The organism is Roseovarius salincola, assembly GCF_026891095.1.
GTDB lineage: Bacteria > Pseudomonadota > Alphaproteobacteria > Rhodobacterales > Rhodobacteraceae > Roseovarius > Roseovarius salincola.
In genome coordinates this window covers 110,475-158,224 of sequence record NZ_JAPTNL010000007.1, presented here as the reverse complement: position 1 = coordinate 158,224, position 47,750 = coordinate 110,475, and the positions used below count along the sequence as shown (strand labels likewise).

The following is a 47,750-nucleotide window of genomic DNA, read 5'->3' as shown; positions in this document are numbered from 1 at the left end:
CAAAGGTGCTGACATGATCCATCCTCCCAAACAGGATGAATCACAAAATCACACGTGTGGGAATCCCCGCGATTCAGGTTTTTGGCGGGGCGCTTTAAGAGAAAGCGGGGAACGCGGGCCGGATCGATCGAGAAGATCTACACGAACCGGATCAGCGCCGAGGCGGAAAAATTCGCCCACGGTTTCGCCGGGCTGACGCCGTCGCAGATCGCGCGGGCGGTTCTTGAAGCGTCGGGCGAAGTTCATGCCTTTGCACTGGATGGCTTGCGCGCATCGAACCGGCAGATGTCGGGCAGCGCCATGGTACAAATTATGAAGCGCCCGGAAGTAAAGCGTTTCTGGGGCGATATGGGTGGTTTTGTCAGTGAATACGACGAGGACGGAATTCCTCCCGGTTTCGATCCGGATATCCGCACAGAGAAAGCCTATGATCTGAGCCGGGCGTTGCAGTGAACGCTTTGGACCAACCGGCGTGCCGAGTCCGTGCATGGCGATGCATGTGCCGAGACCGGAGACGGGGTGACGGCATTGGCGGTGGGCTCCGAGACCTCCACAGCGGGTCAGGTATCGCTTGGTTAGGATCTGTCGGACGAGCTGGAGATGGGATCGGCCAGCGGTGACTGCTCGCTGGGCCTCGGCGCGACCTATAGCGGCGGGCCGGACCGTATCATCGAGCGCGACGTGTCGCGTCCCGGTCAGCCTTGAAGTGTCGCGGCGCCCGCATTTCGCGTGTCAGTCAATTTCAGCACAAGCCGATAGGAGAAAGATGTTCGCACGCAAGGCAAACAGTCTCGGTTTTGTGGTCCTCGCCCTCGCTTTCAACGCGACGGTGGTACTCTTCCGGCACAGGCGCAGCGGCTTGAGGCCATCGGGCAGATGACGGGAGGCATGGCGCATGATTTCAATAAACTGCTCACCGTCGTCATGGGCCAGGCCGAGTTGCTTGGAGAGGTTATTCATGACCTTGCCACCCGTGGAAAGCTTGACGCGATGGTCATGGCTGCAAAAAGGGGCGCGGACCTGATTGACCGTCTTCTCGAATTCGCGCGCGGCCAGTCGCTGGACCCCGTCGCCGCAGATTTGAACGCGGTTATTCTCGAAGCCAGAACGCTTGTGGAGAAGGTGATTGCCGGAAATGGAGTGATTCAGTTCACTCTGGATGCAAAGCCTGCAACCGCGCGCGTGGATATCGAGAGCCTTCACGCGACATTGCTCAATCTTGTTCCGAACAGCGCGCAGGCGGCCAATGAAAACGGGCGTGTTTCGGTTGAAACCGACAGTATCATTTTCGACGAGAACGACTGCCTCAATAATCCGGGGCTCGTGCCCGGTGAATATGTTTCCGCTGCTGTCGCCGATAACGGGGAGGGAACGTCAAGGAGATGTTGCACAAGGTTTTTCAGCCGTTCTTTACGACGAAAGACGAGGGAACCGGCCTCGGCCTCAGCGCGGTCTTCGGTTTCATCAAGCGATCCGGCGGGCATGTCACAGTTGAGTCCGAGCCGGGGCAGGGAACAGTGGTGAGACTATTCCTGCAGGTTATCGGTCAAGAGCCGGGGGACGATGCCAAAAGGGGTTCGGGACGCTCAATTGGCATCGCACAGCATGTCATCGACAAGCCTTACCGCATCCGCGGCTTGAGGCGCGTGTTGAACCGTGTGCTGGAGTCCTGATTGCGGGATATGTCGCTTCGCTGTGTCCAGGGCGAACCGACTTGCCCGCAATCACAGGATTTCCCCGGAACTGAGCCGCGCCGAATCCAAAGTCCCTGTCACGCTGGCGGGTGGGTTCGGGATGATTCAGCGGCGCAGAACGCGGTCGGTAAGGTTTAGGCGGTTGGCAATGACGGGGGCGAGGCTTTGGGCGAGGCCGGGGTCGCCGTCCTGCATCTGTTCGAGTTCGTCAAGCCGGTTGGTCGCCACCAGTTGCAGTGCGTCATGGCGGATTGCGCCAGCGGCATCGCGTGGCAGGGCGGCGACGGGTTGCATAAGCTCGGGGGCGGGGTCGGGGGCAAGGGCGGTGAGGTCGCCTTGCGACAGAGGCGTTTCCACGAAGGCGTAGAGACCCACGCCCTTGGCCGGTAGCGCATAGGTGCACAGCGCCAGGTCGCTGATCTGCGGATGCGCCAGCAGCGCAGCGCGCAGGCCGGGGCCATCGCGCTCGACGCGATCTTCGGTGCCTTCGCCATCTGACCAATTCATCAGGCGGCGCGTGATGAAGTTGTAGAGCTGCTTGCCGGTGGCCATCCAGATGCGCGCGGGCAGGGCCTTTTGCGCCAGCATTTTCTGTTCGGCAGGGGTAAGCAGATGCGGCGCATAGGCGCGTTTCTGCTTGAGCAGGTGGCGCAGGTCCTCGCGCGCCATGACGCGAAAGAGCTTGCCGCGGCGGCGATGCATCGAGGCGAGCTGAAAGTCGATCACGGCTGCGCACCCGTCAGGGGTCATCAGCCAGTTCTGTGGCTTGGCGATGTCGTTATGGGTGACGCCGGCGCGGCGCATCTGGCGCAGCAGGCGACGGGCGTCGCGATACCAGAGGGCCTCGCTCGGGCGCGCGAGCTGTAGCGGCGTGCCGCGTGTCCAACTCCGAAGAAGGCCGGTCTTGTCGACGCGCACCAGCACCGGGCAGCCCTCGATCCCCTGCACGGCGCGCAGGGCGCGAATCTCGCGGCGTGCCAATGCCCAGGCGAGAGGGCGCGCATAGAGCGAGACGCCGTCGAGCTTGCGCAGCACGACGGGGAAATCCTCGATCCCGTCGAGGCGGCCCGACACGGTTTCCGAGAAGATGTCGCGCTTGTGCACGGTCTCGGGCATGAAGCGGGCGCGGGTGATATCGGCGTCAATCTGCATCGCGCCTGTCTTAGTGGCTTTCGGTTGACAGGGGAAGAGTGTGCGCCCGGCTGTGAATGCCTAGTTGATGAAGCCGCCGGTCGTGGGGGCCGCGCTAAGCTGGGCTCGTTGCGCGATCAGGTGCAGGTAGCGCCGCTGCGCCAGGTCATAACGCATCCGTGGCCAGACTCCGCTGGGGGGCGCGGCATGCGCAAGGGTCGGCGGCGCGATCACGCCGCAGGGCTGGATCGAGGCAGGACGCAGGCCGGTGTGCCAGTGGCTGTGGATGAAGGTTTCCAGTGGCCGGTCGAAAAGATCGGACAGTGCCAGAAGATGCGCTGCGGCCTCATGTCCGACAAGCTGGGCAGCGCTGCGTCCGGTGGCCTGTTGCGGCACGGTCAGCGTGGCCGGCCCTTGCGTGTCAATCAATGCCGAGGGGCCGGGGCAGGGTTCATCGCGCAGCTCGATATAACCAAGTGCCCCGACATGGGCGAGCCCGAGGTCAAGCGCGTCGTCGAAGGGTTCGGGGTCGATCCCCGTGGCGGCGTCCAGAGTCAGCGCAACATCGAGGCCACGTCGTTCGATCTCGGCCCAGATCTGGCGGTGTGTCAGGAAACGACCGATCTCACCGGTATCGAGCGACAGGGGGTAGGCAGGTTCAAAAAGCTCGGCGCCCACCGTGTTCTCCAGGTCGGAGACCGACAGCGCCGCGCCCTGGACCAACGGCCAGAGTTCGCCGTTCACCCCGCATGCATCGAGAACGGTGCGCGCCTGTGCCCGTGCGTCCCCATCGCGGTCCGCATGAAGGACAAAGGCGCGCAGTTCCATTGCGTCAGGCGCCTTCGGTCCAGCCCGATACGGCCTTGACCTCGAGGAAGTCCTCGATGCCCCACTTGCCGCCTTCTCGACCATTCCCGGACTGTTTCATGCCGCCAAAGGGCGAACCCATGCCGCGGCTCTGGCCGTTCATCTCGACCATGCCGGAACGCAGCGCCAGCGCGCAGCGGTTGGCGCGCGCGCCGTCCTGGGTCTGGACATAGTTGGTCAGGCCATAGGGCGTGTCATTGGCGATGGCGATCCCTTCTTCCTCGGTTCCGAAGGGTATGATCGACAGCACCGGGCCGAAGATTTCCTCGCGCGCGATGGTCATGTCGTTGTTCACATCGGCAAACACCGTGGGCTTGACGAAGAAGCCACGGTTGAGGCCGTCGGGCCGCCCGGTGCCGCCGGCGACAAGGCGGGCACCTTCGTCGATGCCCTTCTGGATCAGGTCCTGGATCTTGTTGAACTGGACCTCGTTGACCACGGGGCCGATATGGCGGCCTTCCTGGCTGGCCGGGCCGACCTGCACCGATTGCGCCACTTCGGCGGCGGTTTCGACGGCACGGTCGTAAATATCGCGCTGCACAAGCATCCGGGTGGGAGCGTTGCACGACTGGCCCGAGTTGTTCATGCAATGCAGAACACCGCGCTTGACGGCCGCATCATCGGCATCGGCGAACACCAGGTTCGCGCCCTTGCCGCCAAGTTCGAGGCTCACGCGCTTGAGCGTGTCGGCTGCCGATTTGGAGATCAGCTTGCCCGCACGCGAGGAGCCGGTGAAGGACACCATGTCGACATCCTCATGTGCCGAAAGCTGCGAGCCCACCCCGGCGCCATCGCCGTTCACAAGGTTGAAGACACCCTTGGGGAAGCCCGCCTGGTCGATCATCTCGGCGAAAAGCAGCGCCGACAGCGGCGATTCCTCGGAGGGTTTGAGCACCATGGTGCAACCCGCAATGAGCCCCGCCCCGACCTTGAGGCTGATTTGGTTCATCGGCCAGTTCCAGGGCGTGATCATCGCCACGACGCCGATGGCTTCATGCACGATGCGATCCTGTGGCGCGTGTTCGCCCAGAGGTTCGATGAATTCGAAATCCTTTGCGACCTTCAGAAATGCCTTGAGGTGGCCAAGCCCGGCTGCGGCCTGCGCCTGACGGGCGAGGTCGATCGGTGCGCCCATCTCGAGGCTGATCGCCTGGGCCATTTCTTCGATGCGGGACTCGTATATCTCGTAGAGTTTTTCCACCAGTGCGATGCGTTCGGATTTGGACGTACGCATCCATGCGGGAAAAGCCGCGCGCGCAGCTGCCACGGCGGCGTCGGTATCTTCCTGACCGCCAAGGGAAATCACCGCGCAGGGCTCTTCGCTGGATGGGTCGATGACCTTGTGGTCGGTGCCGGCCTGTGGGTTCACCCAGGCGCCGTCGATATAGAATTCACGTTTTTCGATCATGGTTGACCTCCGTCGATTTGATGGCACCTTGTCAGGGAGGGTGAACACCTGCAAGTCAGGAAAACAGGTTTCGCGCCGGGATTTGATCAAATCCCGGCTCGCTGCTGATTTCAAGTGGAAAGGACACTGAAAATGGGACTGCGCATCAATGACACAATACCGGACCTGAAGGTCGAAACAGATCAGGGTGCATTCTCGCTTCACGACTGGATCGGCAACAACTGGGCGATCCTGTTTTCGCATCCAAAGGACTTCACGCCGGTCTGCACCACGGAGTTCGGCGCGGTGGCGCAACTGGCCGATGAATGGGACAGGCGCGGCTGCAAGGTGATCGGCGTTTCCGTCGACAATGTCGACGATCACCGCAAGTGGAAAGGCGATATCGAGAAGGTTGGCGGCGCCAAGGCTGGTTTCCCCATCATCGCCGATGATGCTTTGGAGGTATCGAAGGCGTTCGACATGCTGCCTGCCGAGGCCTATCTGCCCGATGGACGTACGCCCGCTGACAGTGCGACAGTACGGTCTGTCTTCATCATTGGACCGGATAAGAAGCTCAAGCTCAGCATGACCTATCCGATGAATGTCGGGCGCAATTTTGCAGAGGTGCTGCGCGCGCTTGACGGTTTGCAGACGGCGGCGCGCGAGAACGTCGCGACCCCGGCGAACTGGAATGTCGGCGACGACGTGGTAATCCCGACCGCCGTCAGCGATGAGGACGCGAAGGCCAAATACGGTGCCTTCGAGACGGTACTGCCCTATCTGCGGATGACCAAGCTGCCGGGCTGAACGACCGAACCTGTGCCAGAGGCCCTGCCATGAAGCGGGGCCTTTGCCGTCTGCGGTAAGCCCTCAGTCGTCCGCGTCGAGCGCTGCGCCACGTGTGGCGCGCAGATCGCGGGCTTCTTGTGCGGCCTGACGGCCCATCGGTCCTTCAAGCCCGGCCATCAGTTCCAGCATCCTGTCCGAGGCGTCGCGCGACAACCAGAGCGGCGATTTCTTCAGAAATTGAAAGCCCCGGCGACGGGTGGTGTAATAGGGCATCGCATATCCGATCGCCTGCCCCGCCACCGTCGCCAGCACGATCTGTATTCGGTCCGAGCGTCCCTCGGGCGTGTGCGGGTCGCTCTTAAGAACCTCGTCGCGCGTCGCAAGCAGGCGCGGGGATTCGGGGATAACGAGATTGCGGGTGACCGCATCGAGATCGTCGTCGCCAAGAGCCACGATCTCCGCGTCTAGCCCGGTTACCGGGCAGGTGGCGGCATGTTTGTAGCCTCTGCGGTGAACCCATTGGGTCAGACCGATCTCACCCCGGCGCACTGTGCGTTTCTTGTCATTCGAAAGACGAAATCGTTTCCAGTAGCGCAGGAAACCGGGGTCACACAGGATCCGTGGGCCGATGGCCAGCGCGTATGAGGCGTAATGGAAGTTGGGATGCTCGATCGTGTATTCCCAGACCAGTTCGCGGAAATCGCGCGCGTCGCAACGCTTGATGCCGTAGTTCGATGTGGCGCCGCAGAAATCGGCATCCTTGGCACGCACGTCATCGAACCAGCTGCGCGGCGTGTCGATCATCCATACGGAGTCGTTGAGAATATAAAGCCGCTCGAGCGTCGGCAGAGTGTCGTCCAGTTGCAGCACTGCATCGCGATAGCCGCCGAAATCATAGCCCACATTGGGCCGCTCGATCACCATCGCGCTCAGGGGCAGAATGCGGTCCATATCCGCCTGAGACAGCGGCAGGTTGGAGACCACCAGGGGGTTGATGCCCTTGCTTTCAAGATGCTCCAGCATATGCAGATGCGATGGCAGGATGCCTTGCGCGGGAAAGATCAGGTAGATCGCCACCTCACCGTCGAGCGGTTTGGCCCCATAATGGATCTTGCGGCTGCGCGGCGCGGCCCTGTCATAGCGCGGGCGCAGGCTGAGGTATTCCCAGACGATGCCGGGCAGGTTCCGGACAGTGCGCCCCAGACGCAGGATCTCGCGTTTAAGTTTCCACAGCGGAATCGTCTTCATCGTGCGGGCTCGCGTTTCAGGGCAGAGAGTATGCCGCGCAGGAAGGCCGTCTGCTTGGCGCGTTTGCGGGCGGAGAGGAGCGTGAGCGGCGAAAGAAGTTGCAACAGAGCGGAGGCCAATGCCTTGCGCCCCGCGCCGGGCAGCCCATGCTTGCGCGTGGCGTAGACGCGCGAGCGGCCCATGTGAAACGCCTTGAATGCCGCCGAGGCAGGGGAGCGCACAGTGGAATTGCCCGCATCATGGGTGACATGGGCGGCGCGCACGAACCTGAGTGGCCCGGCCCCGGCCTTGAGGCGTAAGGCGAGGTCGTCATCCTCGTGGTACAAAAATATCTCGGAATCAAACCCGCCCATGGCCTCGAAGGCGGTCCGGCGCACGAAAAACGCCGCGCCGGTCAGCACGGGCAGTTCGCGGTCGGTCTCGGGCCAGCCCGGTGCCAGTTTGTCGGTGCGCGGCAACAAGACGCTGGCGCGTTTGAAATAGGGCCTGCCTCGCCCGTCGGTGATCGCCGGGTTGAAGGCCGACGCCTCGGGGTGGTTATCGGCAGCGGTTACAAGCGCATGAAGGGCGTCCGGGGCAAGCCGGGCATCGGGATTGAGGAAGAACAGGAATTCGGTAATCGTCCCGGACGCGCCGATATTGCACGCCGCGCCGAAGCCGAGATTGTCCTTGTTGCGGATCAACCGCGCGCCATGCTGATCTGCCAGCCCGGCCAGCGCTGCACCATCCTGAGAGGCGTTATCCACGATCACGGTCCTGGCGCCTTGCGGGAGCGAAGCCAGCATCGCGGGCAGCACCGCGAGGCTGTTATGTGCGACCGTCACCACCGTGACGCGTTCTGGGGCGGCGGGAATTGACATCTGGACCCGAAATCAGCCTTTTGGCGGGGAAACACGAAACATGGACGCGTCAATAGCAACTGCGCCGCTTCAGGGAAAGCCCAGAGCGGTGCAGGCGGCCGGGAAGGGCAGCAAATGGCCAAACGAAAACCTTTCGATATCGCCGGCGTCACTGTGCCGCCCGGCGCGCGGCGCACCGTGGATGTGCCGGTCAGCGCATTGTCGGATCACACGCCGGTGCATCTGTCGGTGCATGTGGTGCATGGGCGCAAGCCGGGGCCGGTGATGTTCGTCTCGGCGGCGGTGCATGGCGACGAGGTGATCGGAGTCGAGATCGTGCGCCGCCTGCTGAACGCCAGGGCGCTGACGCCAATGGCGGGCACGCTTTTGGCGGTGCCGATCGTCAATACGTTCGGGTTCCTGAACCATTCACGCTATCTTCCTGACCGGCGCGACCTCAATCGCTGCTTTCCGGGCCATGCCACGGGGTCAATGGCGTCGCGGTTGGCGCACATCTTTCTGACCGAAGTGGTGAAGCGGTCGGATATCGGGATCGACCTGCATTCGGCGGCGATCCGGCGCACCAACCTGCCGCAGTTGCGGCTGACCGCCGGGAATGACCGGCTAAAGGAGCTTGCGGATGTTTTCGCGGCTCCGGTGGTGATGAACTCCAATCTTCGCGACGGGTCCCTGCGGATGGCGGCCGAGGATGTCGGCGTCGATGTGCTGCTTTACGAGGCGGGTGAGGGCTTGCGGTTTGACGAGTTCGCGGCGCGCGCCGGGGTAGGGGGGATTCTGCGGGTGATGAATCACTTGGGCATGATCGGCACCAAGGGCGTTCCCCGAAAGCGGGCCGAACCGCTTTATTGCGGGGACTCGACCTGGTATCGCGCGCCCGCCGGAGGGTTGTTGCGCGGATACATGACCTCGGGCGACATGGTCGAGCCGGGTGCGGTTCTTGGGGCGATTTCGGATCCGTTTGGCGAGGTCGAGGCTGAAGTTGTGGCCGACGAGGCGGGCATCATCATCGGGCGCAGCAACATGCCCGTGGTCTACGAGGGGGATGCGCTTTTCCATGTGGCACGGATCAGCAGCCCGGACGCCGCCGCGCGCGGTATCAGCGCGCATCTGGATCCGGTACCGATGTTTGACGAGGACGAGATCATCTGAACCGCGCGTGATCTGCGCTCAGCGCGATGTGCCGAAGCGGTGGGCGTTGCCGGGCGCCAGGAAGATCGACATCATGATCAGGCTGAAGATGAATTCGTAGGATTCCCATTTGCGGGGCACGTCGATGACAGTCGCGATCAGGATGCTGGCGCCCAACGCCATGACCGCATGGCGCATTTGCGGAAGCGGCAGCATGATTGCATCGGTCAGCCGCGCGATTAAGGTCACGCGCGGGTAAACCAGCGGAAGCACTACCAGGTAGAGCAGGATCACCGTTGTCAGGATGCTGCCGAATAAGGTTTTGGCCAGTTGGCTTTCGCCCACCGCAATGTTGTGGATGTTCGTTTCCAGCTGACGGTTGTGCTCCATGAAGAATTCAGTTGTCTGCCAGCCGAAGATACGCTGACCCCAGGAGATTTCCTCGCCCGCACCGAACAGGAAGGCCAGTGCGTAGAGGGCCAGAAACGCTGCCGACCCGTAGCGCCCGAAACGCGCCATCGAAACCGTGTGCCAGACCAGGATCAGGCAGGCCAGGATAAGCCCGATCGCTGTGCCGTATTCGATCGGGCCGTCCTCGATCCCGAAACCCAGCTCGAACTGGGTCCGCATTCCCAAAATGGAATAGGCCAGCGTGAACAGAAGCGTGGCGTTCATTAGGCCGAAAAGAAATTGGTCGGGGACGCTGAAGTTGCGCATGCTTGGGGCCTGTCATAAACTTGTCATACGGAGTGCTCAGATATCGCAGCGCTTTCGCGGCGACAAGCCGAACACGACTATTTGAGCGGATTTCGCTGCGTCAAACGCGCTGGTCCTTGGCACCCCGGCAAATCCGGGTGCCCGGAAATGACAAACCCCCGAAGCGGCTGCCCGGGGGTCGTCTGACTTTTCGTGTTCTTCACGTTGCGCCGCTGCGGCGCAGGCGTCAGAGAAGCCCTTCGCGTTGGGCTTTCTTGCGCGCCAGCTTACGAGCCCGGCGAATCGCCTCGGCCTTTTCGCGCGCTTTCTTCTCGGACGGTTTCTCGAAATGCTGCCGAAGCTTCATTTCGCGGAAAACGCCTTCGCGCTGCAGCTTTTTCTTCAGGGCACGAAGCGCCTGATCGACATTGTTGTCGCGAACACTAACCTGCATGTGGTGTCACCACCTTTCCAAGTTGAAGTTGCATCAGATTGCAGGAAGAGGCCGTATAGCAAAGCGTCTTTGTTTTGTCTAGGGTGGCGCTAAATGAAAGGAGGCACGTGATGACTGACCTCGAAATCAGGGCGAAGCTGCTGGAGGCGGCGAAAATGCATGTGCCCTTCGACGGCTGGAGCGACGCCAGCTTTCAGGCCGCGATCCGGGATTCCGGTATCGAACCGGGGCTGGCGCGGGCCGCCTGTCCCGGGGGCGCGACCGATCTGGCGCTGGCCTATCACGAGGAGGGCGACCAGTTGATGCTGGAGCGCCTGACGACCGAAGACATGGGCCAGATGCGGTTTCGCGACCGGATCGCCGCTGCGGTGCGGTTTCGCCTCGAAGCGCCAGAGGATAAGGAGCTGGTGCGCCGTGGCGTGACACTGTTCTCGCTGCCGAGCCTCGGCGCCGAGGGTGCGCGCGCAATCTGGAATACCTGCGACAAGATATGGACGGCTCTCGGCGATACATCGGATGATGTGAACTGGTATACCAAGCGCGCCACTCTTTCAGGGGTCTACAGCGCGACTCTGCTGTTCTGGCTTGGGGATGACAGCCCGGGCCATGCCGATACCTGGGCATTCCTGGACCGTCGGATCGACGATGTGATGCGCTTTGAGAAGGTCAAGGCGCAGATTCGCGACAACAAGCTGTTTAGCGGACTGTTGGCGGGCCCGCTGAAGATCATTGGCGGGGTGCGCGCACCGCGCGCTGACGCCAAGCGCCAGCAGACCGGGATGCCGGGGCGCTGGACCACGCAGGGCTGAGGAGAGCGACAACAATGCGCAAGACGATGACGGCGGTGGAGATCACCGCGCCCGGCGGTCCGGAGGTGTTGGTCGCGACGAACCGCGACGTGCCGGAGCCGCGGGCGGGCGAGGTTTTGATCAAACTGGCTTATGCGGGGGTGAACCGCCCCGATGCGTTGCAACGCGCGGGGTTATACGCACCGCCACCGACCGCCAGCGACCTGCCGGGCCTGGAAGCCGCAGGCGAGATCGTCGCCCTTGGCGAGGGTGTCAGCGAATGGGCGATAGGCGACATGGTCTGCGCGCTGTTGCCCGGTGGCGGATATGCGCAATATGTGGCCACGCCGGCGGCGCATTGCCTGCCGATCCCCGAGGGCATGGGCCTGCGTGAGGCCGCCTGCCTTCCTGAGACCTTCTTTACCGTCTGGTCCAACGTGTTCCAGCGTGGCGCGCTGCGCGGCGGCGAAAAGTTCCTTGTTCATGGCGGTTCGAGCGGTATCGGCACCACGGCGATCCAGTTGGCGCATGAATTCGGAGCGCGGGTTTTCACCACCGCCGGATCGGATGAAAAATGCGCCAAATGCCGGGAGCTGGGCGCCGAGCGGGCCATCAATTACCGCGAGGAGGATTTCGTCGAGGTGATGCGCGCCGAGGGCGGTGCCGACCTGATCCTTGACATGGTGGGGGGCGATTATTTGCCGCGCAACATCAAGTCGCTGGCCGATGACGGGCGGCTGGTGCAGATCGCCTTTCTGAAGGGGCCTAAGATCGAGCTGAACTTTGCCCAGGTGATGATGCGGCGGCTGACCATCACGGGCTCGACCCTGCGTCCGCAAAGCGACAAGGCCAAGGCCGATATCGCCGAGGCGCTGCGGATCCATGTCTGGCCGCTTTTGGATGCGGGCAAGGTCGCGCCGGTGATGGATTCCGAATACCCGCTTGCGGATGCGGCCAAGGCCCATGCCCGTATGGAGCAAAGCGCACATATCGGGAAGATCGTGCTGAAAGTGAACTGAGCCGGTGGGATCGGGGGACATCTTCATTCTTGCATTGGCGCTGATCAGCGTGGCGCTGAGCGGTTATGCCTTGTGGCGCGACGAGACGCTGAACTGGGTCTTTGCCGTGCCGCGTCCACCGGCCCCCGAGCCCGGTGATGCGCCGCTTTTCGAGACCTTGTTCGATTATCGCCCGGAAAAGGGCGTGGCGCATTCCCCAGCCATCGTGGCGAATGACGAGACCCTCTCGGTCCTGTGGTTCGAGGGCTCGTCCGAGGCGCAGCCCGATATCGAGATCCGCCGCGCCGTGCTGGGGGAGGGGCCAGAGGGCTGGCGCGCCGGTGCGCCCGAGACCTTCCTGACCAGCGAGGCCCTGGGCAGGGCATTTGATCCGGGGCAGTTGGTGGTGACGCTTGGCAACACCATTCAGAACGACGCCGCCGAGCGTTCGCTTTATGCGACGGTCGTGTCGGTGGGGGGATGGGCGATGGCCTCGATCGCCGAAGTGCGCATGGAGGGCACGCTGCCGGTGCGGGCGCGCAAGCTGGACCTGTCGCCCTTTCTCAACCGTTCGTTCCTCGTGCGCTCGCCGATGGTCGCCTATGCCGATGGCAGCCATGCGCTGCCCGCCTATTTCGAGATGGGCACCACCTATGGTGCGCTGGTGCGGCTGAATGCGGACGGTAGGGTGCGTGATCAGCGTCGTATCGACGGCACGGGCGTGAAGCCGATCCAGCCGATGATCGTGGCGCTTGACGGCGCGCGCGCGCTGGCCTTTCTGCGGGATTTCGACGATAGCGGGCAGCTTTACCTGAGCCGCACCGAGGATGGCGGACGGCATTGGACGCTGGCCGAAGCCACGGATGTTCCGCACCCCAATGCACCGGTGGCGGCGCTGTCGCTGTCGGGGGGACGGATCCTGATGGCGCGCAATGGTGGCGGCAAGAAGTCCGGTCGGCTGGAACTGGCGGTGTCGGGCGATGACGGGAAAAGCTGGCACATGATCCACCGTTTTGAGCGCGAACCCGGTGAGGCGCGTTATCCGATGCTGCGAGGGCTGGCGGATGGGCGGATCCTGCTGGCTTATTCGACTAACAGCAAGCGTGGCGTGCGGGTGGTTGTGTTCAATGAAGCATGGGTGGCGGCGCGATGATCGGGTTTCTGGCAGGGCTTGGACTGGCGGTCCTCCTGGGCTGGATGGCGTTTGCGTTGCTGGGCTGGGCGCTTGCCGCGGCGCTGGCAGTCTGGGTCGGTGGCGCCATCGGCGGGCTGGCGGTGCTGTTGGCGCGTAACACGCTGCCGCTACGGGGGATGGTGGCGCTGTTGGCCCCGTTCGGGGTGATGCTGCCGGCAATCGCGTTGCGGGATATGGCGGCGGGCGCGGGTCTGCCAGTGGTGCCGTTCGCCACCTTCGAGCTTCTGGTGTTCCTTGTGCTTTATCTCGCCTTCCTGACCTCTGCCATCGGGCTGGTGCGGCTGGATGCCTACCGCATCGGCTATGCGCCCCTGCCGGTGGCGGTGATGGTGCTGGCGGTCTGTCTTTACGGGTTCCTGACGGGCAACTGGTTTTTGCCGCTGGTGGCTGTGCTGGGGCAGGGAATGTGGGTGTCGGGATGGGGCAGCAGCAACTGGTTCGACCATGTGACCCACGTGCTTTTGGTGCCGGTGGCGCTGGTGGTGCTGATCCTGCGGCTGATCTGATGGCGGGCGCTAGCGGATCGGAGCGAGAAGCGCATCCTTGAGCGTGCAATCGCGCACCGTGTCACGCCCGCATGGCACCGGTTCGAGCCCTTTGGAGAGACACAGGCGGACTTCCTGGATGCGGCCCGCGCGGCAGGTGACGGTCAGCATGTCGGGCGCGAGGCCGGGATTGGCCTTGAGAAAGGCTTCTTCAATTACCGAGGCGGGCAGTTTCACGGGGTCCGTCAACTTGCGAAAGACCTCCGGACGGGTGACGGCGCCATAGGCTTCGCGTGAAAGGGCGTAATAGGCCGGGGCCGACAGGCCCGAGCAGGCACCGTGCTTTTTCCACTGATACCAGGCAAGGCCTGGTGTGCCCATGATATCGGCCATCGCGGCGGTCATGGCGCGCGTGGGTGGGCGTTCGCCGGTCCGGCAGTGCGACGGCCAGCCGCGATGATATTGCGGCCAGAGCCCGTGCAGAACCCACCCGTGATCCTGCGCTGCATCGCATTGAGGCGAGTCGCGATCATCGCCTTCGAGCGCGCACCAGGTCGGTGACCAGCTGAGCGCGAGGACGTAGTAATCGAATTCCCCCGGTCGTCCGCCTTCGGCCCGTGCCATGCCGGCAAGCAAAACAAGGATCATCAGCAGGCGCATTCTTTGGTCTTTCATTTTGTTTTGCTGGCCACTATATAGCGCCCAAGTTCCCCGACAACGGAAACCCGCACCCCGAAAGGTGCCGCCGATTCAGGCGACGGGGAAGATATGCGTTAAGGAGGCCCGTGAGATATGGCTAAACCGCTTATGGCAAAGGCCACCGCCGTCTGGCTGGTGGATAACACGACCCTCAGTTTCAAGCAGATTGCCGATTTCTGCGGCCTGCATGAACTGGAGATCCAGGGAATCGCCGATGGCGACGTCGCTGCCGGGGTGAAGGGTTTCGATCCGATCGCCAACAACCAGTTGACCCAGGCCGAGATCGATGAGGCGGAAAAGGACCCGCTGCACCGGCTGTCGCTGAAGTTCAACCCCGCCGCCGTTGGTGAGGAAAAGCGCCGTGGCCCGCGCTATACGCCGCTGAGCAAGCGTCAGGACCGGCCAAATGCGATCCTGTGGCTCGTGAAATTCCATCCCGAACTGGCCGATGCGCAGATCGCCAAGCTGGTCGGCACCACCAAGCCGACGATCCAGACGATCCGTGAGCGCACGCATTGGAACATCTCGAACATGCAGCCGATCGACCCGGTCGCTCTGGGCCTGTGCAAGCAATCCGAACTGGATGCCGCCGTTCAGAAAGCCGCCGCCAAGCGCGCCAAGGAAGGCGAGGCGATGAGCGATGACGAGCGCCGCAAGCTGCTGAGCACAGAACAAAGCCTGGAAGCCGAGAACGAGCCGCGCATTCCGACCGCGATCGAGGGTCTCGAGACCTTCAGCCTGAGCGGCAACGACACCAGCCGCGAGAAGGAAGAGGAGCTTGACGCCGAGAGCTTCTTCAACCTGCCCGCCGGGTCGGATGACGATGATGATGAGGATGACGACGCCACGGGCGGACGTCGCTGAGTCAGCAAGGCCGCAGGCGCCGCGCCCGGATCATGGCCCGGTCGCCCCAGGGGTGGCCGGGTTTTTCGCGGGATCACAGGTGTTTGCGAGCCGCCAGTGCGGCGCTGATCGTGCCGTCGTCAAGATAATCGAGCTCGCCGCCGATCGGCACGCCCTGCGCCAGCGAGCTGAGGGTCACCCGCCCTTCGAGCTGATCGGCGATGTAATGCGCCGTCGTCTGGCCGTCGACCGTGGCGTTGAGGGCAAGGATCACCTCGCTGATCTCCTCGGCGTCTATCCGGTTCACCAGTTGCGGGATGCGCAGGTCTTCAGGACCGACCTGATCAAGCGCGCTCAGGGTGCCGCCCAGCACATGATAGCGCCCTTTGAAGGCATGTCCGCGTTCCATCGCCCAGAGATCGGCCACATCCTCGACCACGCAGATCTGGCCGTTTGCGCGTTTCTCAGAAAGGCAGATATCGCAGATATCGGTGGTGCCCAGATTGCCGCAATTGAGGCATTCCCGGGCTGTGGCGGCAACCGTTTGCATCAGGTCTGCCAGCGGCATGAGCTGCATCTCGCGCTTGGCGATGAGGTGCAGGACCGCACGGCGCGCCGAGCGCGGACCGAGGCCGGGAAGCCGGGCCATCATCTCGATCAGGGCGTCGATGTCGCGGTTGGAGCTCATGGGTCAGGTGCCTGAGGCTGGCGGCAGGCGTGGGGGCCAGCCCCCACACCCCCGGAGTATTGAGGGCAAGATGAAGGCCGGGTCAGAAGGGCAGTTTCATGTCCTTGGGCAGGCCGAGCCCTTCGGTGACCTTGTTCATTTCGTCCTGAGCGCGGGCGCTGGCCTTGGCCTGTGCGTCCTTGATGGCGGCGAGGATCAGGTCTTCCACGACTTCCTTGTCATCGGCATTGAAGATCGAGGGGTCGATGTCGAGCCCCTTGAGCTCGCCCTTGGCGGTGCAGCTGGCCTTGACCAGCCCGGCGCCGGATTCACCTTCGACCATGATGCTGTGCATTTCCTCCTGCAGTTCGGCCATCTTCTGCTGCATGTCCTGGGCGGCCTTCATCATCTTGGCCATGTCGCCCATCTGGCCCAATCCTTTGAACATTCTTGTCTCCTTGTGGGGCGGGCCGTCTTGTGGCCCGGCTTGTCGGTTCGATGTGTCTCGTTCGGTCATATCGGGTCGCGTGCGGCGACAGGCAAGGCGTGATGTGCCACTTGTGGGATTCAGTCTTCCTCGAAGGGGTCCCATTCCTCTTCGACCTCGGGCAGGGCGTCCGCGCCGGCCTCGGCGGCGATGTCCTCTTCGGTGCGGATGTTGGTGATCTGCGCCCTGGGAAACGCGGTCAGCACGGCCTGGACCAGCGGGTGCCCGGCGGCTTCGTCACGCAGCGCGGTGTCGGCGGCATCGCGTGTCTCGGCGATGGTGTCGCCGCCACCCTCGTTGACCACACTCACGCCCCAGCGTGTCCCGGTCCAGCGTTGCAGCGCGGCGCCGAGGCGCTGCCCGAGGTCGGCGGGCGCGTCGGCGGTGGGCTGGAATTCAATCCGGCCGGGGCGGTAGGCGGCAAGGCGCAGATGGGCTTCGACCTCGACCAGCAGTTTCACGTCGCGGTTGGCGCGTATCAGTTCGACCACATGCGCGAAGCTGGGGTAATGGGCGAGCGCCTGGTCGGGGGCGAGCGCAAGCGCCTGATTGCCGCTTGAGGCGCTCGGGCCGGAAGGGCCGCCATGGGTGGGCGCGGGGGCGCTTTCGCCTTGGGCCGGGCTGCCTTGGGCGACGCCGGTGCTGGTGCCTGATGCCGGCGCGGCGCCAGCGCCTGAAGGCGGAGGCGCGGGGGGCTGGGGCGTGTCGCGCAGCTTGCGCACCAGTTCTTCGGGGCTGGGCAGGTCCGCCACATGGGTGAGGCGGATTACCGCCATTTCGGCGGCCATCATGGCGTTGGGGGCCTCGGCCACCTCGTCGAGCGCCTTGAGGAGCATCTGCCACATGCGCGTGAGCACCCGCATCGGCAGGGCTTCGGCCATGGCGCGGCCACGGGCGCGTTCATCGGGACCGATGGTGGGATCTTCCGCTGCTTCGGGGGTGATCTTGACGACCGAGATCCAGTGGGTGATCTCGGCGAGGTCGCGCATCACCGCCATCGGGTCGGCGCCTTCGGCATACTGGGAGGAGAGTTCGGTCAGGGCGCCGGCGGGATCGCCTTTCATGACGAGGTCGAAGAGATCGAGCACCCGGCCGCGATCGGCGAGGCCCAGCATGGCGCGCACCTGGTCTGCGCCGGTTTCGCCCGCGCCATGCGATATCGCCTGATCCAGGAGCGACGTGGCATCGCGCGCCGAGCCTTCGGCGGCGCGGGTGATGAGCGCGAGGGCGTCGTCGGTGATGGAGGCGGATTCGGCGTCGGCGATGCGGCGCAGGAGGGCGATCATCGCCTCGGGTTCGATGCGGCGCAGATCGAAGCGCTGGCAGCGGCTGAGAACGGTCACCGGGACCTTGCGGATCTCGGTGGTGGCGAAGATGAATTTCACATGCTCGGGCGGTTCCTCGAGGGTCTTGAGCAGCGCGTTGAACGCGCTGGTCGAGAGCATGTGCACCTCGTCGATGATGTAGATCTTGTAGCGGGCGCTGGCGGCACGATAGTGAACGGAATCAATGATTTCACGGATGTCGCCGACGCCGGTGCGGCTGGCGGCGTCCATCTCGAGAACGTCCACATGGCGGCCTTCCATGATAGCGCGGCAGTGTTCGCACTGGCCGCATGGATCGGTGGTGGGGCCGCCCTGGCCGTCGGTGCCGATGCAGTTCATGCCCTTGGCGATGATCCGGGCGGTGGTGGTCTTGCCGGTGCCGCGGATGCCGGTCATGATGAAGGCCTGTGCGATCCGGTCGGCAAGAAACGCGTTCTTGAGCGTGCGCACCATCGCGTCCTGGCCCACCAGGTCGGCAAAGGTCTCGGGCCGGTATTTCCGGGCCAGAACCTGATAGGGTCGGGCAGGCGCGTCGGGGGCGGCGGCGTCAAGGGGAGCGTCGGTCATGTATGGCCTTTGGGATTCGCAAGGTCGCTTGTCAGCCTAAAGCCGGGGGCGGGGGGCGTCCACCGGTAAGGCGGCACGTGGGCATGATGCGCGCAACTTGCTTTTGCGACGCGCTGCGGCAAGGCTGTATCAGGGAGGCACTGGCCGGGAAAGCACCCTGCGCAAGGTGCGAAGGGAGAAGGGGAAGGATGCGGGCGGCGGCAATTATTCATGCAGCGGATCGCCTGTAATATATTGAAAAGATGACAGGTTTCATAATTTACGCGCTCAAGGTCTCGGACGGAATACTGGCGATTGCGCCGATGCCGGGACGTGGTGGGCATTACAGCGAGGACCTTGCGCATCTGCGCGACTGGAGGCCGGCGCTGGTGATCTCGATGGTCACGCAGCCGGAACTGGCCGGGCATGGGGCGGGCAGTCTGGGCGGCGACGTTCAGGACATGGGCACGCGCTGGGCGCATGTGCCGGTGGCTGACATGGACATCCCCGGCCCCGAGGCCGCCGAGGCCTGGCATGCGGCCAGCAATGCGGCCCTGGCAGCGTTGCAGGGGCAGGGGCGGGTGCTGGTGCATTGCGTGGGCGGTTGCGGGCGCTCGGGGATGGCGGCGCTGCGGCTGATGATCGAGGCCGGAGAGGCGCCGGAGGCGGCGATGGCGCGGTTGCGGGCGATCCGGCCATGCGCGGTCGAAACGGTGGAGCAGAAGGAATGGGCGTTTCGGGCCGCAAAGGGGCCGAATCGGCCCTAAGATATTGGTAAACAAGCAAAACGGCGATCTGCATCGCGCCGGTATCACATCGGTTTCGCGTCGGTATCGCGCACTGCACAGCCCCGGATGAACAGGGCGCGCGTTGCGTTTTGTACGAAATGCCCGCCCGAACCGTACGGAACAATCGCGCCGCGATGCGGGCGCGAAGGGCATGACGGAGTGAGGGGGGGATAAGGTGAGAGGTTGGACAACGACCCAAGCGTGGCTCGTTACGGCTGCTTCCTTCCGGACCTGACCGGGTTGGCGAGGTGCCTGCCCGCGCCAACCTCTCAGGGCCTACCTAGGCGTCCTGACGCGGATTCGCAAGGGGGCAGGCATCTCAGGCGCGGGTGGCGGGGCTGTGCGGCCCAAGGGGAACGCGCAGCCTGAGAAAGCCGCGCGGTGTATCGCCAAGATCGGTGGCATCGAGGGCCGCGATGTCGTCCGGGTGGTCGCGCAGTCCGGGGCCGGTCTTGACGATGGCGCTGGTGCCCGGCGACATCGGACAGAAGGCCCAGCCGGGCGTCGCGGGCGCGGGGGCGCGAGCGGAAGCGGGGCCGTCGCGGATGTGGCGTGCCAGCAGGTCGCGCACCGGGGTGATGGAACGATGGACGATGTCGTCCTCGGGCAGCGCCCGGTAAGGCCCGCCACCCGCGGCGCGGTATTCGCTGGTGGCGATCAGGAACCTGTCGTCACAAGCGACAGGGCGACCCTGGTGGCGCAGGTCTCGTACGCGGTGCGAATCCGTGTCGCTGCGCGCACCGTCCGGGCCATAGCGCGGCGGTTGCGAGAGGTCGATGCGATAGGTGACGCCCGCGATCACGTCGAAGGCGTGCCCCGGCGAGAGCGGATCGGTGAGCGGTTGATCGGCGACCCCCGGCAGGAACCGGTGAAAGCAGCTTGCGCTGCGCTCGAGCCAATCCAGGAGGTCCGACCCGGTGATGCGCGCGCCCACCAGCGTATTTGGAAAGGCATAGAGATCGGCCACGTTGCGCAGCCGCACGGGACCGGCGGGAATGTCGGTGAAGTGATGCGGCCCCGCGCGCCCGCCGGTCCGGAATGGGGCGGTCGCCGAAAGGATCGGCAGGGCGCTGTCGGGCGTGCCTGTGACGGCATGGGCCAGCGCGCTGGTCTGGGCGGCGTTGACAAGGCGCAGGGCGGGATCGTCGCGCACCAGGGCAAGGTAGCTGTGCAGCGGTGCCGCGGTGGCCCCGAGCGGGCGATTGATCAGCCGCATGGTGGCGCGATGCGCGCCCGCCACGGTCTTGACCACGGCGGGGTCGGCAGGGGTGGGCGGCGCGCCGCTGCCGGGTTGCAACGGGCGCAGCGTGGCGCGGTGGTCGATGGTGCGCCAGCCCTCGGGATCATGCATCAGCACGAGGTCAAGCAGGCCCAGATGCGAGCCCGCGAAACCCGCCATGATCGCGGGAATGCCGTTCAGGCTGCCGTGTTCGGCGCTGACACCGGGCAGGCCATGGTGATCGGGGCCGGGGAACAGGCGGTGGCTGTGACCGGCCAGCACCGCGTCGATGCCCGGCACCAGTGAAAGCGGCAGCGCCGCGTTTTCCAGGCCGGGATGGTCGGGGCTGTCGTCGATCCCGCTATGGGCCAGGGCGATCACCAGATCGGCCCCGGCGGCGCGCAGGCCGGGCACCAGGCGGCGGGCGGTTTCCGTGATGCCTGCGCTGTGCAGGCGCCCTCGCAGGTGGTGGCGGTCCCAGATGGAGATCTGCGGCGGCACCAGCCCGATCACGCCGATCCGCAGGTCATGCGCCTGACCGGCGGTGTCGGTGAGACGGCGTTCAAGGATCAGGGGGCGCGCGAAGGGCAGCGACGTGTCGCCAAGCGCGTGGACATTGGCGCAGGTGATGGGGAAGCGCGCCGATTCCAGCGCGCGGCCAAGCGCGGGCAGGCCGAAGTTGAATTCGTGATTGCCCAGCCCCACGGCGTCGTAATCCAGTGCGTTCATCGCCGCGATCACCGGATGCGGGCCGGTCCAGCCGTCGGGCTGGCCGGCCATGTCGCTGAGCGGCGTGCCCTGAAGGAAATCGCCATTGTCGAAAAGCAGGCAGTTGGGGGATTCGCGGCGGGCCTGGCGGATAAGCGTGGCCAGACGCGCCAGACCCAACGGTCTGTCATCCTGGCCGGAATGATAATCGAACGGCATGACGTGACCGTGAAGGTCGGTCGTCTCCAGCAGCCGCAGATGCAAAAGAGCGCCGGAGCGGGCGTCAGCCAGGCCCCGGTATTCGCGCGGTTCGGTCACGTGATGTTCGTCGCTTTGGGATCGGGTACATGGTGAAACTCGCAAGGGACCGCGGCAGGGTGCCGCAGGGACAAACAACTGGTTAACGTCGGCACTATGCACTGCTTTGGAAGTAATGAAAACAACTTTAACGCGAGTATGTCCGATTTCGGCCCGGAGTGTCGCCCGGATTGCGGCGCTGATAGCAGAGCCTTGCCGCGGCGCGTCGGACGTGGCACCTGCTGGCGTGAAGGAGAGGCGCGATGAAACATGCCGAGACGGTGACTTTCGGGGGCTCGGGGCTGGACCGGGCGGCCGAGCTGCGCGGGGATGCCGCGACACTCGACGACTGGATCGCGGCCGGTCAGGCCGAGACGCTGCTGAGCTGGCGCGGCAAGCCGTTGCTTGCCGGTCTGGCGAAGGACGATCCGGGCGGCGCGCGGCTTGTGCGGTTGGGGATGGACCACCCGGTTCTGAGGCATTGCGTCGCGCCGCCGGTTCTGCTGGGGCGCGATGACGGGCGGCTGGTGTTCATCCACGATATCTCCGGCTGGGTGCCCGAGGGGCTGGACGATGGCGCGCTGGGGCAGTTCCTGGACCCCACCGAGCAGCGCCATCCCGACCTGCCCGAGGGGCTTGTCTTTGCCGAGTTGCGCCGGGTGATGACGTGGTTAGGCCCGCGCGACGCGGAGCTGGCGGCGACCGGCAAGGCGATCCTGGGCTGGCATGCGACGCATCGGTTCTGCGCGCGATGCGGCGAGGAGAGCCGCATGGAGAAATCCGGCTGGACGCGGATCTGCGGTGCCTGTGGCGGGCAGCATTTCCCGCGCACCGACCCGGTGGTGATCATGCTGATCACGCGCGGCAACCGGGTGTTGATGGGGCGCTCGCCCGGCTGGCCCGAGGGGATGTATTCATTGCTGGCGGGGTTCGTCGAGCCGGGCGAGACGATCGAGGCGGCGGTGCGCCGAGAGGTCTTGGAGGAGACCGGCATCACGGTGGGCGGGGTCGGCTATCTGGCCAGCCAGCCCTGGGCGTTTCCGGCCTCGTTGATGATCGGGTGCCGGGGGGTGGCGATGAGCGATGAGATCACCATCGACCCGGTCGAGATCGATGACGCCCTGTGGTTGAGTCGCGAGGATATCATGCAGGCCTTTGCGGGCGAGCATCCGTTCCTTTCCCCGGCGCGTAAGGGGGCGATTGCGCATTTCCTCTTGCGCAACTGGCTTGCGGATACGCTGGATTGAGGGAAGAATGCGCGCCTGACGTAACCAGTGCAGGCAAAGGGTCCCCGCAATGAAGATGAGCGCCCAAGAGGATATCGAGGCACCGATCGCGTTCGTTTATGAGCAGATCACCGATTTTCCCGGATTTGAGCGAAAGGCGTTGCGGCGCGGGGCCGAGGTGGTCAGCGTCGAAAGCCCGACCGCGCTGGCGCCGGGGCTGGCGTGGGACGTGAGCTTCAAGTTGCGCGGCAAGCAGCGCAAGATCCAGATCGAGGTGAAGCAGCTCGATCCGCCCAACGGGCTGGTCATCGCCTCGCGCGCGCCGACGATCGGCGGCGACATGGTTGTGGACCTGGTCGCCCTGTCGCGCAGCCGCACGCGCATGAGCATTGCCATCGCCATGGAGCCCAAGACCCTGTCGGGGCGGCTGATGGTGCAGTCGATGAAGCTGGCGCGCAAGACCCTGACACGGCGGCTGCGCAAGCGGGTAAGCGAATACGCCCTCGACATGGAAGAGCGCCACAAGCGGATCGCCTGACGCCAGCGGCGTCAGTGGCGCCTCGGATCGGCGGGATAAACGCCCAGCATGTTGATCTGCGAGGTGAAGTAATCCAGCTCGTCAAGCGCGCGGCGCACGCCCGGATCGTCGGGGTGGCCTTCGATATCTGCATAGAACCGCGTTGCCGTGAAGGAGCCGTCGACCATGTAGCTTTCCAGCTTGGTCATGTTCACGCCATTGGTGGCAAAGCCGCCCATCGCCTTGTAGAGCGCCGCCGGGATGTTGCGCACCTCGAAGACGAAAGAGGTCATCATCCCGTCATCGCCCCGGCGCGTCATGTCGGGTTCGCGCGCCATCACCAGGAACCGGGTGGTGTTGTTGCCCTCGTCCTCGATATGGCGCGCCAGCACGTCGAGCCCGTAGATTTCGCCGGCCAGTTCGCTGGCCAGCGCGGCGAGGTCGGGTTCCTCGAGCTCGGCGACATGGCGGGCCGACCCGGCGGTGTCGGCGCCGGTCACGCGGCGGATGTCGTGCCGGGTCAGGAAGTCGCGGCACTGGCCCAGCAGCATGGTGTGGCTCATGGCGCGTTTCACCGAGTCAAGGCGCGTGCCGGGCAGGGCCAGAAGGTTGATATGCACACGCACGAAGGCTTCGGCGATGATGTGCAGGCCGGATTCGGGCAAGAGGTGGTGGATATCGGCGACGCGCCCGAAGGTCGAGTTCTCGACCGGGAGCATGGCCAGTTCGGCATGGCCTTCGCGCACCGCGTCGATGGCGTCCTCGAAGGTGCGGCAGGGCATTGCTTCCAGGTGGGGATAGGTTTCGTGGCAGGCCTGATGCGAATAGGCGCCGGGCTCGCCCTGGAAGGCAATGCGCTTGGTCATGGGTGGCTTTTCCTGTCAGAATGCCCGAAGGTCGGGCGTTTGGTCGCGCAAACTACACCTTGCGCCGGACAAGGGGAAGCGGATAGATACCGCGCGACGGATACTAACGGGAAACGGGCTCATGTTCGATACGATGACATTCACCAAGATCGTTGGCGCCCTGTGCGGTTCGCTTCTGATCTTCATGCTGGGCGGCTGGGCGTCCGAGCTGATCTATCACACCGGCGGCGGCCATGGCGACGACCATCAGGCCGGTTACGTGATCGAGACCGGCGATGACGAGGGTGGCGAGGCCGAGGCCGAGGAAGGCCCGAGCTTTGCCGAGCGTTACGCCGCTGCCGATCCCGACAAGGGCGAGCGTGTGTTCAACAAGTGCAAGGCGTGCCACAAGCTTGAGGAAGGTGTGAACAGCACTGGCCCCTACCTGCATGCCATCGTCGGACGCGCCGTGGATGCGGCAGAGGGTTTCGGATATTCGGGCGCGCTTGAAGAGGTCGCCGAAGTCTGGACGCCCGAGAATCTTTATCACTTCCTCGAGAATCCCCAGCGCTTTGCGCCCGGCACGTCGATGAGCTTTGCCGGCCTGGGCAAATCCGAGGACCGGGTGAATGTGATCGCCTATCTGGACATGACCGATGGCGAGATGACCGAGGTCGCCGCCGCCGAGGGTGGCGCGACCGAAGAGGCCGCGGCAGAAGCACCCGCCGAGGAAGCACCCGCAGAGGACGCCGCGACCGAGGAGGCGCCCGCCGAGGAAGCCGCAGCCGAGGACGCCCCCGCCGAGGAAGCCGAAGCCGGTGGTGAAGGGTCGGAATTCGCCGCGATGGTCGCTGCCGCCGATCCCGAGGACGGCGCGAGCGCATGGCGCCGCTGCCAGGCCTGCCACAAGCTGGAAGAGGGCAAGAACGGCGTGGGTCCCCATCTCTACGGGATCGTCGGCCGCGAGATGGCCAATGTCGAGGGCTTTCGCTATTCCAAGGCGATGGAAGGTATGAGCGGCACCTGGACGGTGGACGAGCTCGATGCATGGCTGGAGAACCCCAAGGAATACCTGCCGGGCAACAAGATGTCCTATGCGGGCCTGAAAAAAGAAGAGGATCGCGCGGCGCTCATCGCCTATATGCAGGCCGAATCCGAGTAAATCCGCGCCAAGCGCAAGTCAAAGGCCGTCTGCCGGGGTTCCGGTGGGCGGCCTTACGTATTTGTGAGTGTGAAAAGCCGCTCGGCATCGCATCGGCGCTTGAACATGGGCGGGCGCGTCCATTAGCCTGCGCCATGCGGCCGGTGCGCCGCCCTTATTGCGGCTGACAAGGAGATCGGCATGACCGGACAGCGCAGCCGGGCCAAGGCCCGCGTGATGCCCCTGAGCGCCCCGCGCAAGGCGATTCTGGCCCTGATGGGGCTGACGATCGCGGCGCTCAGCGCCCACATGGCACGGGCCGAGGATCATGTGATCCGCTCGCACGGGTATTCCTATTACGGCGATCTGACCTATCCGGCGGATTACGAGCATTTCGACTACGTCAATCCCGATGCGCCCAAGGGCGGGGAAATCTCGCTTTATGCGCCGGGGACGTTCGATTCGATGAATCCCTATTCGCGCAAGGGCCGGGCCGGCAGATATTCATGGATGGTCTATGAAAGCCTGCTGGGCGAGATGCCCGCCAGCGGCGGCCCCGCCCCGGCGGATGTTTACGGCGAAATGTACGGTTTGCTGGCGGAAAGCCTTGAATATGACGAGGGCAAGACCTGGGTCATCTTCAACATGCGCCCCGAGGCGCGGTTTGCCGATGGCACGCCGGTCACCGCGCATGACGTGGTGTTCTCGCACAACCTGTTCCTGGAGCAGGGGTTGCCGTCTTATGCGCAGGCGGTCAGCCGGCGGATCACCGGGGCCGAGGCGCTGGACGATCACCGCGTCAAGTTCACCTTTGCCGAGGATATCTCGCGCCGGTCGCTGATCGACCAGGTGGGCAGCACGCCGGTTTTCCCGAAAGCCTGGTATGAAGAGAACGGGGCGCGCCTTGACGAGCCGCGCCTGGAGGCGGCGCCGGGGTCCGGCCCCTACCAGGTGGCCAGCTACGACGTGAACCGGCGCATCGTTTATGAGCGCGATCCCGATTATTGGGGCAAGGATTTGCCGATCAACCGGGGGCGGCATAATTTCGACCGTATCCGGATCGAGTATTTCGCCGATGACAGCGCCGCTTTCGAGGCCTTCAAGGCGGGTGAATACACGTTCCGCGCCGAGACCAATTCCAAGAGCTGGGCGACGGGATATGATTTCCGGGCGGTGGACCGCGGCTGGGTCCGGCTGGAGGAGCTGCCCGACGGCACGCCCCCCACGCCCAACGGTATCGTGTTCAACCTGGCGCGCGCGCCCCTGAAGGACATGCGCGTGCGCGAGGCGGTGGCGCTGGCCTATAATTTCGAATGGACCAACGAATCGCTGCAATACGGGCTGTTCAGCCAGCGCCATTCCTTTGTGCAGGATACGCCGCTGGAGGCCGAGGGCGTGCCCGAGGGCGCGGAACTGGAACTGCTGAAATCGCTGGGCGACGTGGTGCCCGAGGCGATGCTGAGCGAACCGGCGCGGCGCGCGCATGAATCGAACGGCAGCCGGCTGAATGACCGGCGCAATCTGCGCCGGGCGATGAAGCTGTTGGACGAGGCGGGCTGGAGCGTGGGCGAAGACGGCAAGCGGCGCAATGCGCAGGGCGAGCTGCTGAGCCTCGATTTCCCGATCCCGTCATCGGGTTCGGCGACGCTGAGCGCGGTGGTGGAGAGTTTCGTGAGCAATCTCAAGCTGATGGGGATAGATGCGCGCCAGGAAAAGGTGGACCCGTCGCAGTTCACGATGCGCAGCCGGGATCGTGATTACGATCTGGTCTTTGACAGTTACACCAGTTTCCTCGGCGCGGGCACGGGCCTGATGCAGCGGTTCGGCAGCGAGGATGCGGCGTTCAGCCTGTTCAACCCCGCCGGGCTGGCCAGCCCGATGGTGGATGCGATCATCAATGCCGCGCTCGATGCCGACACCCGCGAGGAGGAAGACACCGCGCTGACCGCGCTGGACCGGGCGCTGCGGCACGAATTCTTCATGGTGCCGGTCTGGTACAATGACAGCAACTGGGTGGCCTATTGGGACATGTACGAGCATCCCGACGCTCTGCCGCCCTATGCGCTGGGGGTCTTGGATTTCTGGTGGTACAACGAAGACAAGGCCAAGGCGCTCGAGGAGGCGGGCGCGCTGTGACGAGGGCCGGGGCGGTGATCATGACAAGCACGGGAAGGGGCGTCTGAATGGGCGCCTATATCCTGCGCAGGCTCTTGCTGATCCTGCCCACCTTGCTGGGGATCATGGTGATCAATTTCGCGCTGGTGCAGTTCGTGCCGGGCGGACCCGTCGAGCAGGTGATCGCCAACATGCAGGGCCAGGGCGACGTGTTCGAAAGCTTTTCGGGCGCGGGCAGCGATGCGGGCAGCGACATGAACGCCCAGGGCGGCGGCAATTCCGACTATATCGGTGCGCGCGGCCTGCCGCCCGAACTGATCGCGGATCTGGAGCGCCAGTTCGGCCTGGACAAGCCGCCGCTGGAGCGGTTCCTCAACATGATGTGGAACTACATGCGCTTCGATTTCGGAGAGAGCTATTTCCGCAAGATCGAGGTGACCGACCTGGTGCTGGAGAAGATGCCGGTCAGTATCAGCCTGGGCCTGTGGTCGACGCTGATCGCCTATCTGATTTCGATCCCGCTGGGCATCCGCAAGGCGGTCCATGACGGCGGGCCGTTCGACACATGGACCAGCGGGGTCATCATCGTGGCCTATGCGATCCCGGCATTCCTGTTCGCGATCATGCTTCTGGTGCTGTTCGCGGGGGGGAGTTACTGGCAGATCTTCCCGCTGCGCGGGCTCACGTCGGACAATTGGGAGCAGCTGAGCCTTGCGGGCAAGATCGCGGATTATTTCTGGCATATCGCGCTGCCGGTCGCGGCCTCGACCATTTCGGCCTTTGCGACGCTGACGCTGCTGACCAAGAACAGCTTTCTGGACGAGATCAAGAAGCAATACGTGATGACCGCCCGCGCCAAGGGGCTGAGCGAGAAGCGGGTGCTTTACGGGCATGTGTTCCGCAATGCCATGCTGATCGTGATCGCGGGGTTTCCGACGGTGTTCATCGGGGTGTTCTTCGGCGGTTCGGTCCTGATCGAGACGATCTTTTCGCTCGACGGGCTGGGGCGGCTTGGTTTCGAGGCGGCGGTGGGGCGCGATTACCCGGTGATGTTCGGCACGCTGTTCCTGTTCGGGCTGATCGGACTGGTGGTGAATATCATGAGCGATCTCATGTATGTGCTGGTCGATCCGCGCATCGATTTCGAGAAGCGGGAGGGCTGAGCGATGCGGATGGGCGCGCACATGGCCGACCGGGCAGACGAGGGGGCGCTGCCCCCGTCGCCGCAAGCGGCGACTCCCCCGGAGTATTTCGGGAACAGTGAAGACCGGGGGCGGGGACGATGACATTGTCGCCGCTCAACCAGCGCCGCTGGCGCAATTTCAAGCGCAACCGGCGGGCGTTCTGGTCCTTGCTGATCTTTTCGGTGATCTTCGTGATCACGCTGTTTGCCGAGTTTGTGGCCAATGACAAGCCGATCCTGGTGCAGTATCGCGGCGGATTCTACACCCCGGTGTTGAATTTCTACCCCGAGACCGCCTTTGGCGGCGATTTCGAGACCGAGGCGATCTATCGCGACCTGGAGGTGCAATGCCTGATCGCGTCGGGGGGCCTGGATATCTGTTTCGACGATCCCGAGGCGGTGATCGCGGATGCGCAGGACGGGGTCGTGGACGGCGAGGCGATCGAGGCGGGCTGGATGATCTGGCCGCCCATCCCCTACAGTTACGACACCACGGTCGACCGCCCCGGCGCGGCCCCCCTGCCGCCCAATGAGCAGAACTGGCTGGGCACCGACGACACCAAGCGCGACGTGCTGGCGCGGGTGATCTACGGGTTCCGCCTGTCGGTCATGTTCACGCTGATCGTGACCGCGCTGTCATCGGTGATCGGGATTTTCGCGGGCGCCTTGCAGGGCTATTTCGGCGGGCGGCTGGACCTGATCTTTCAGCGGCTCATCGAGATCTGGGCCTCGACGCCGCAGATCTACGTCATCATCATCCTCTTTGCCATTCTGCCGCGCAGTTTCTGGCTGTTGGTGGTGATCACCGTGCTGTTCGGCTGGATGGCGCTGGTGGGGGTGGTCAGGGCCGAGTTCCTGCGCGCGCGCAACCTGGAATATGTGCGCGCCGCCAAGGCGCTGGGCGTGGGCAACCTCACGATCATGTTCCGTCACATGCTGCCCAATGCGATGGTCGCGACGCTGACCATGCTGCCCTTTGTCATCACCGGCACGATTTCATTGTTGGCGGGCCTCGATTTCCTGGGCTTCGGCCTGCCATCGAGTTCGCCGAGCCTTGGCGAGCTGACATTGCAGGCCAAGCAGAACCTGCAGGCGCCGTGGCTGGCCTTCACTGCGTTCTTCGCCTTTGCCATCATGTTGTCGCTGCTGGTCTTCATCTTCGAAGGCGTGCGCGATGCGTTCGATCCCAGGAAGACCTTTGAATGAGCAAACTGACGGTCAGGGATCTGAAGGTGGGCTTTCGCCAGGACGGGCAGATCGTGCCGGCGGTGCATGGCGTTTCGTTCACCGTGGAGCAGGGCGAGACCGTGGCGCTGGTCGGCGAGAGCGGTTCGGGCAAATCGGTGACGGCGCTGAGCACCGTGTCGCTGTTGGGCGGATCGGCGCAGGTCGAGGGGAGTGTCACGCTTGACGGGGAGGAGCTGATCGGTGCGCGCGCTGGCAAGCTGCGCCAGGTCAGGGGCAACGATATCAGCTTCATTTTCCAGGAGCCGATGACCAGCCTCAACCCGCTGCACACGCTGGAAAAGCAGATCACCGAGAGCCTGGCGCTGCACCAGGGGCTGAGCGGCGAGGCGGCGCGCGAGCGGATCCTGCAATTGCTGGAGCGGGTCGGGATCCACGAAGCGGCCAGCCGGTTGACCGCCTATCCCCATCAGCTGAGCGGCGGGCAGCGCCAGCGCGTGATGATCGCCATGGCGCTGGCCAACAAGCCCGGCATCCTGATCGCGGATGAGCCGACGACCGCGCTGGATGTCACCATCCAGGCGCAGATCCTGGAATTGCTGGCCGAGCTCAAGCGCGAGGAGGGGATGGGCCTGTTGTTCATCACCCATGATCTCAACGTGGTGAGCCGCATCGCCGACCGGGTCTGCGTGATGAAGGACGGGCGGATCGTGGAAAGCGGCCCGACCCGCGAGATTTTCGACAATCCGCGCCATGACTATACCCGCAAGCTGCTGGCGGCGCGGCCCTCGGGGGCGCCCGACCCGGTGCCGCAAGGCGCGAAACCGGTGGTCGGCACCGATGCCCTGCGGGTGTGGTTCCCGATCCAGAAGGGGTTTTTGCGCCGGACCGTGGGCCATGTGAAGGCGGTGAACGCGGCGAGCATCGAGGTGCGCGCCGGTGAGACCCTGGGGATCGTGGGCGAAAGCGGTTCGGGCAAGACCACGCTGGCGCTGGCGATCATGCGGCTGATCCAGTCCGAGGGGGGCATCACCTTTGACGGCGAGGATGTGAACGGCTGGTCGACGCGGCGGCTGCGCAAGCGGCGGCGTGACATGCAGATCGTGTTCCAGGACCCGTTCGGCAGCCTGTCGCCGCGCATGACCTGCGAGCAGATCATCGCCGAGGGTCTGGGCGTGCATGGCAACCCGGAGGGGCGCAAGCCGCGCGACCTTGTGGCCGAGGTGATGCAGGAGGTCGATCTGGACCCGGTGATGATAGATCGCTACCCGCATGAGTTCTCGGGCGGGCAGCGCCAGCGGATCGCCATCGCCCGCGCCATGATCCTGCGGCCCAAGATGGTGGTTCTGGACGAGCCGACATCGGCGCTGGACATGACCGTGCAGGTGCAGATCGTCGACCTGCTGCGCCGTCTTCAGGTGAAATACGGTCTGGCCTATCTGTTCATCAGTCATGACCTGGCGGTGGTGCGCGCCATGAGCCACCAGGTCGCGGTGATGAAGCAGGGCGATATCGTGGAATATGGCAGCGCGCGTGACCTGTTCGAGGCGCCGCAGACCGAATATGCAAGGACCCTTTTGCAGGCGGCGCTGGATGTGAGCGCCTAGGGCGGGGCGCGCCGGGCGAAAACCTGATATCAGAGGCCGGGCAGGTCGAGAACCAGCGCGGCGTGATCGCTGGCATGGGGGCGGTGTTGCCCGGTGCCGGGAAGATGGATCGGCGCGCGGGTGGCCTCGCGGCCAAGGCCCTGGCGGTGGATTTCGGGTTTTGCCGCAGGACAGGCTCGCGCCAAAGCGGGGCTGGCGAGCATGGCGTCGGGGCGGCCATAGGTATCCGACCAGGCATCGTGGCGGGTCCAGCGCTCTGCGGGTGCAAGGCGCTCCAGCAGATCGACGCCAAACGGAGGCCGGATTGGCGCGGTGGCCGGAGGATCGCCGGGCTGCCAGGGATCGTTGAGATCGCCCAGGATCAGCCACGTGGCGCTGGCGGGATCGGCGAAGCGGCGTTCGATCAGGCGGCGGGTGGCCTCGGCTTCGAGGGCGCGAATGCGAAAGGCGCGTTCGGGGTCGGGATAGGGCGCCTTGAAATGCACCGCGAAGAGCGTGAGGCCGGGCAGTTCGATGCGCAGGCAGTCGCGGCGGAAGACGGGCAGGTCGGCGGCGGTGCCTTCGGGCGCGCGCAGGCCAAGACCGGCGGGGCGCAGCGCGGCATGGCTGACCACCTCGAGCGGCGCGCGGCGCGCCAGCAGCGCAAGGTCATAGCCGCTTCCGTCATTGCCGGGCAGGCAGCTGCGATGCCGATAGGCGGGCAGGCCCAGGGGCATGAGCAGCTTGTCGTGGAAATGATCGAGCGTGGCCTGGTCGAACACTTCCTGGAGGACCAAGAGATCGGCGTTGAGGTCGCGGATGATCCGGGCGCTCAGCGCCCGGTCGCGGCGTGCCAGAGCCGCACCGCCGGTTTCGGGCGTGTCGCCGTCGCGTGCGCCGCTCAGGCGCCCGTCGCGCAGGCGCAGGCGTTGCAGGTTGAAACTGGCGATGCGCATCGCCGCCCCTTTCAGATGGCCGAGCTGTGGCCTGCCTTGCTGAGCGCGTAGGCGTCGATGCTGCGCGCGATCATCCGGGTGAGGGGGCGCGCCTCGTGGGGGACGCGAAGCCCCTGCTCATCGAGTTGCAGAAGGCCGCCGAACTGCGCGGCGCTGGTTCGCAGAATTTTGTGGACCTGTTGGGGCGAGATGTCAAAGCGTTGGCACAGATCGCGCGTATCGATGCGGAATTCGCACATCAGTTGTTCGATCATCCGGCCCCGCAGACGATCCTCGGGCGAGAATACATGCCCGCGCGCGGTGGAGAAGCGCCCGTCGCGGATGGCGCCGGTATGGGCGCCGGTGCCGGGGTCGTTCTGCGCATAGCCCTGCGGAAAGCGCGAGATGGACGAGGCGCCAAGGCCGATCAGCACATCGGCGGTGTCGTCGGTATAGCCCTGGAAATTGCGCCGCAGGCGGCCGGTCTTGAGGGCGATATTGAGCCCGTCATCCTGAGCGGCGAAATGGTCGATGCCGATCTCGGCGTAGTTGTCCCAAAGAAACAGCCGGCGCGCGGTGTCGAAAAGTTCGAGCCGTTCCTCGGGGGTGGGGAGCGCATCGGAGGGCAGCATCTGCTGGCGCTTGGCCATCCACGGCACATGGGCATAGCCGTAAAGCGCGACGCGGTCGGGATTGAGCGACAGGAGCTTTTGCACGCTTTCGGTGATTCGCGCCTTGCTCTGGTGGGGCAGGCCGTAAAGGATATCGGCATTGAGGCTGGCAACGCCGCGGGCGCGGATCTCTTCCACGGCCCAGCGGGTGACGTCATAGCCTTGCAGGCGACCGATGGAACGCTGGATGTTCTCGTTGAAGTCCTGAATCCCGACCGAGGCGCGGTTCATGCCCGCCGCTGCCAGCGCATCGAGGCGCGGGGCGTCGATCTCGTTGGGGTCGATCTCGACGGAGAATTCTGTGCGCTCGGTGAAGGGCGCGACCTGTTTGATGGCCTGTGCGAGGTCTTCGATCATGCCCGGTGGCAACAGGGTCGGCGTGCCGCCACCCCAGTGCAGGCGCGACAGGCGCACGTCGTCGGGCAGGTGCCGCGCGAGCATTGACAGCTCGGCCTTGAGTGTTTCGACATAGGCGGCGACGGGGCGATCGCTTTGGGTGCCCTGCGTGCGGCAGGCGCAGAACCAACAGAGCCGCCGACAGAAGGGCACATGGACGTAAAGAGAGATTTCCGCGCCCCGTGGAATGGCGGATATCCAGCGTGAGAACAGCGTCGAGTCGACGCCGCCGCCGAAATGCGGCGCGGTCGGATAGCTGGTATAGCGCGGAACCCTCGCGTCAAAGAGACCCAGTTTCGCGAGTTGTGCTTTCATAGCCATGATTCAAGCGATAGGATGGCTTGAAACACACAGCCTTGATTCAGATCAAAACCATTACGGACCCAAATGATGCTCGACCCTGAAACCCAGGCCATCCCGCGCGATTGCGGCGACTGCCCGATACGGCATCGTGCCGTTTGCGCGCGTTGCGAGGCCGACGAGTTGGAGCTGCTTGACCAGATCAAGTATTACCGCAACTTCGAGGCCGGGCAGACCGTTGTCTGGGCGGGCGACAAGATGGATTTCGTCGGTTCGGTCGTGTCGGGCATCGCCACGCTGACCCAGACGATGGAGGACGGGCGCACCCAGATGGTGGGCCTGATGCTGCCCAGCGATTTCGTGGGCCGTCCGGGGCGCCAGACCGCCGCTTATGACGTGGTGGCGACCAGCGACATGGTGATGTGCTGTTTTCGCAAGCAGCCTTTCGAGGACATGATGAGCCGCACCCCCCATATCGCGCAGCGCCTGCTGGAGATGACGCTGGACGAGCTGGATGCCGCGCGCGAATGGATGCTGGTGCTGGGCCGCAAGACCGCACGCGAGAAGATCGCGAGCCTGCTGTCTATCATTGCCCGGCGCGACGCGGCGCTGAACATCGCGGGGCGGCAAGGGCCGATGGTCTTCGTCCTGCCGCTGACGCGCGAGGCGATGGCGGATTACCTGGGGCTGACGCTGGAAACGGTGAGCCGCCAGATTTCGGCGCTCAAGCGGGACGGGGTGATCGTGCTGGAAGGCAAGCGCCATGTGACGGTGCCCGATTTCAACCGCCTGCTGGACGAGGCGGGCGATGACAGCGATGGCGGGATGCTGGCCTGATCCGCGCCGCGCCGCCGCCCGAACAAGCCCGACGAAACACCAAGGGCCTCGCTTGCGCGAGGCCCTTTTCAGTGAAGCAGGCTTGGCCCCGACCTTTCCCCCACCTTGAATAAGGTCGGGCCGGGGCGCCGCGTGCCGTCAGTGAGCCATGAAGACCGGCAGACTGGCCTGTTCGAGCATGTAGCGGGTCGCGCCGCCGAACACCGCCTCGCGGAATCGCGAATGACCATAGGCGCCCATCACGATCATGTCGGCGTCCATATCCGAAGCATGGCGCATCAGCACATCCGAGATGCGCGGCATCGTCTTGGACAGCACGTCGATTTCGACCTGCACGCCGTGGCGCGCAAGGTATTGCGAGATCTGGCCGCCGGGATCGGAGCGGTTGGGACCGTGCTGGGGCGGGTCGATCACCACCACATGCACCTTGTCGGCCCCAACCAGAATCGGCAGCGCCGAGCGCACCGCGCTGAGCGCCTCGGCGCTTTCGTTCCATCCGACCATCACGCGTTTGGGCATGGGCGCGGGTGCGGCGCCATCCGGCACGATCAGCGCCGGGACATGACCTTCGAACAGGGCGGATTCCGTCACCGGCTCCAGTTCGGCGCCGCGCCCCTCGCCATAGGGCTGTGCCAGAATCGCAATATCCGAGAACCGCGCGCGCGCGGCAATGTGGCGCCCCAGATCGGCCAGTTGCGCGACACCGCCTTCGCTGGACCAGCGGATGCCGGACCCTTCGAGCAGCTTGGTCACGCGTTTTTCGATCGCTTCGGATTCCTCGTGGGCGCGGGTGATGGTTTCCTGCAGGACGACGGCGCTGGCCCCGGCATAATAATAGCCGGTCTGGCTGCGGTCGACGCCGAGGCAGAGCACCTCGAGATGGGCGTCATGCGCCTTGGCCATGGCAAGCGCATGGGCCATGACGTCATCGACCAGATCTTCGTCCGTAACGGCGGAAAACAGGCAATTGTAGGACATGTCGCATTTCCTTTTCAAATATCTTCGCACCATACCTAAAACGTATGGCGGGGGTCGTGCCTTGATGCGCATCAAAAAAACCATGACAGGGTTTTGATGCAGATCAAGGCGGTTTATTGGACCTGTGACCATTAACAAATTGTCTGGACGCGCCCCTGCGATTCTTGTGAGTCTGTTGTAATGGGTGCGGTAACGGAGACGAAGGGACGCAACATGACGAACTATTTCAAGTTGATCGTGCTGGGGGTGATCGCGTTGCTTGCGCTGATTGCTGCCAACTACGCGCGCGATCTGGCCTATCTGGTCAATGCGCTGACCGTGGCGCTTGTCGCTGCTGGCCTGTTTATCTGGACCTTGCGGAAGACCGATGAACCGGTGCCCGCGGTGGACCTGTCCGGCCAATACATGGACGGGGTTGTGCGCGCCGGGGTGATCGCCACGGCGCTTTGGGGTGTTGTGGGCTTCCTTGCGGGAACGTTCATCGCCTTTCAGCTGGCCTTTCCGGTGCTCAATTTCGACTGGGCACAGGGCTATCTGAACTTCGGGCGTCTGCGTCCCCTTCACACCAGCGCGGTGATCTTCGCATTCGGCGGCAACGCCCTGATCGCGACCTCGTTCTACGTGGTGCAGCGGACATCGGCGGCGCGGCTCTGGGGCGGCAACCTCGCCTGGTTCGTCTTCTGGGGGTATCAGCTGGTCATCGTGCTGGCGGCGACCGGCTATCTGCTGGGCGCGACCCAGTCCAAGGAATACGCCGAGCCCGAGTGGTATGTCGACTGGTGGCTGACCATTGTCTGGGTGGCCTATCTGGCCGTGTTCCTGGGCACGATCGTGCGGCGCAAGGAGCGCCATATCTACGTGGCCAACTGGTTCTACCTGAGCTTCATCCTGACAGTCGCGATGCTGCATATCGTGAACAACCTCAGCATTCCGGTCTCGGTTTTCGGGTCGAAATCGGTGCAGGTGTTCAGCGGTGTTCAGGACGCCATGGTGCAGTGGTGGTATGGCCATAACGCCGTGGGCTTCTTCCTGACTGCGGGCTTCCTGGGGATGATGTACTATTTCGTGCCCAAGCAGGCCGAACGCCCGATCTACAGCTACAAGCTGTCGATCGTCCACTTCTGGGCGCTGATCTTCATCTATATCTGGGCCGGTCCGCACCACCTGCACTACACGGCGCTGCCCGACTGGGCCTCGACGCTGGGCATGGTGTTCTCGATCGTTCTGTGGATGCCGTCCTGGGGCGGGATGATCAACGGCCTGATGACCCTGTCGGGCGCATGGGACAAGCTGCGCACCGATCCGATCATCCGGATGATGGTGATTTCCGTGGGCTTTTACGGGATGTCCACCTTCGAAGGTCCGATGATGTCGATCCGCGCGGTGAACTCGCTTTCGCACTACACAGACTGGACCATCGGTCACGTCCATTCCGGCGCGCTTGGCTGGAACGGCATGATCACCTTCGGGGCGCTCTACTTCCTGGTGCCGCGTCTGTGGAACCGTGAGCGGCTCTATTCGCTCTCGCTGGTCAGCTGGCACTTCTGGCTCGCGACCATCGGCATCATCCTCTACGCCGCATCCATGTGGGTGACCGGTATCATGGAGGGCCTGATGTGGCGCGAAGTGGATGCCAACGGCTTCCTCGTGAACGCCTTTGCCGACACCGTGGCCGCCAAACTGCCGATGTATGTCGTGCGGGGTCTTGGTGGGGTGCTCTACATCGCTGGCGCAATCATCATGTGCTACAACCTGTTCATGACCGTCAAACGGAGCCCGGCTGTCGAAGCCACCAACTCCGTTGTCCCGGCCGAATAAGAAAGGGACCGACTCAATGTCCATTCTTGAAAAACACAAGATCCTCGAGAAGAACATCACGCTTCTGTCGATCTTTGCCTTTCTGGTGGTCACGATTGGCGGCATCGTGCAGATCGCACCGCTGTTCTGGCTGGAAAACACCATCGAGGATGTCGAGGGCATGCGCCCCTACACCCCGCTGGAGCTGACCGGGCGCGACATCTATGTGCGTGAGGGCTGCTATGTCTGCCACAGCCAGATGGTCCGCCCCATGCGCGACGAGGTCGAACGCTATGGCCACTACAGCCTTGCGGCGGAATCGCAGTATGACCACCCGTTCCAGTGGGGCTCCAAGCGGACAGGGCCGGATCTGGCCCGCGTCGGTGGGCGCTATTCGGACGAGTGGCATGTGGACCACATGCGCGATCCGCAATCCGTGGTGCCGGAATCGGTCATGCCGAAATACGGTTTCCTGGAAAACCGGATCATCGAGCCGACCCATATCGCGGATCTTCTCAAGACACACCGTCTGATCGGTGTGCCCTATACCGAGGAGATGATCGAGAACGCGGCGGCCGATTTCGAAGCGCAGATCGATCCGTTCGGCGACTATGACGGGCTGATCGAGCGTTACGGCGACAAGGTCAACGTGCGCAACTTCGACGGGCAACCGGGTATCTCGGAAGCCGACGCGCTGATCGCCTATCTGCAAATGCTGGGCACGCTGGTCGACTTCTCGACATTCACGCCCGTGGCGAGCCGGTAAGGGAGGACAAGATGGAAACCTATACCTTTCTTCGCGCATTTGCCGATAGCTGGATGCTGCTGTTTCTGTTCGTGTTCTTCATCGGGGTGGTGATCTGGGTCCTTCGGCCCGGATCCACCGAGACCTACGAGGAACCGTCCAGCATCCCGTTCCGGCATGAAGACAAACCCGCTCAGCGCGGCGAAGCCGACGCCGAAGCCGACGCCAAGGAGGCGTGACTGACATGGCAAGACAACCCAAGAAGAAGAACGAGGTCGAAACGACCGGCCACGAATGGGACGGGATCGAAGAGTATAACAATCCCCTTCCGCGCTGGTGGCTTTGGATCTTTTACGCCTGTATCGTCTGGGGCATCTGGTACACGATCGCCTATCCGGCCTGGCCGATGGTCCAGGGCGCGACAAAGGGTTACCTGGGCTGGTCCACACGGGCCAACGTGGCAGAGGAGATCGCCACGGCGGAGGCCGCCAATGCCGAGATCAACGAGCGGCTCGCCTCGGTCGAACTGACCGCGATCGCCGACGATCCCGAACTGGCCGGTTATGCCCGTTCGGCAGGCGAGGCCGTGTTCAAGACCTGGTGCGCCCAGTGTCACGGCTCAGGGGCGGCGGGAGCCAAGGGCTATCCCAATCTTCAGGATGACGCATGGCTCTGGGGTGGCACGATGGAGGATATCCATTACTCCATCGCCCACGGTATCCGGAACGAAGATGACCCGGATGCGCGCTATTCCGAAATGCCCGCCTATGGCGAGATCCTGGAAGAGCCGCAGATCGAACAGGTGGTGAACTACGTCATGTCGCTTTCGCCCACCTACGAGCCGCAGGATGCATCGCTGGTGGCGGATGGCGAGGAGATCTTCCTCGACAACTGCGCCGCCTGTCATGGCGACGACGGCAAGGGCGACATCTTTCAGGGGGCGCCCAACCTGACCGACGCGATCTGGCTCTATGGCGGGGATTACGAGACCGTCAAGGAAACGGTGACGAACTCGCGCTTCGGTGTGATGCCGCCCATGGGTGGCGCGCAGCTGACCGAGGCCAAGATCCGCGCCGTGGCCACCTATGTCCACCAGCTGGGTGGTGGCGAGTGATCGCCCGACCGGCATAAGAACACCCGCGGGCGGCGTGCCGTCCGCGGGTCAGGCACTGGCTCTTCCGTCCTGTTCGCGCGTTTCCTGGGAGAGCCGGTGCCAACTATTTAACGCCGGGCGGCCCGGTCTGTCCACCGCGTTTCCCGACCTTCCCGACATGTGCTTTCGGTCCTTGAGCATGCAGCGGCGCCGCCCGCTGCCGTTTTGTGCCGGGCCTTCGGGATCAATCCCGCCGACGGGCCTCGCGATGGGCCTCGAGTTCGGCGCGGGCGCGATTGTCGAACCGCTCGCCCGGCGGCCAGTGGCTGGGCGCTTCGCGGCGTGGCGCGAGATTGCTGCGGGTTGCAGTCATGAAAGATTTTGCGAATACACTGAACATGGCGCGTCTCCTGTGAATCATGTTTGATGCCTTGAATATGCGGTTATTCATGCCATGTTTCGACTCAGGAATATTTGGAACCTGTAAGCTTGGATTACATGATGGATTGGCTTTCCATGCCTCCTCTGACCGCGCTGCGGGCCTTTGCGGCCTTGGCCGGGACCGGCTCGGCCAGCGCGGCGGGGAACGCGCTCAATGTCAGTCACGCGGCGATCAGCCAGCAGGTCAAGACGCTTGAGGCGCATATGGGCGTTTCGCTGGTGGACCGCACGGGGCGCACGCTGCGGCTGACCGATGCCGGGCGCAGCCTTGCAGATTCCCTCAGCGCCGGGTTTGGCAGCATCGCGCGCACCATCGACGCGCTGACCGGCGCGGATGCCGACCGCCCGCTTCAGATTTCGACGACGCCGGGCTTTGCCGCCCAATGGCTGATGCCGCGGCTGCTGGATTTCCGCAACCGTCACCCGGATGTTGATGTGATGATCAACCCCACCCCCGACCGCGTGCCGCTGGAGCCGGGCGGCATAGACATCGCGATCCGCCACGGGCTGGGTCATTGGCCGGGGGTCGAGGCCGAGTGCCTGTTCGTTTCGCCGCTGGTGGTGGTGGCGGCGCCAAGCCTGGTTGCGGGGCGCGCGATCACCAAGCCCGCCGACCTGCTGGACCTGCCATGGGTGCAGGAATACGGCACATCGGAATCGACCGACTGGCTCAGGCGCAAGGGGCTGGCTTCGGTGCGTATCGGCGGCATGACGCAGGTGCCCGGAAACCTTCTGCTGGAGGGGGTGCGCCAGGGACAGGGCGTGTCGCTGACCGTGCGCCAATGGGTTGAGGACGATATTGCCGCGGGACGGCTATGCCTGTTGTTCGAGGAACCCGAGGATACAGCCTATTATATCGTCACCGCGCCCGGCCCGCCGCGCCAGAAGGCAAAGGCATTTATCGGCTGGTTGCGGCGGCAGGCCGCGGAGACGGCCCTTGTAAATTGATCAGTTTCAGAGTCAGAATTTGATGCAAATCAAGGCTCTTTCCGGTGCCGCCTGAAACAACAGCCTTGTCAATAAACGCGAATACCGGAGTGATTCCGTTGTCTCAATCCCAGCCAGATGCTGCCCCCAGCCTCTATGCCGCCCGAGAACCTGTCTTTCCCAAGAAGGTTTACGGGAATTTCAGAAACCTGAAATGGGTGATCATGATCATCACCCTGGGGATCTATTATGTCACGCCCTGGATTCGCTGGGACCGTGGGCCGAACATGCCCGATCAGGCGGTGCTGCTGGATCTTGGCAGCCGCCGTTTCTTCTTTTTCTGGATCGAGATCTGGCCGCATGAATTCTATTTCATCGCGGGTCTTCTGGTGATGGCGGGCCTGGGGCTGTTCCTGTTCACCTCGGCGCTTGGCCGCGTGTGGTGCGGCTATGCCTGCCCGCAGACAGTGTGGACGGATCTGTTCGTGCTGGTGGAGCGCTGGATCGAGGGCGACCGCAACGCACGCCTGCGCCTGCACCGCCAGAAGAAGCTGGATTTCCGCAAGGCCCGCCTGCGCGTGACGAAATGGATCAGCTGGCTGTTGATCGCCGTGGCGACCGGCGGCGCCTGGGTGTTCTATTTCACCGATGCGCCGACGCTTCTGGTGGATCTCTTCACGCTTGACGCGCATCCGATCGCCTATACCACCATCGGCGTGCTGACGGCGACGACCTTCCTGTTCGGCGGTTTCGCGCGCGAACAGATCTGCATCTATGCCTGTCCCTGGCCGCGCATCCAGGCCGCCATGATGGATGAGGACACGCTGACCGTCGCCTATCGCGAATGGCGCGGCGAACCGCGCAAGAACTCGGACGAGGTGAAGGCGGGGGCCGAGCAGGGCGACTGCATCGACTGCATGGCCTGCGTCAATGTCTGCCCGGTGGGGATCGACATCCGCGAGGGCCAGCAGCTCGAATGCATCACCTGCGCGCTGTGCATCGACGCCTGCGACGATATCATGGCCAAGATCGGCAAGCCGCGCGGGCTGATTGATTACATGGCGCTGACGGATGAGGTTTCCGAACGCGCCGGGGAAGCGCCCAAACCGATCATCAAGCATATCCTGCGCCCGCGCACGATGCTTTATACCGCGCTTTGGGCGCTGGTCGGAATCGGCCTGATCTTTGCGCTGTTCATCCGGCCCGATATCGACATGACGGTCGCGCCGGTGCGCAACCCGACCTTTGTCACGATGTCCGACGGTTCGATCCGCAATGTCTATGAGGTGCGCCTGCGCAACAAGCATGGCGAGGAACGCCCGTTCCGCATGTCGGTCAATGGTCATCCGGCCATCCGCCTGCAGGTCGAAGGCACGCCTTATGCCACGATCAACGTGCCTGCGGACACCTCGCAGCTGGCGCGGGTCTATCTCGTGGCGCCGCCCGGTTCCGAACCGGCGGCTGCCGAGCGCAGCGATGTGCGCCTTTGGGTCGAAGATATCTCGACGGGCGAGCGCACATATACCGATACAATCTTCAATGGACGGGGGAATTGATGAGCAGCGAACGCAAACTGACCGGCAGGCATGTGTTGATGATATTCGTGGGGGCTTTCGGGATCATCATCAGCGTCAATCTCGTGCTGGCCTATTCGGCGGTCAAGACCTTTCCCGGACTCGAGGTCAAGAACTCCTACATCGCCAGCCAGACATTCAACGAACGCAAGGCGGCGCAGGAGGCGCTGGGCTGGACCGTGGCGGCACATCATCAGGACGGGCGGCTCGTGCTGGGGATCACCAACCGCTTCGGCCAACCTGTCGAGGTAGAGGCGCTGGACGCCACGGTGGGGCGCGCCACGCATATCGCCGATGATGTGCGTCCCGATTTCCGGTTCGACGGTTCGGCCTATGTGGCCGAGGTGCCGCTGGGCGATGGCAACTGGAATATCCGCATGAGCGCGCTTGCCGCCGATGGCACGGCGTTTACCCAACGTGTCGTTCTGATCAAGGATTGAGCGGATGAGCGGCAACATGCGTCCGACGCCCTCGGCCTGCCCGGCCTGTGCCGCCGCGCCTTCGGCCGAGCGGCTGGCCGAAGAGGCCGCCGCGCATGTGCCCGCGCAGATCGCGCTGTCGCTGCCGACGATCCATTGTTCGGCCTGTATCTCGAAGATCGAGAAGGCGCTGAACACTCATCCAGGCGTCAAGTCCGCCCGTGTGAACCTGACCCTCAAGCGCGCCAGCATCGAAGCCGAATCCGATATCACCGCAGCGGATATGAAGAACGTGGTCGAGGCGCTTGGCTATGAGGCGCATGAGCTCGATTCCGGTACGCTCAATGCCACGGCGAATGACCGCGCGGGGCGCGAGCTTCTGATGCGGCTGGCGGTGGCCGGCTTCGCCAGCATGAACGTGATGCTGCTGTCGGTGTCGGTCTGGTCGGGCGCGACGGATGCGACGCGCGACCTTTTCCACTGGGTCTCGGCGGCGATCGCCCTGCCCACGATCGCCTTTTCGGGGCAGCCGTTTTTCCGTAATGCCTGGGCGGCGCTCAGCAACCGGCAGCTCAACATGGATGTGCCGATCACGCTGGCGATCGTGCTGGCTGTGGTGACCTCGCTCTGGGAAACCGCGCTTTCGGGCGCGCATGCCTATTTCGACGCGGCGCTGGCGCTGACATTCTTCCTGCTCGCGGGGCGTTACCTTGATCACCGGACCCGCTCGATCGCGCGGTCTGCGGCCGAGGAGTTGACAGCGCTCGAAGTGCCCCGCGCGATCCGGCTGCGCGACGGGGAGGAGGAAACCGTCAATATCGCGGAACTCGCGGTGGGCGATCTGGTGCTGGTGCGCCCGGGCGGGCGCATGCCTGTCGATGGCGTGATCGTCACCGGCACCTCCGAGATCGACCGCTCGCTGCTGACCGGTGAGACGCTGCCGGTCTTCGCCGGTGAAGGCCAGAGCGTCTCGGCGGGCGAGGTCAACCTCACCGGGCCGCTGACGATCCGCGCCAGCGCGGTCGGGACGGATACGTCGCTGCACCGCATGGCCGACCTCGTGGCGATCGCCGAATCCGGGCGCTCGCGTTACACGTCGCTCGCGGACAAGGCCGCCAAGCTTTATGCGCCGGGGGTGCATATTCTGTCGGCACTGGCCTTCGTGGGCTGGTATCTCTACACGTTCGACATGCGCACGGCGCTCAATATCGCGGCGGCGGTGCTGATCATCACCTGCCCCTGCGCGCTGGGCCTTGCGGTGCCTGCGGTGACCACCGCCGCCAGCGGGCGGCTGTTCCGCCGCGGCATGCTGATCAAGCACGAAACCGCGCTCGAGCGGCTGGCGCAGGTCGATACGGTGGTGTTCGACAAGACCGGCACGCTCACGGCGGGGACGCCGGAGCTGACCAATATGGGCGAAGTGCCGCGGCGCGACATCGAACTGGCGCTGGCGCTGGCCGAAGGCTCGTCGCACCCGCTGGCGCAGGCCATCACCCGCGCCGCGCGCGAGGCGGGCTTCGCCCCTGCCCGCGTCAGCGACGTGACCGAGATGCCCGGCTTCGGGACCAGGGCGATGCATGAGGGGCAGGAGGTGCGCCTTGGCCGCGCCAGCTGGACCGGGGGGCAGGGCCTGGCCGAGACCGCCACGTTCCTCAGCCGTGGCGCGGGCGCACCGAGAGCGTTCATCTTTGCCGACCGGCTGCGCGAGGGCGCTGCCGATGCGGTGGAGTCCCTCAAGCAGGCCGGCAAGACGGTCTATCTCATGTCCGGCGACACCACGCCGGCGGTCGAGGCGCTCGCGGCGCGGCTTGGCATCGAACGCTGGATGGCCGAGGCCCTGCCCGCCGACAAGGCCGAGCGCATCCAGGCCATGAGCGCCGAGGGCGCAAAGGTGCTGATGGTGGGTGACGGGCTCAACGACACGGCGGCACTTGCGGCGGCGCATGTGTCGATCTCACCCGCCAGCGCGCTTGATGCCGCGCGGGTCGCCTCCGATATCGTGCTTCTTGGCAGTGATCTGTCGCCGATCGCCGCCGCCTGCGATACCGCGCGTTCCGCGATTCGCCGCATCCGCGAGAATTTCAACATCGCCACGGTCTATAACGTGGTTGCCGTGCCGCTGGCGATCGCCGGTTTCGCGACGCCGCTGATTGCGGCCTTGGCCATGTCCGCAAGTTCCATTACTGTGTCGCTGAACGCTTTGCGGCTGAGGTGACATCATGACCATTCTCGCCTATCTGATTCCGATCTCGCTCTTCCTTGGGGGGCTGGGGCTGGCGTTTTTCGTCTATACGGTCAAAACCAACCAATATGACGATCCCGAGGGCGATTCACGCCGTATCCTGAGCGACGAATACGACGATCACCCCAAACCCTGAAACCGGCGCCTGGCGCAGGCGGGGCAGGGGGCTTTGCCCCCTCGGCCTGCGGCCTCACCCCCAGGATATTTTCAAACAGAAGAAGTAACGGTTCGTGAAGCTTTTCGGGGCATCATGACCGGGCGGTACAGGCGGGGACGCCGATGACCGCAACAGGAGAAGGCCGGCACTGCCGGTCGGGGCGGGTTGGTCCAATCCCGCCCCCTTCTTCTGTTCATAAATATCCCGGGGGAGTCGCCGCCTGCGGCGACGGGGGCAGCGCCCCCGATTTCGTGGCTTGCCTCAGGCACCGCCGCCCGGCTCGATCATGAAACAGGTGACCTGCTTGGCCTGCAACCGCCGGCAGGCCAGATCCGCGGTTTCGCGCGTCATGCCCATGAAATTGGCATCGAACCCGGTGGGGCGCTTGACCACCTTGCGCAGGGATCCGTCAAGCGTGGTGATCTCGTTGAGCGCAGTTTGAAGCAGGATCTTGCGGGCCTTGTATTCGCTGGGATAGCGCCCGATATTGATACCCCAGTTGCGCCCGCCCGATGTGGAGACACGGGTCACCACCTCCTGAATGGGGTCGCGGGCCGGTTCCTGCGCGCTTGCGAGCACGAGGTCGGCGGGGCGCGGTTCGGGATTGATGCGGGGCAGGCGCGCGCTGTCGATGGATGGCGACGCCGCCGCGCCTTGGGCGATCTGTGGTTCGGTTTCGGGTTCGGGTTTGGCGACGGGCGAGAGCGCCGGGGCTTCCTGTTGCGCGGCCAGCACTGCCTGTTCGATATCGTCCTTCGCCGCCAGCAGCACCGGGGCGTCGCTGGCCACCATGCGCGCCTGCGGGCGCAGGCTGCGCTTGACGGCGGCTGCCGCGACCAGGCGGACTTTCTTGCCATAGCCGCCGGGCACACCGTCGCCGATCTTGCCCATATAGGCCGGAGGCCGGGGCCGGTGCAGCGCGACGCGGGTCGGAACGCGGTTGAAGCCGAGGTCCAGAAGTTCCGCCACCTTGGCATTGCGCGAGGCGGTCGAGCGCCCGCCGAATACGGTGGCGATGACCCGCTTTCCGCCGCGTTCGGCGCTGGCGACCAGGTTGAAACCGGCGGCGCGGGTATAGCCCGTCTTGATGCCATCGGCGCCCCGGTAGGCGCGAAGCAGCTTGCGGTTGGTGTGATAGACGGTTCGCCCGCCGGCATCGGCGGTGATGCGCGAGAAAAGGTTGTAATATTCGGGATAGTCGTAGAACACATGCCGCCCCAGGATCGTCATGTCCCGAGCGGTCGACAGGTGGCCGCTTTCGGTCAGGCCATGGGCGTTCTTGAAGGTGGTGCGGGTCATCCCCATCGCCTTGGCGGTGCGGTTCATGCGGCGCGCAAAGCTCGCCTCGGACCCTTCGATCGCCTCGCCAAGGGCGGTGGCGGCATCATTGGCCGATTTCACCGCTGCTGCGCGAATGAGATAACGCAGGCGGATCTTCTGACCGGCGCGCAACCCCAGCTTGCTGGGCGGTTCGCTGGCGGCGTGCGTGGAAATGGTCACCAGCGTATCGAGGCCGATCTCGCCGTTCTCGACCGCCTCGAACACCACGTAAAGCGTCATCATCTTGGTCAGGGAAGCAGGGTGCAGGCGGGTGTCGGCATTGCGGGAGTGAACCACTTCGCCAGATCGCGCATCCATCACCATCGCTGCATAGGGTGCGGCGGCCGCGCTCAGCGGAACCACGACCAGCATCCAGAATGTCGCCAACGCCATCAGACCCCAGCGGATCTGCTGCTTGCTCCAAGCCTTCATGGAACTACTCTTTTCTGCCTCTCGCGCCGCCGGTTTTCCGACTGGCTTCTTTATATTGTACTCAAGATGTTAGCACAGGGGCCGAGTTGAGGAAAGCGCCTATTTTACAAAGGGTTTCGCCGTGTTCTTCAACATCTCGCGGTTGTATTCGGCCTGACCGCAAAATCGGCCATTGTGGCGGAAATGAGGCAGCGGGCGCGCGCGGAAACGAACGAGCGGGCGAAAGCTGAGCGGGGCGCGAACATGGCTGCGCCCCGCTTCAAGAGTTTCCCTCAGGTACCGGTCCGGATCAGTTCAGCGCCTTGTCGGTGATCGCATGCGTCCAGGCGGCATCGCCTGGATGTTCGGTGATCACCGGGTTGTCTCCGCCCGACAGGAGCGAATCGACCGTGCGCTCGAAATCGGCCGGGTCCAGCGCGCCGTTGGAGCCTGCGGTCAGCTTGGCGATCTCGGTCATCATGCGGGTCTGGTGCTTTTCGGTCTGCGCGCCGGTGGCGTCATTGTCCAGCACGATCATCGCCGCCTCTTCGGGGTTCTCCTCGGCCCATTTCCAGCCCTTCATCGAGGCGCGCACGAAGCGCGCGAGCTTGTCCACCTCGGCGGGGTCGTCCAGCTTGTCTTCCAGAACGTAAAGCCCGTCTTCCAGCGTGGCGACGCCCTGATCCTCGTATTTGAAGGTGATCAGCTCTTCGGGCGTGATGCCCGCGTCGATCACCTGCCAGTATTCATTATAGGTCATGGTCGAGATGCAATCGGCCTGATCCTGCAGAAGCGGATCGACGTTGAACCCCTGCTTGAGCACGGTCACCCCGTCATCGCCACCTTCGGTCGAGATTCCAAGCTGGCTCATCCAGCTGAGGAAGGGGAATTCATTGCCGAAGAACCAGACACCGAGCGTGCGGCCGGGAAAATCCTCGGGGCCGGTGACGCCGGTGCTTTTGAGACAGGTCAGCATCATGCCCGAGCTTTTGAAGGGCTGGGCGATATTGACCAGCGGCAGGCCCTTTTCGCGCGCCGAAAGTGCCGCGGGCATCCATTCCACGGTCACATCCGCGCCGCCACCGGCGATCACCTGTGTCGGGGCGATGTCGGGGCCGCCCGGCTTGATCGTGACGTTCAGGTCTTCTTCGTCGTAAAACCCCTTGTCCTGGGCGACGTAGTAACCGGCGAACTGCGCCTGCGTGACCCATTTCAGTTGCAGCGTCAGGTCGTCGGCGGCCTGCGCCATCCCGGCGCAGAGCCCCGCCACGGCAAGGCCCATGGTTGTTGCGAATGTCTTCATCTCATTTCTCCCGTGTTGTGTTTGGTTATTGTGGTTCTTCTCATGCCCGGCCCCGTTGGGACGGGTGCCAGAATGTCACCGCTTTCTCCAGCAGGGCAACCCCGCCG

At 64.2% G+C, this 47,750-nt stretch carries 47 protein-coding genes, 1 other RNA gene and 1 pseudogene (1 of these 49 only partly in view); 28 read left to right on the top strand and 21 right to left on the bottom strand.

The window, feature by feature from the left end:
* Positions 1-285: 285 nt before the first annotated feature.
* The 3 genes and pseudogenes from N5A93_RS10180 (at position 286) to N5A93_RS19550 (ending at position 1,673) form a co-directional block, all read left to right on the top strand.
* Positions 286-453 (top strand): hypothetical protein, encoded by a 168-nt coding sequence (locus N5A93_RS10180; protein WP_268954980.1) that lies wholly within the window; start codon positions 286-288, stop codon positions 451-453.
* 423 nt (positions 454-876) lie between these two features.
* A pseudogene (locus N5A93_RS19555) lies at positions 877-1,047 on the top strand (histidine kinase dimerization/phospho-acceptor domain-containing protein); the annotation flags it as partial.
* A gap of 335 nt (positions 1,048-1,382) precedes the next feature.
* Positions 1,383-1,673 (top strand): ATP-binding protein, encoded by a 291-nt coding sequence (locus tag N5A93_RS19550; RefSeq protein WP_372920699.1) that lies wholly within the window; start codon positions 1,383-1,385, stop codon positions 1,671-1,673.
* 126 nt (positions 1,674-1,799) lie between these two features.
* On the opposite strand, the gene N5A93_RS10170 is transcribed toward N5A93_RS19550, so the two are convergent.
* The 3 genes from N5A93_RS10170 to N5A93_RS10160 are packed head-to-tail and all read right to left on the bottom strand — an operon-like array spanning position 1,800 to position 5,100.
* Entirely contained in the window at positions 1,800-2,846 is a 1,047-nt protein-coding gene (locus N5A93_RS10170) for a phosphotransferase (RefSeq protein ID WP_268954978.1), read from the bottom strand.
* Between the two features lie 60 nt (positions 2,847-2,906).
* Entirely contained in the window at positions 2,907-3,653 is a 747-nt protein-coding gene (locus tag N5A93_RS10165) for a glycosyltransferase family 25 protein (RefSeq protein WP_268954977.1), read from the bottom strand.
* Between the two features lie 4 nt (positions 3,654-3,657).
* Positions 3,658-5,100, bottom strand: coding sequence for an aldehyde dehydrogenase family protein (locus N5A93_RS10160; protein WP_268954976.1), 1,443 nt, complete (start codon positions 5,098-5,100; stop codon positions 3,658-3,660).
* 132 nt (positions 5,101-5,232) lie between these two features.
* On the opposite strand from N5A93_RS10160, the gene N5A93_RS10155 reads away from it, so the two are divergent.
* On the top strand, positions 5,233-5,886 hold the full coding sequence (locus tag N5A93_RS10155) for a peroxiredoxin (protein ID WP_268954975.1): 654 nt from the start codon (positions 5,233-5,235) through the stop codon (positions 5,884-5,886).
* Positions 5,887-5,949: 63 nt separating this feature from the next.
* Here N5A93_RS10155 and N5A93_RS10150 read toward each other — a convergent pair whose 3' ends face one another.
* Positions 5,950-7,116 carry a rhamnan synthesis F family protein gene (locus tag N5A93_RS10150; protein ID WP_268954974.1) on the bottom strand — a complete coding sequence of 389 codons (1,167 nt, stop codon included), beginning with the start codon at positions 7,114-7,116 and terminating at the stop codon, positions 5,950-5,952.
* Positions 7,113-7,976 (bottom strand): glycosyltransferase family 2 protein, encoded by an 864-nt coding sequence (locus N5A93_RS10145; RefSeq protein WP_268954973.1) that lies wholly within the window; start codon positions 7,974-7,976, stop codon positions 7,113-7,115. Before N5A93_RS10145 ends, N5A93_RS10150 begins: the two co-directional genes overlap by 4 nt.
* Positions 7,977-8,090: 114 nt before the next feature.
* Here N5A93_RS10145 and N5A93_RS10140 point away from each other — a divergent pair, with 114 nt between their 5' ends.
* Positions 8,091-9,125, top strand: a complete 1,035-nt coding sequence (locus N5A93_RS10140) for a succinylglutamate desuccinylase/aspartoacylase family protein (RefSeq protein ID WP_268954972.1) — start codon at positions 8,091-8,093, stop codon at positions 9,123-9,125.
* Between the two features lie 18 nt (positions 9,126-9,143).
* Here the strand turns inward: N5A93_RS10140 and N5A93_RS10135 are convergent, their stop codons facing one another.
* Together N5A93_RS10135 and rpsU are read right to left on the bottom strand one after the other, a co-directional pair.
* Positions 9,144-9,779: a hypothetical protein gene (locus N5A93_RS10135; protein ID WP_268954971.1), complete on the bottom strand. Its 636-nt coding sequence runs from the start codon at positions 9,777-9,779 to the stop codon at positions 9,144-9,146.
* Positions 9,780-10,047: 268 nt separating this feature from the next.
* Positions 10,048-10,254: a 30S ribosomal protein S21 gene (rpsU, locus tag N5A93_RS10130; RefSeq protein ID WP_007818122.1), complete on the bottom strand. Its 207-nt coding sequence runs from the start codon at positions 10,252-10,254 to the stop codon at positions 10,048-10,050.
* 110 nt (positions 10,255-10,364) lie between these two features.
* Between rpsU and N5A93_RS10125 the strand changes: the two genes are divergently transcribed.
* Genes N5A93_RS10125 through N5A93_RS10110 form a run of 4 tightly spaced genes read left to right on the top strand, consistent with a single transcriptional unit; the run spans position 10,365 to position 13,741 of the window.
* Positions 10,365-11,063 carry a COQ9 family protein gene (locus tag N5A93_RS10125; RefSeq protein ID WP_268954970.1) on the top strand — a complete coding sequence of 233 codons (699 nt, stop codon included), beginning with the start codon at positions 10,365-10,367 and terminating at the stop codon, positions 11,061-11,063.
* A 14-nt stretch (positions 11,064-11,077) separates the two neighbouring features.
* The gene (locus tag N5A93_RS10120; RefSeq protein WP_268954969.1) at positions 11,078-12,061 is read left to right on the top strand and encodes an NAD(P)H-quinone oxidoreductase; all 984 of its coding nucleotides are present in this window, start codon (positions 11,078-11,080) and stop codon (positions 12,059-12,061) included.
* A gap of 4 nt (positions 12,062-12,065) precedes the next feature.
* Entirely contained in the window at positions 12,066-13,193 is a 1,128-nt protein-coding gene (locus N5A93_RS10115; protein ID WP_268954968.1) for an exo-alpha-sialidase, read from the top strand.
* The gene (locus tag N5A93_RS10110) at positions 13,190-13,741 is read left to right on the top strand and encodes a hypothetical protein (protein WP_268954967.1); all 552 of its coding nucleotides are present in this window, start codon (positions 13,190-13,192) and stop codon (positions 13,739-13,741) included. Before N5A93_RS10115 ends, N5A93_RS10110 begins: the two co-directional genes overlap by 4 nt.
* A gap of 9 nt (positions 13,742-13,750) precedes the next feature.
* On the opposite strand, the gene N5A93_RS10105 is transcribed toward N5A93_RS10110, so the two are convergent.
* Complete coding sequence (locus tag N5A93_RS10105) at positions 13,751-14,395, bottom strand: ribonuclease T2 family protein (protein ID WP_268954966.1); 645 nt, start codon at positions 14,393-14,395, stop codon at positions 13,751-13,753.
* Between the two features lie 117 nt (positions 14,396-14,512).
* Here N5A93_RS10105 and N5A93_RS10100 point away from each other — a divergent pair, with 117 nt between their 5' ends.
* Positions 14,513-15,283: a DUF1013 domain-containing protein gene (locus N5A93_RS10100; RefSeq protein ID WP_268954965.1), complete on the top strand. Its 771-nt coding sequence runs from the start codon at positions 14,513-14,515 to the stop codon at positions 15,281-15,283.
* A gap of 73 nt (positions 15,284-15,356) precedes the next feature.
* On the opposite strand, the gene recR is transcribed toward N5A93_RS10100, so the two are convergent.
* The 3 genes from recR to N5A93_RS10085 all read right to left on the bottom strand — a co-directional run bounded on the left by recR (position 15,357) and on the right by N5A93_RS10085 (position 18,308).
* Complete coding sequence (gene recR / locus N5A93_RS10095) at positions 15,357-15,950, bottom strand: recombination mediator RecR (protein ID WP_268954964.1); 594 nt, start codon at positions 15,948-15,950, stop codon at positions 15,357-15,359.
* Between the two features lie 82 nt (positions 15,951-16,032).
* Entirely contained in the window at positions 16,033-16,377 is a 345-nt protein-coding gene (locus tag N5A93_RS10090; RefSeq protein WP_268954963.1) for a YbaB/EbfC family nucleoid-associated protein, read from the bottom strand.
* A 119-nt stretch (positions 16,378-16,496) separates the two neighbouring features.
* Positions 16,497-18,308: a DNA polymerase III subunit gamma/tau gene (locus N5A93_RS10085; protein WP_268954962.1), complete on the bottom strand. Its 1,812-nt coding sequence runs from the start codon at positions 18,306-18,308 to the stop codon at positions 16,497-16,499.
* Between the two features lie 242 nt (positions 18,309-18,550).
* On the opposite strand from N5A93_RS10085, the gene N5A93_RS10080 reads away from it, so the two are divergent.
* Positions 18,551-19,054, top strand: a complete 504-nt coding sequence (locus N5A93_RS10080) for a protein-tyrosine phosphatase family protein (RefSeq protein WP_268954961.1) — start codon at positions 18,551-18,553, stop codon at positions 19,052-19,054.
* Positions 19,055-19,248: 194 nt separating this feature from the next.
* On the opposite strand, the gene ffs is transcribed toward N5A93_RS10080, so the two are convergent.
* Together ffs and N5A93_RS10070 are read right to left on the bottom strand one after the other, a co-directional pair.
* Positions 19,249-19,347, bottom strand: an RNA gene (gene ffs / locus N5A93_RS10075) — signal recognition particle sRNA small type.
* Positions 19,348-19,394: 47 nt separating this feature from the next.
* On the bottom strand, positions 19,395-21,320 hold the full coding sequence (locus tag N5A93_RS10070; protein ID WP_268954960.1) for a bifunctional 2',3'-cyclic-nucleotide 2'-phosphodiesterase/3'-nucleotidase: 1,926 nt from the start codon (positions 21,318-21,320) through the stop codon (positions 19,395-19,397).
* Between the two features lie 242 nt (positions 21,321-21,562).
* On the opposite strand from N5A93_RS10070, the gene nudC reads away from it, so the two are divergent.
* Together nudC and N5A93_RS10060 are read left to right on the top strand one after the other, a co-directional pair.
* A complete protein-coding gene (nudC, locus tag N5A93_RS10065; protein ID WP_268954959.1) occupies positions 21,563-22,546 on the top strand; it encodes an NAD(+) diphosphatase in 984 nt (327 codons plus the stop codon).
* Positions 22,547-22,595: 49 nt separating this feature from the next.
* On the top strand, positions 22,596-23,063 hold the full coding sequence (locus N5A93_RS10060; RefSeq protein ID WP_268954958.1) for an SRPBCC family protein: 468 nt from the start codon (positions 22,596-22,598) through the stop codon (positions 23,061-23,063).
* Positions 23,064-23,074: 11 nt separating this feature from the next.
* On the opposite strand, the gene N5A93_RS10055 is transcribed toward N5A93_RS10060, so the two are convergent.
* A complete protein-coding gene (locus N5A93_RS10055) occupies positions 23,075-23,908 on the bottom strand; it encodes a prephenate dehydratase (RefSeq protein WP_268954957.1) in 834 nt (277 codons plus the stop codon).
* 121 nt (positions 23,909-24,029) lie between these two features.
* Here N5A93_RS10055 and N5A93_RS10050 point away from each other — a divergent pair, with 121 nt between their 5' ends.
* The 5 genes from N5A93_RS10050 (at position 24,030) to N5A93_RS10030 (ending at position 31,118) form a co-directional block, all read left to right on the top strand.
* Positions 24,030-25,049: a c-type cytochrome gene (locus tag N5A93_RS10050; protein ID WP_268954956.1), complete on the top strand. Its 1,020-nt coding sequence runs from the start codon at positions 24,030-24,032 to the stop codon at positions 25,047-25,049.
* Positions 25,050-25,229: 180 nt separating this feature from the next.
* Positions 25,230-27,164 (top strand): extracellular solute-binding protein, encoded by a 1,935-nt coding sequence (locus tag N5A93_RS10045; RefSeq protein ID WP_268954955.1) that lies wholly within the window; start codon positions 25,230-25,232, stop codon positions 27,162-27,164.
* A gap of 47 nt (positions 27,165-27,211) precedes the next feature.
* Complete coding sequence (locus N5A93_RS10040; protein WP_268954954.1) at positions 27,212-28,306, top strand: microcin C ABC transporter permease YejB; 1,095 nt, start codon at positions 27,212-27,214, stop codon at positions 28,304-28,306.
* A gap of 119 nt (positions 28,307-28,425) precedes the next feature.
* Positions 28,426-29,532, top strand: coding sequence for an ABC transporter permease (locus tag N5A93_RS10035; protein ID WP_268954953.1), 1,107 nt, complete (start codon positions 28,426-28,428; stop codon positions 29,530-29,532).
* Positions 29,529-31,118, top strand: coding sequence for an ABC transporter ATP-binding protein (locus tag N5A93_RS10030; RefSeq protein ID WP_268954952.1), 1,590 nt, complete (start codon positions 29,529-29,531; stop codon positions 31,116-31,118). Before N5A93_RS10035 ends, N5A93_RS10030 begins: the two co-directional genes overlap by 4 nt.
* Positions 31,119-31,147: 29 nt before the next feature.
* On the opposite strand, the gene N5A93_RS10025 is transcribed toward N5A93_RS10030, so the two are convergent.
* On the bottom strand, positions 31,148-32,053 hold the full coding sequence (locus N5A93_RS10025; protein WP_268954951.1) for an endonuclease/exonuclease/phosphatase family protein: 906 nt from the start codon (positions 32,051-32,053) through the stop codon (positions 31,148-31,150).
* Positions 32,054-32,064: 11 nt separating this feature from the next.
* Positions 32,065-33,420, bottom strand: a complete 1,356-nt coding sequence (hemN, locus tag N5A93_RS10020) for an oxygen-independent coproporphyrinogen III oxidase (RefSeq protein WP_268954950.1) — start codon at positions 33,418-33,420, stop codon at positions 32,065-32,067.
* A 69-nt stretch (positions 33,421-33,489) separates the two neighbouring features.
* Between hemN and fnrL the strand changes: the two genes are divergently transcribed.
* Entirely contained in the window at positions 33,490-34,236 is a 747-nt protein-coding gene (gene fnrL, locus N5A93_RS10015; RefSeq protein ID WP_268954949.1) for a transcriptional regulator FnrL, read from the top strand.
* A 138-nt stretch (positions 34,237-34,374) separates the two neighbouring features.
* On the opposite strand, the gene N5A93_RS10010 is transcribed toward fnrL, so the two are convergent.
* Positions 34,375-35,214: a universal stress protein gene (locus N5A93_RS10010; protein ID WP_268954948.1), complete on the bottom strand. Its 840-nt coding sequence runs from the start codon at positions 35,212-35,214 to the stop codon at positions 34,375-34,377.
* Between the two features lie 213 nt (positions 35,215-35,427).
* Between N5A93_RS10010 and ccoN the strand changes: the two genes are divergently transcribed.
* From ccoN to ccoP, 4 genes are read left to right on the top strand one after another with little or no spacing between them, the layout of a single operon-like run.
* Positions 35,428-37,032: a cytochrome-c oxidase, cbb3-type subunit I gene (gene ccoN / locus N5A93_RS10005; RefSeq protein WP_268954947.1), complete on the top strand. Its 1,605-nt coding sequence runs from the start codon at positions 35,428-35,430 to the stop codon at positions 37,030-37,032.
* Between the two features lie 16 nt (positions 37,033-37,048).
* Positions 37,049-37,777 (top strand): cytochrome-c oxidase, cbb3-type subunit II, encoded by a 729-nt coding sequence (gene ccoO, locus N5A93_RS10000; protein WP_268954946.1) that lies wholly within the window; start codon positions 37,049-37,051, stop codon positions 37,775-37,777.
* 11 nt (positions 37,778-37,788) lie between these two features.
* A complete protein-coding gene (locus N5A93_RS09995; protein WP_268954945.1) occupies positions 37,789-37,995 on the top strand; it encodes a cbb3-type cytochrome c oxidase subunit 3 in 207 nt (68 codons plus the stop codon).
* A 5-nt stretch (positions 37,996-38,000) separates the two neighbouring features.
* Positions 38,001-38,870, top strand: a complete 870-nt coding sequence (gene ccoP, locus N5A93_RS09990; RefSeq protein WP_268954944.1) for a cytochrome-c oxidase, cbb3-type subunit III — start codon at positions 38,001-38,003, stop codon at positions 38,868-38,870.
* A 223-nt stretch (positions 38,871-39,093) separates the two neighbouring features.
* Here the strand turns inward: ccoP and N5A93_RS09985 are convergent, their stop codons facing one another.
* Positions 39,094-39,222, bottom strand: a complete 129-nt coding sequence (locus tag N5A93_RS09985; protein ID WP_268954943.1) for a hypothetical protein — start codon at positions 39,220-39,222, stop codon at positions 39,094-39,096.
* 128 nt (positions 39,223-39,350) lie between these two features.
* Here N5A93_RS09985 and N5A93_RS09980 point away from each other — a divergent pair, with 128 nt between their 5' ends.
* The 5 genes from N5A93_RS09980 to ccoS all read left to right on the top strand — a co-directional run bounded on the left by N5A93_RS09980 (position 39,351) and on the right by ccoS (position 44,588).
* On the top strand, positions 39,351-40,238 hold the full coding sequence (locus tag N5A93_RS09980; protein ID WP_268954942.1) for a LysR family transcriptional regulator: 888 nt from the start codon (positions 39,351-39,353) through the stop codon (positions 40,236-40,238).
* A 98-nt stretch (positions 40,239-40,336) separates the two neighbouring features.
* Positions 40,337-41,773: a cytochrome c oxidase accessory protein CcoG gene (gene ccoG, locus N5A93_RS09975; protein WP_268954941.1), complete on the top strand. Its 1,437-nt coding sequence runs from the start codon at positions 40,337-40,339 to the stop codon at positions 41,771-41,773.
* A complete protein-coding gene (locus tag N5A93_RS09970; protein ID WP_268954940.1) occupies positions 41,773-42,231 on the top strand; it encodes a FixH family protein in 459 nt (152 codons plus the stop codon). The genes ccoG and N5A93_RS09970 overlap by 1 nt, the downstream gene beginning before the upstream one ends.
* 4 nt (positions 42,232-42,235) lie before the next feature.
* Positions 42,236-44,425: a heavy metal translocating P-type ATPase gene (locus N5A93_RS09965; RefSeq protein ID WP_268954939.1), complete on the top strand. Its 2,190-nt coding sequence runs from the start codon at positions 42,236-42,238 to the stop codon at positions 44,423-44,425.
* 4 nt (positions 44,426-44,429) lie between these two features.
* On the top strand, positions 44,430-44,588 hold the full coding sequence (ccoS, locus tag N5A93_RS09960; RefSeq protein WP_268954938.1) for a cbb3-type cytochrome oxidase assembly protein CcoS: 159 nt from the start codon (positions 44,430-44,432) through the stop codon (positions 44,586-44,588).
* A gap of 282 nt (positions 44,589-44,870) precedes the next feature.
* On the opposite strand, the gene N5A93_RS09955 is transcribed toward ccoS, so the two are convergent.
* The 3 genes from N5A93_RS09955 to N5A93_RS09945 all read right to left on the bottom strand — a co-directional run.
* Complete coding sequence (locus tag N5A93_RS09955) at positions 44,871-46,361, bottom strand: D-alanyl-D-alanine carboxypeptidase family protein (RefSeq protein WP_268954937.1); 1,491 nt, start codon at positions 46,359-46,361, stop codon at positions 44,871-44,873.
* 289 nt (positions 46,362-46,650) lie between these two features.
* Positions 46,651-47,643: an ABC transporter substrate-binding protein gene (locus N5A93_RS09950; protein WP_268954936.1), complete on the bottom strand. Its 993-nt coding sequence runs from the start codon at positions 47,641-47,643 to the stop codon at positions 46,651-46,653.
* A gap of 40 nt (positions 47,644-47,683) precedes the next feature.
* Positions 47,684-47,750: the final stretch of an ABC transporter permease gene (locus N5A93_RS09945; RefSeq protein ID WP_268954935.1), read on the bottom strand. 779 nt of this gene lie beyond the right edge of the window; 67 of the gene's 846 nt are visible here — the last part of the coding sequence; its start codon lies beyond the right edge, outside the window; the stop codon is at positions 47,684-47,686.

Excerpts from the sequence above, each read along its gene's own strand:
- N5A93_RS10160 (WP_268954976.1), bottom strand. The coding sequence starts at position 5,100 with ATGATCGAAAAACGTGAATTCTATATCGACGGCGCCTGGGTGAACCCA.
- ccoP (WP_268954944.1), top strand. The coding sequence starts at position 38,001 with ATGGCAAGACAACCCAAGAAGAAGAACGAGGTCGAAACGACCGGCCAC.
- N5A93_RS10010 (WP_268954948.1), bottom strand. The coding sequence starts at position 35,214 with ATGTCCTACAATTGCCTGTTTTCCGCCGTTACGGACGAAGATCTGGTC.
- ccoS (WP_268954938.1), top strand. The coding sequence starts at position 44,430 with ATGACCATTCTCGCCTATCTGATTCCGATCTCGCTCTTCCTTGGGGGG.
- rpsU (WP_007818122.1), bottom strand. The coding sequence starts at position 10,254 with ATGCAGGTTAGTGTTCGCGACAACAATGTCGATCAGGCGCTTCGTGCC.
- N5A93_RS09985 (WP_268954943.1), bottom strand. The coding sequence starts at position 39,222 with ATGACTGCAACCCGCAGCAATCTCGCGCCACGCCGCGAAGCGCCCAGC.
- N5A93_RS10080 (WP_268954961.1), top strand. The coding sequence starts at position 18,551 with ATGACAGGTTTCATAATTTACGCGCTCAAGGTCTCGGACGGAATACTG.
- ccoO (WP_268954946.1), top strand. The coding sequence starts at position 37,049 with ATGTCCATTCTTGAAAAACACAAGATCCTCGAGAAGAACATCACGCTT.
- N5A93_RS09980 (WP_268954942.1), top strand. The coding sequence starts at position 39,351 with ATGGATTGGCTTTCCATGCCTCCTCTGACCGCGCTGCGGGCCTTTGCG.
- N5A93_RS10120 (WP_268954969.1), top strand. The coding sequence starts at position 11,078 with ATGCGCAAGACGATGACGGCGGTGGAGATCACCGCGCCCGGCGGTCCG.
- N5A93_RS10140 (WP_268954972.1), top strand. The coding sequence starts at position 8,091 with ATGGCCAAACGAAAACCTTTCGATATCGCCGGCGTCACTGTGCCGCCC.
- N5A93_RS10165 (WP_268954977.1), bottom strand. The coding sequence starts at position 3,653 with ATGGAACTGCGCGCCTTTGTCCTTCATGCGGACCGCGATGGGGACGCA.
- N5A93_RS10085 (WP_268954962.1), bottom strand. The coding sequence starts at position 18,308 with ATGACCGACGCTCCCCTTGACGCCGCCGCCCCCGACGCGCCTGCCCGA.
- N5A93_RS09965 (WP_268954939.1), top strand. The coding sequence starts at position 42,236 with ATGAGCGGCAACATGCGTCCGACGCCCTCGGCCTGCCCGGCCTGTGCC.
- N5A93_RS10135 (WP_268954971.1), bottom strand. The coding sequence starts at position 9,779 with ATGAACGCCACGCTTCTGTTCACGCTGGCCTATTCCATTTTGGGAATG.
- N5A93_RS10110 (WP_268954967.1), top strand. The coding sequence starts at position 13,190 with ATGATCGGGTTTCTGGCAGGGCTTGGACTGGCGGTCCTCCTGGGCTGG.
- nudC (WP_268954959.1), top strand. The coding sequence starts at position 21,563 with ATGAAACATGCCGAGACGGTGACTTTCGGGGGCTCGGGGCTGGACCGG.
- N5A93_RS10040 (WP_268954954.1), top strand. The coding sequence starts at position 27,212 with ATGGGCGCCTATATCCTGCGCAGGCTCTTGCTGATCCTGCCCACCTTG.
- N5A93_RS10145 (WP_268954973.1), bottom strand. The coding sequence starts at position 7,976 with ATGTCAATTCCCGCCGCCCCAGAACGCGTCACGGTGGTGACGGTCGCA.
- N5A93_RS10025 (WP_268954951.1), bottom strand. The coding sequence starts at position 32,053 with ATGCGCATCGCCAGTTTCAACCTGCAACGCCTGCGCCTGCGCGACGGG.
- N5A93_RS10180 (WP_268954980.1), top strand. The coding sequence starts at position 286 with ATGTCGGGCAGCGCCATGGTACAAATTATGAAGCGCCCGGAAGTAAAG.
- recR (WP_268954964.1), bottom strand. The coding sequence starts at position 15,950 with ATGAGCTCCAACCGCGACATCGACGCCCTGATCGAGATGATGGCCCGG.
- N5A93_RS10060 (WP_268954958.1), top strand. The coding sequence starts at position 22,596 with ATGAAGATGAGCGCCCAAGAGGATATCGAGGCACCGATCGCGTTCGTT.
- N5A93_RS10105 (WP_268954966.1), bottom strand. The coding sequence starts at position 14,395 with ATGAAAGACCAAAGAATGCGCCTGCTGATGATCCTTGTTTTGCTTGCC.
- N5A93_RS10035 (WP_268954953.1), top strand. The coding sequence starts at position 28,426 with ATGACATTGTCGCCGCTCAACCAGCGCCGCTGGCGCAATTTCAAGCGC.
- N5A93_RS10090 (WP_268954963.1), bottom strand. The coding sequence starts at position 16,377 with ATGTTCAAAGGATTGGGCCAGATGGGCGACATGGCCAAGATGATGAAG.
- N5A93_RS19550 (WP_372920699.1), top strand. The coding sequence starts at position 1,383 with ATGTTGCACAAGGTTTTTCAGCCGTTCTTTACGACGAAAGACGAGGGA.
- N5A93_RS10155 (WP_268954975.1), top strand. The coding sequence starts at position 5,233 with ATGGGACTGCGCATCAATGACACAATACCGGACCTGAAGGTCGAAACA.
- N5A93_RS09970 (WP_268954940.1), top strand. The coding sequence starts at position 41,773 with ATGAGCAGCGAACGCAAACTGACCGGCAGGCATGTGTTGATGATATTC.
- N5A93_RS10055 (WP_268954957.1), bottom strand. The coding sequence starts at position 23,908 with ATGACCAAGCGCATTGCCTTCCAGGGCGAGCCCGGCGCCTATTCGCAT.
- N5A93_RS09950 (WP_268954936.1), bottom strand. The coding sequence starts at position 47,643 with ATGAAGACATTCGCAACAACCATGGGCCTTGCCGTGGCGGGGCTCTGC.
- ccoN (WP_268954947.1), top strand. The coding sequence starts at position 35,428 with ATGACGAACTATTTCAAGTTGATCGTGCTGGGGGTGATCGCGTTGCTT.
- N5A93_RS09955 (WP_268954937.1), bottom strand. The coding sequence starts at position 46,361 with ATGAAGGCTTGGAGCAAGCAGCAGATCCGCTGGGGTCTGATGGCGTTG.
- fnrL (WP_268954949.1), top strand. The coding sequence starts at position 33,490 with ATGCTCGACCCTGAAACCCAGGCCATCCCGCGCGATTGCGGCGACTGC.
- N5A93_RS10150 (WP_268954974.1), bottom strand. The coding sequence starts at position 7,116 with ATGAAGACGATTCCGCTGTGGAAACTTAAACGCGAGATCCTGCGTCTG.
- hemN (WP_268954950.1), bottom strand. The coding sequence starts at position 33,420 with ATGGCTATGAAAGCACAACTCGCGAAACTGGGTCTCTTTGACGCGAGG.
- N5A93_RS10100 (WP_268954965.1), top strand. The coding sequence starts at position 14,513 with ATGGCTAAACCGCTTATGGCAAAGGCCACCGCCGTCTGGCTGGTGGAT.
- N5A93_RS10030 (WP_268954952.1), top strand. The coding sequence starts at position 29,529 with ATGAGCAAACTGACGGTCAGGGATCTGAAGGTGGGCTTTCGCCAGGAC.
- N5A93_RS10125 (WP_268954970.1), top strand. The coding sequence starts at position 10,365 with ATGACTGACCTCGAAATCAGGGCGAAGCTGCTGGAGGCGGCGAAAATG.
- N5A93_RS10045 (WP_268954955.1), top strand. The coding sequence starts at position 25,230 with ATGACCGGACAGCGCAGCCGGGCCAAGGCCCGCGTGATGCCCCTGAGC.
- N5A93_RS10050 (WP_268954956.1), top strand. The coding sequence starts at position 24,030 with ATGTTCGATACGATGACATTCACCAAGATCGTTGGCGCCCTGTGCGGT.
- N5A93_RS09995 (WP_268954945.1), top strand. The coding sequence starts at position 37,789 with ATGGAAACCTATACCTTTCTTCGCGCATTTGCCGATAGCTGGATGCTG.
- N5A93_RS10170 (WP_268954978.1), bottom strand. The coding sequence starts at position 2,846 with ATGCAGATTGACGCCGATATCACCCGCGCCCGCTTCATGCCCGAGACC.